General features: G+C 72.4%; 44 protein-coding genes and 1 pseudogene. 21 read left to right on the top strand and 24 right to left on the bottom strand.

The genetic code is table 11. The features are described 5' to 3' along the window. The 4 genes and pseudogenes from RBXJA2T_RS20320 to ccoG form a co-directional block, all read left to right on the top strand. A pseudogene (locus RBXJA2T_RS20320) lies at nucleotides 1-928 on the top strand (hypothetical protein); the annotation flags it as partial. Further along, on the top strand, nucleotides 916-3,330 hold the full coding sequence (locus RBXJA2T_RS04985; protein WP_081467590.1) for a hybrid sensor histidine kinase/response regulator: 2,415 nt from the start codon (nucleotides 916-918) through the stop codon (nucleotides 3,328-3,330). The pseudogene RBXJA2T_RS20320 and the gene RBXJA2T_RS04985, both read left to right, overlap by 13 nt. Nucleotides 3,331-3,431: 101 nt before the next feature. Beyond that, entirely contained in the window at nucleotides 3,432-3,719 is a 288-nt protein-coding gene (locus tag RBXJA2T_RS04980; RefSeq protein ID WP_009856235.1) for a DUF2249 domain-containing protein, read from the top strand. An 87-nt stretch (nucleotides 3,720-3,806) separates the two neighbouring features. Next, nucleotides 3,807-5,261 (top strand): cytochrome c oxidase accessory protein CcoG, encoded by a 1,455-nt coding sequence (ccoG, locus tag RBXJA2T_RS04975; protein ID WP_009856234.1) that lies wholly within the window; start codon nucleotides 3,807-3,809, stop codon nucleotides 5,259-5,261. Nucleotides 5,262-5,266: 5 nt separating this feature from the next. Here the strand turns inward: ccoG and RBXJA2T_RS04970 are convergent, their stop codons facing one another. The 5 genes from RBXJA2T_RS04970 to RBXJA2T_RS04950 form a co-directional block, all read right to left on the bottom strand. Further along, nucleotides 5,267-6,397, bottom strand: a complete 1,131-nt coding sequence (locus RBXJA2T_RS04970; protein WP_009856233.1) for an acyl-CoA dehydrogenase family protein — start codon at nucleotides 6,395-6,397, stop codon at nucleotides 5,267-5,269. Nucleotides 6,398-6,461: 64 nt separating this feature from the next. Next, nucleotides 6,462-7,838, bottom strand: a complete 1,377-nt coding sequence (yjjJ, locus tag RBXJA2T_RS04965; RefSeq protein WP_009856232.1) for a type II toxin-antitoxin system HipA family toxin YjjJ — start codon at nucleotides 7,836-7,838, stop codon at nucleotides 6,462-6,464. A gap of 89 nt (nucleotides 7,839-7,927) precedes the next feature. Continuing rightward, nucleotides 7,928-9,175 (bottom strand): acyl-CoA dehydrogenase family protein, encoded by a 1,248-nt coding sequence (locus RBXJA2T_RS04960; RefSeq protein WP_009856231.1) that lies wholly within the window; start codon nucleotides 9,173-9,175, stop codon nucleotides 7,928-7,930. Nucleotides 9,176-9,195: 20 nt separating this feature from the next. Beyond that, nucleotides 9,196-10,275: a CaiB/BaiF CoA transferase family protein gene (locus RBXJA2T_RS04955; RefSeq protein WP_009856230.1), complete on the bottom strand. Its 1,080-nt coding sequence runs from the start codon at nucleotides 10,273-10,275 to the stop codon at nucleotides 9,196-9,198. Then, nucleotides 10,272-11,453 (bottom strand): acetyl-CoA C-acetyltransferase, encoded by a 1,182-nt coding sequence (locus RBXJA2T_RS04950; RefSeq protein ID WP_009856229.1) that lies wholly within the window; start codon nucleotides 11,451-11,453, stop codon nucleotides 10,272-10,274. The genes RBXJA2T_RS04955 and RBXJA2T_RS04950 overlap by 4 nt, the downstream gene beginning before the upstream one ends. A 107-nt stretch (nucleotides 11,454-11,560) precedes the next feature. Between RBXJA2T_RS04950 and RBXJA2T_RS04945 the strand changes: the two genes are divergently transcribed. Together RBXJA2T_RS04945 and RBXJA2T_RS04940 are read left to right on the top strand one after the other, a co-directional pair. After that, the gene (locus tag RBXJA2T_RS04945; protein ID WP_029718899.1) at nucleotides 11,561-13,111 is read left to right on the top strand and encodes a L,D-transpeptidase family protein; all 1,551 of its coding nucleotides are present in this window, start codon (nucleotides 11,561-11,563) and stop codon (nucleotides 13,109-13,111) included. A gap of 11 nt (nucleotides 13,112-13,122) precedes the next feature. Further along, nucleotides 13,123-13,680 carry a YcbK family protein gene (locus RBXJA2T_RS04940; RefSeq protein ID WP_009856227.1) on the top strand — a complete coding sequence of 186 codons (558 nt, stop codon included), beginning with the start codon at nucleotides 13,123-13,125 and terminating at the stop codon, nucleotides 13,678-13,680. 51 nt (nucleotides 13,681-13,731) lie between these two features. Here RBXJA2T_RS04940 and RBXJA2T_RS04935 read toward each other — a convergent pair whose 3' ends face one another. The 17 genes from RBXJA2T_RS04935 to RBXJA2T_RS04855 form a co-directional block, all read right to left on the bottom strand. Beyond that, nucleotides 13,732-14,742, bottom strand: a complete 1,011-nt coding sequence (locus tag RBXJA2T_RS04935; protein ID WP_009856226.1) for an FAD:protein FMN transferase — start codon at nucleotides 14,740-14,742, stop codon at nucleotides 13,732-13,734. A gap of 23 nt (nucleotides 14,743-14,765) precedes the next feature. After that, nucleotides 14,766-15,623: an FAD-binding oxidoreductase gene (locus RBXJA2T_RS04930; RefSeq protein WP_009856225.1), complete on the bottom strand. Its 858-nt coding sequence runs from the start codon at nucleotides 15,621-15,623 to the stop codon at nucleotides 14,766-14,768. Between the two features lie 11 nt (nucleotides 15,624-15,634). Beyond that, a complete protein-coding gene (locus tag RBXJA2T_RS04925) occupies nucleotides 15,635-15,841 on the bottom strand; it encodes a hypothetical protein (protein ID WP_009856224.1) in 207 nt (68 codons plus the stop codon). A 2-nt stretch (nucleotides 15,842-15,843) separates the two neighbouring features. Next, nucleotides 15,844-16,425, bottom strand: a complete 582-nt coding sequence (locus RBXJA2T_RS04920; RefSeq protein ID WP_009856223.1) for an electron transport complex protein RnfA — start codon at nucleotides 16,423-16,425, stop codon at nucleotides 15,844-15,846. A gap of 1 nt (nucleotide 16,426) precedes the next feature. Next, the gene (gene rsxE, locus RBXJA2T_RS04915; protein ID WP_009856222.1) at nucleotides 16,427-17,113 is read right to left on the bottom strand and encodes an electron transport complex subunit RsxE; all 687 of its coding nucleotides are present in this window, start codon (nucleotides 17,111-17,113) and stop codon (nucleotides 16,427-16,429) included. Continuing rightward, a complete protein-coding gene (locus RBXJA2T_RS04910) occupies nucleotides 17,110-17,811 on the bottom strand; it encodes an RnfABCDGE type electron transport complex subunit G (RefSeq protein WP_009856221.1) in 702 nt (233 codons plus the stop codon). The genes rsxE and RBXJA2T_RS04910 overlap by 4 nt, the downstream gene beginning before the upstream one ends. Then, on the bottom strand, nucleotides 17,808-18,953 hold the full coding sequence (locus RBXJA2T_RS04905; protein WP_009856220.1) for an RnfABCDGE type electron transport complex subunit D: 1,146 nt from the start codon (nucleotides 18,951-18,953) through the stop codon (nucleotides 17,808-17,810). Before RBXJA2T_RS04905 ends, RBXJA2T_RS04910 begins: the two co-directional genes overlap by 4 nt. 13 nt (nucleotides 18,954-18,966) lie before the next feature. Next, on the bottom strand, nucleotides 18,967-20,355 hold the full coding sequence (gene rsxC, locus RBXJA2T_RS04900) for an electron transport complex subunit RsxC (RefSeq protein ID WP_009856219.1): 1,389 nt from the start codon (nucleotides 20,353-20,355) through the stop codon (nucleotides 18,967-18,969). Between the two features lie 16 nt (nucleotides 20,356-20,371). Then, entirely contained in the window at nucleotides 20,372-25,402 is a 5,031-nt protein-coding gene (locus RBXJA2T_RS04895) for a 2-oxoacid:acceptor oxidoreductase family protein (RefSeq protein ID WP_009856218.1), read from the bottom strand. A 49-nt stretch (nucleotides 25,403-25,451) separates the two neighbouring features. Further along, entirely contained in the window at nucleotides 25,452-26,330 is an 879-nt protein-coding gene (locus RBXJA2T_RS04890; RefSeq protein ID WP_009856217.1) for an RnfABCDGE type electron transport complex subunit B, read from the bottom strand. A 445-nt stretch (nucleotides 26,331-26,775) separates the two neighbouring features. Continuing rightward, a complete protein-coding gene (gene nhaD, locus RBXJA2T_RS04885; RefSeq protein WP_193384723.1) occupies nucleotides 26,776-28,056 on the bottom strand; it encodes a sodium:proton antiporter NhaD in 1,281 nt (426 codons plus the stop codon). Nucleotides 28,057-28,308: 252 nt separating this feature from the next. Continuing rightward, nucleotides 28,309-30,567: a helicase-related protein gene (locus tag RBXJA2T_RS04880; RefSeq protein ID WP_009856215.1), complete on the bottom strand. Its 2,259-nt coding sequence runs from the start codon at nucleotides 30,565-30,567 to the stop codon at nucleotides 28,309-28,311. Between the two features lie 56 nt (nucleotides 30,568-30,623). After that, nucleotides 30,624-31,970 carry a phenylacetate--CoA ligase family protein gene (locus RBXJA2T_RS04875; protein ID WP_009856214.1) on the bottom strand — a complete coding sequence of 449 codons (1,347 nt, stop codon included), beginning with the start codon at nucleotides 31,968-31,970 and terminating at the stop codon, nucleotides 30,624-30,626. Then, entirely contained in the window at nucleotides 31,967-32,521 is a 555-nt protein-coding gene (locus RBXJA2T_RS04870) for a 1,2-dihydroxy-3-keto-5-methylthiopentene dioxygenase (RefSeq protein WP_009856213.1), read from the bottom strand. Before RBXJA2T_RS04870 ends, RBXJA2T_RS04875 begins: the two co-directional genes overlap by 4 nt. Nucleotides 32,522-32,531: 10 nt before the next feature. Then, complete coding sequence (locus tag RBXJA2T_RS04865; protein WP_009856212.1) at nucleotides 32,532-33,356, bottom strand: MetQ/NlpA family ABC transporter substrate-binding protein; 825 nt, start codon at nucleotides 33,354-33,356, stop codon at nucleotides 32,532-32,534. Between the two features lie 36 nt (nucleotides 33,357-33,392). Continuing rightward, entirely contained in the window at nucleotides 33,393-34,055 is a 663-nt protein-coding gene (locus tag RBXJA2T_RS04860; RefSeq protein ID WP_009856211.1) for a methionine ABC transporter permease, read from the bottom strand. After that, entirely contained in the window at nucleotides 34,048-34,890 is an 843-nt protein-coding gene (locus RBXJA2T_RS04855) for a methionine ABC transporter ATP-binding protein (RefSeq protein WP_009856210.1), read from the bottom strand. Before RBXJA2T_RS04855 ends, RBXJA2T_RS04860 begins: the two co-directional genes overlap by 8 nt. Before the next feature lie 188 nt (nucleotides 34,891-35,078). Between RBXJA2T_RS04855 and RBXJA2T_RS04850 the strand changes: the two genes are divergently transcribed. Genes RBXJA2T_RS04850 through RBXJA2T_RS04840 form a run of 3 tightly spaced genes read left to right on the top strand, consistent with a single transcriptional unit; the run spans nucleotide 35,079 to nucleotide 36,734 of the window. Next, nucleotides 35,079-35,654 carry a DJ-1/PfpI family protein gene (locus RBXJA2T_RS04850; protein ID WP_009856209.1) on the top strand — a complete coding sequence of 192 codons (576 nt, stop codon included), beginning with the start codon at nucleotides 35,079-35,081 and terminating at the stop codon, nucleotides 35,652-35,654. A 30-nt stretch (nucleotides 35,655-35,684) separates the two neighbouring features. Beyond that, entirely contained in the window at nucleotides 35,685-36,062 is a 378-nt protein-coding gene (locus RBXJA2T_RS04845; RefSeq protein ID WP_009856208.1) for a ribbon-helix-helix domain-containing protein, read from the top strand. 45 nt (nucleotides 36,063-36,107) lie between these two features. Then, nucleotides 36,108-36,734 (top strand): LysE family translocator, encoded by a 627-nt coding sequence (locus RBXJA2T_RS04840; protein ID WP_009856207.1) that lies wholly within the window; start codon nucleotides 36,108-36,110, stop codon nucleotides 36,732-36,734. Between the two features lie 9 nt (nucleotides 36,735-36,743). Here the strand turns inward: RBXJA2T_RS04840 and RBXJA2T_RS04835 are convergent, their stop codons facing one another. Further along, entirely contained in the window at nucleotides 36,744-37,625 is an 882-nt protein-coding gene (locus RBXJA2T_RS04835) for an arsenite methyltransferase (RefSeq protein ID WP_009856206.1), read from the bottom strand. A gap of 113 nt (nucleotides 37,626-37,738) precedes the next feature. Between RBXJA2T_RS04835 and RBXJA2T_RS04830 the strand changes: the two genes are divergently transcribed. Genes RBXJA2T_RS04830 through arsB form a run of 4 tightly spaced genes read left to right on the top strand, consistent with a single transcriptional unit; the run spans nucleotide 37,739 to nucleotide 40,157 of the window. Beyond that, on the top strand, nucleotides 37,739-38,065 hold the full coding sequence (locus RBXJA2T_RS04830; protein WP_009856205.1) for an ArsR/SmtB family transcription factor: 327 nt from the start codon (nucleotides 37,739-37,741) through the stop codon (nucleotides 38,063-38,065). A 26-nt stretch (nucleotides 38,066-38,091) separates the two neighbouring features. Next, nucleotides 38,092-38,580, top strand: coding sequence for an arsenate reductase ArsC (locus RBXJA2T_RS04825; RefSeq protein ID WP_009856204.1), 489 nt, complete (start codon nucleotides 38,092-38,094; stop codon nucleotides 38,578-38,580). 1 nt (nucleotide 38,581) lies between these two features. Continuing rightward, nucleotides 38,582-39,088, top strand: coding sequence for an arsenate reductase ArsC (locus RBXJA2T_RS04820; RefSeq protein ID WP_009856203.1), 507 nt, complete (start codon nucleotides 38,582-38,584; stop codon nucleotides 39,086-39,088). A gap of 4 nt (nucleotides 39,089-39,092) precedes the next feature. Continuing rightward, on the top strand, nucleotides 39,093-40,157 hold the full coding sequence (gene arsB, locus RBXJA2T_RS04815) for an ACR3 family arsenite efflux transporter (RefSeq protein ID WP_009856202.1): 1,065 nt from the start codon (nucleotides 39,093-39,095) through the stop codon (nucleotides 40,155-40,157). Between the two features lies 1 nt (nucleotide 40,158). Here the strand turns inward: arsB and RBXJA2T_RS04810 are convergent, their stop codons facing one another. After that, nucleotides 40,159-40,545 carry a winged helix-turn-helix transcriptional regulator gene (locus tag RBXJA2T_RS04810; RefSeq protein ID WP_009856201.1) on the bottom strand — a complete coding sequence of 129 codons (387 nt, stop codon included), beginning with the start codon at nucleotides 40,543-40,545 and terminating at the stop codon, nucleotides 40,159-40,161. A gap of 178 nt (nucleotides 40,546-40,723) precedes the next feature. Here RBXJA2T_RS04810 and RBXJA2T_RS04805 point away from each other — a divergent pair, with 178 nt between their 5' ends. The 8 genes from RBXJA2T_RS04805 to RBXJA2T_RS04775 all read left to right on the top strand — a co-directional run. Continuing rightward, nucleotides 40,724-41,614 carry an SDR family oxidoreductase gene (locus RBXJA2T_RS04805; protein WP_009856200.1) on the top strand — a complete coding sequence of 297 codons (891 nt, stop codon included), beginning with the start codon at nucleotides 40,724-40,726 and terminating at the stop codon, nucleotides 41,612-41,614. A gap of 52 nt (nucleotides 41,615-41,666) precedes the next feature. Further along, nucleotides 41,667-42,587 (top strand): ketopantoate reductase family protein, encoded by a 921-nt coding sequence (locus RBXJA2T_RS04800; protein ID WP_009856199.1) that lies wholly within the window; start codon nucleotides 41,667-41,669, stop codon nucleotides 42,585-42,587. Nucleotides 42,588-42,772: 185 nt separating this feature from the next. After that, entirely contained in the window at nucleotides 42,773-42,865 is a 93-nt protein-coding gene (gene kdpF, locus RBXJA2T_RS04795) for a K(+)-transporting ATPase subunit F (RefSeq protein WP_009856198.1), read from the top strand. Beyond that, complete coding sequence (gene kdpA, locus RBXJA2T_RS04790; RefSeq protein WP_009856197.1) at nucleotides 42,862-44,565, top strand: potassium-transporting ATPase subunit KdpA; 1,704 nt, start codon at nucleotides 42,862-42,864, stop codon at nucleotides 44,563-44,565. Before kdpF ends, kdpA begins: the two co-directional genes overlap by 4 nt. Nucleotides 44,566-44,573: 8 nt before the next feature. Further along, complete coding sequence (gene kdpB, locus RBXJA2T_RS04785) at nucleotides 44,574-46,634, top strand: potassium-transporting ATPase subunit KdpB (protein WP_009856196.1); 2,061 nt, start codon at nucleotides 44,574-44,576, stop codon at nucleotides 46,632-46,634. A gap of 10 nt (nucleotides 46,635-46,644) precedes the next feature. Further along, a complete protein-coding gene (kdpC, locus tag RBXJA2T_RS04780) occupies nucleotides 46,645-47,229 on the top strand; it encodes a potassium-transporting ATPase subunit KdpC (protein ID WP_029718895.1) in 585 nt (194 codons plus the stop codon). Then, a complete protein-coding gene (locus RBXJA2T_RS20845) occupies nucleotides 47,226-47,354 on the top strand; it encodes a hypothetical protein (protein WP_009856194.1) in 129 nt (42 codons plus the stop codon). The genes kdpC and RBXJA2T_RS20845 overlap by 4 nt, the downstream gene beginning before the upstream one ends. Further along, nucleotides 47,351-48,466: KdpD family sensor histidine kinase (locus RBXJA2T_RS04775; RefSeq protein WP_009856193.1), on the top strand; the 1,116-nt coding region annotated here is incomplete at its 3' end. The genes RBXJA2T_RS20845 and RBXJA2T_RS04775, both read left to right, overlap by 4 nt.

The following is a 48,466-nucleotide window of genomic DNA, read 5'->3' as shown; positions in this document are numbered from 1 at the left end:
CCGGGGCCTCGTCGCCACCGCCGACGGCGTGCAGCGCGCCCGGCCGCTGCCCACGGCGCCGGTGCTGGCGCTGCCGGCCGGCCCGGTGACGCGGCTGCCGCTGGCGTTCGCCTGGCCGCCGCTGGCCGGCGCCACCGCGTACCGAGCCCAGGTGCTGGACGCCGACGCCGACAGCCGGCTGCGGCTGGACGGCCGTTTCGACGAGGCCGCCGCCGAGTGGCCCGACGACCTGCCCGACGGCCGCTACGAGCTGCGTGTGCGCGCCATCGGCGCCGACGGGCTCGAAGGCCTGGACGCACGCGCCGGCTTCGAGCTGAAGGCGCGCCCCGAGCCGCCGATGCCGATGGCGCCTGCGCCCGCCGCCCGCGTCGACGCCGGCCGCGTGGCCTTCGCCTGGACACGCCACCCTCAGGCCGCGCAGTACCGCCTGCAGGTCGACACCGTGGCCTCGTTCGAGTCGCCGCAGGTCGAGCGCGAGCTGGTGGACACGGCGACGAGCGTCGATCTGGCGCCGGGCCGCTATTTCTGGCGCCTGCGCAGCGTGCGCCCGGGCGGCGACGCCGGGCCCTGGGGCGAAGCGCTGGCGCTGGAGGTCGTCGAGCCGCCTCCCGCGCCACCGGCCGTGCCGCCGCAGGCCGAGGCCCGGCACGACCGCGTGACGCTGGCCTGGCCGGCGTCGCCGCGGCCCGGGGTGCACTACGAGATCCAGGTCGCGCGCGACGCCGGCTTCGCCGCCCTGGTGCTCGAAGGCAGCTCGGACCGCGCCGCCTGGAGTTTCGAGCCGCCGGGCGCGGGCCTCTACCACGTGCGTGTGCGTGGTGTCGGCAGCGACGGCCGCCCCGGCGCCTGGGGCACGGCGCAGCAGTTCGAGGTGCCGGCCGCCTGGCACTGGTGGTGGCTGTTGCCGGCGCTGCTGTGGCTGCTCTGAGCCCCGGCCGGCGACGCTGGATCGTTCCCGCGGCAGGCCTGGTCGCCGCCGTCGTAGTCGGCGTCTCGCCGCTGCAGTCCTGGTGGTCGCAGCCGCTGCAGGACTGGGCGCAGCGCACCGCAGCGCCAACCCGGGCGCCCGCCGGGGTGCTGATCGTCGATGCCGACGACCGTTCGATCGAGGCCCTGCGCGGCACCGGCGCCTGGCCCTACACGCGCGACACCCACGCGCTGCTGATCGACGGCCTGCGCCGCCACGGCGCCCGGGCCGTCGTGCTGCAGCTGCTGCTGGCCGAGCGCCGTGACACCGTCGACGGGCGCCCGGTGGCCGGGCCGACGGCGGCCGGCCGCAGCGCCGACGGCCGCACGCTCGACGACCGCAAGCTGGCCGAGGTCGTCGGCCGCCCCGGCGCGCCGGTGGTGCTGGCTGCGGCCGGCGTCGACGCGCTGGCCGGCGCACGTGCCGCCGACGGCGAGCCGGCCGCGCAGCACTGGCGCGAGCTGCTGCTGCCGGCGGCCAGCGTGCGGCCCGACAACCCGGCGGCACTGCGGCTGGGCGTGGTGACGACACCGCTGGACGACGACGGCGTGCTGCGCCACGTGCCGCTGTGGCACGCCGCGGGCAGCCAGCGGCAGCCGTCGATCGCGCTGGCCGCGCTGCTGGCCGCCGGCGGCCATGTCGACGCGCGCTGGCCGGTCGACGAACGGGGGCGGGTGCAGCCGCTGTTCGGCCCCCAGGGCCGGGTCGAACGCATCTCGTACCGCGACGCGTGGACGCTCGCCGCCACCGATGTCGTCGACGGCGACCCGGGGCGTGCGCTGGCCGATGCGGTGCGCGGCCGCGTCGTCTTCGTCGGCAGCAGCGCGCTGCTGGCCGGGCGCACGATGACGGTGGCCGGCCAGGCCGACGCGACCGAGATCGCGGCGCAGACCTTCGCCGCGCTGCGCGACGGCCCGCTGGTGCGCACGGCCGGCGTGCCGCTGCAGGCGGCGACGCTGCTGCTGGCGCTGCTGCCGGCACTCGGCGCCGCGCTGACGGCCGCCGGCACCGGCGTGCTGCTCGCCGGCTCGGCGCTCGCCGCGCTGGGCCTGCTGGGGGCCGGCAGCGCGGCCATGGCGCTGGCGGCGATCAGCCTGCCGCTGGCGGCACCACTGGCGGCCCTGGTCGCGGCGCTGGCGGCGCTGCTCGTGCTGCAGCGCCGCGAGCAGGCCGAGTGCGAGCGCCGGCTGGCGCTGGAGCGCGAGATCGCGGCACGCTCCAGCGCCACCAAGTCGGCCTTCCTGGCGACCGTCAGCCACGAGATCCGCACACCGCTGAACGCCGTGCTCGGTGTCGCCGACCTGATGACGGCGACACCGCTGTCGGACGAGCAGCGCCGCCACGTCGACGTGTTCCGCCATGCCGGGCAGACGCTGGCCGCGCTGATCGACGACCTGCTGGACCTCGGCAAGATCGAGGCCGGCCGGCTGGAGCTGGTGGTCGAGCCGTTCGTGCTGCGTGCGTCGCTGGACTCGGTCGCGGCGCTGCTTCAGCCCCGTGCCGCGGCGAAGGGCTTGCGTTTCGTGCTCGACGTCGACGAGGACCTGCCGGCCTGGGTGAGCGGCGACCGGCGCCGCGTCGAACAGGCGCTGACCAACCTGCTCGGCAACGCGATCAAGTTCACGGCACGCGGCGAGGTGTCGCTGCAGGCGGCACGCTCGGCCGCCGGCGGCGTGCGCTTCACGGTGCGCGACACCGGCATCGGCATCGCGCCGGCGCAGCAGGCACTGGTCTTCGAGCCTTTCGTGCAGGCCGACGACCGCATCACGCGCGACTACGGCGGCACCGGCCTCGGGCTGGCGATCACGCGGGCGACGGCCCAGCAGATGGGCGGCGACCTGCGGCTCGAGAGCCGGCCGGGCGTCGGCTCGACCTTCACGCTGGAGCTGCCGCTGGCCGCGCACACCCCCGCGTCTGCGGCGCACACTCCCCCGGGGCCCGGTGCGGCGACGCCGGTGCTGCCGCCGCCGGAGGCCTGGCTGGACGGCGTGCTGCTGGCCGAGGACAACGAGCTCAACGTCTACATCGTCAGCGCGATGCTCTCCGGCCACGTCGGCCGGCTCGACGTCGCCGCCGACGGCCAGCAGGCGCTGCAGCGCCTGGAGTCCGGGCGCTACGACCTCGTCTTCATGGACATGCAGATGCCCGGCCTGGACGGCCTGGCGGCGACGCGTGAATGGCGCCGCCGCGAAGCCGAGCGCGGGCTGGTGCGCACGCCGATCGTCGCGCTGACGGCCAACGCCTACGACGAGGACGTGCGCGACAGCCGCGAGGCCGGCTGCGACGCCCACCTCGCCAAGCCGGTGTCGCGTGCCGCGCTACTCGAGGCGATGCAGCGCTGGGGCACGGCACCACGGGGCTGAAGCCGGCCGTCGAGCGCCGGCGACGTAAAGGTGCATTTGCCAAATTGCTTTGACGCTTGATGCGCGTTAACATGCTCGCGTCATACACCTTACGCCCGACCATGAGCTTCCCCAGCCCCTCCGTCCTGGACCTGCGCGGTGTCGCGCCGGCCGAACGCCACGCCCTCGTCTTCGGCCGCCTGGCCGAGCTGGCCGCCGGCGACGGCCTGCTGCTGGTCAACGACCACGACCCGGTGCCGCTGCAGCGCCAGCTGCACGAGCGCTGGCCGGGCCTGTTCAGCGTCGCCTACCTGGAAGACGGCCCCGCGGCCTGGCAGCTCGAGATCCGCAAGGCCGTGCCGGCCGAAGCCGCCGGCTCGTGCTGCTCGGGCGGCCGCTGCTGCGGCTGAGCCGGCGATGACCTGGGTCGTCACCGAAGCCTGCCTGTGCGGCCGGCCAACGGACTGCGTCGGCGTCGGCCGGAAGCCGGGGCCGCGGTGAAGCACGAACGCGCCGGCGTGATCCCGATCCGCCCCGTCGCCGCTGCCGCCGGGGCGCCGGAAGTCGTGTCGCTGGTCCAGAAGCGCCAGCCGATCCATGCCCGCGCCGTCAGCGGCCGCTACGCCACCTGGCGCTGGGTCTTCGTCTGGCTGACGCAGCTGTTCTTCTACGGCCTGCCCTGGCTGGAGATCGGCGGCCGCCAGGCGGTGCTGTTCGACATCGACGCGCAGCGCTTCTACCTCTTCGACCTGGTGCTCGTGCCGCAGGACCTGATCTACCTGGCGGCGCTGCTGGTGCTGTCGGCGCTGGCGCTGTTCTTCTTCACCGCGGTCGCCGGCCGGCTGTGGTGCGGCTACGCCTGCCCGCAGACGGTCTACACCTCGATCTTCATGTGGATCGAGCGCCAGTTCGAAGGCGACCGCCTCGCACGCATGCGCCTGGACCGCGCGCCGTGGAGCGCCGGCAAGCTCGCGCGCCGCAGCGGCAAGATCGCCGCGTGGACCGTGTTCAGCCTGGTCACCGGCCTGAGCTTCGTCGGCTGGTTCACGCCGATCCGCGAGCTCGTGCCGGCTGCGCTGCAGGGCGACATCGGCGGCTGGAGCGCCTTCTGGGCGCTGTTCTACGGCGCCTTCACCTACGGCAACGCCGGCCTGCTGCGCGAGCAGATGTGCAAGTACATCTGCCCCTACGCACGTTTCCAGAGCGCGATGATCGACCGCGACTCGCTGGTCATCGCCTACGACAGCGGCCGCGGCGAACCGCGCGGCGCGCGCTCCAAGAAAGCCGACGCCGGCGCGCTGGGCCTGGGCTCCTGCGTCGACTGCACGCTGTGCGTGCAGGTCTGCCCGACCGGCATCGACATCCGCAACGGCCTGCAGAACGAATGCATCGGCTGCGCCGCCTGCATCGACGCCTGCGACGGCGTGATGGACAAGCTGGGCTACGCACGCGGCCTGATCCGCTACTCGACCGAGAACGCGGTGGCCGGCGGCTGGAGCCGGCGCGAGACGCTGCGCCGCGTGCTGCGCCCGCGGGTGCTGATCTACGGCGCGCTGCTCGCGGCGCTGACGCTGGCCTTCGCCGCCAGCCTGGCGCTGCGCAGCCCGTTCCAGTTCGACGTGCTGAAGGACCGCAGCACGCTGGCGCGCCTGGTCGACGACGGTGCGATCGAGAACGTCTACCGGCTGCAGGTGACGAACCGCAGCGAACAGCCGCAGAAGCTCGCCGTCACGGCCGAAGGCCCGGCCGGGCTGGTGGTCGACGCCCCGCCGATCACGGTCGACGCCGCCGGCGCCGCCCAGGTCGTCGTGCGCCTGCGCCTGCCGGCCGAGACCGCAGCGCCGCTGGCCGGGCAGTCGGTGCCGGTGGCCTTCGTGCTGAGCGCGGCCGCGCAAGACGGCCAGCCGGCGCTGTCGCGGCGCGAGAAGTCGACCTTCCTCGTGCCGCGCTGAAGCCTTCAGGCCAGCGCGCGGCCGATCAGGATGCGCTGCACGTCGCTCGTGCCTTCGTAGATCTGGCAGACGCGCACGTCGCGGTAGAGGCGCTCGACCGGGAAGTCGTTGACGTAGCCGTAGCCGCCGAAGGTCTGGATCGCGGTGCTGCAGACACGCTCGGCCATCTCGCTGGCGAAGAGCTTGGCCATCGCCGCTTCCTTCAGGCAGGGCTGGCCGGCGTCCTTCAGTGCCGCCGCATGGTGCACCAGCTGGCGCGCGGCCTCGATCTGCGTCGCCGCGTCGGCGAGGCGGAACTGCACCGCCTGGTGCTCGAAGATCGGCTTGCCGAAGGCGACGCGCTCCTTGGCATACGCGGTGGCTGCCTCGAACGCCGCACGCGCCATGCCGACACACTGCGAGGCGATGCCGATGCGCCCGCCTTCCAGCCCCGACAGCGCGACCTTCAGGCCCTCGCCTTCGGCGCCGATGCGGTGGGCCGCCGGCACGCGGCAGCCTTCAAAGACGATCTGCGCCGTGTCGCTGGCGTGCTGGCCCATCTTGTCCTCGAGCCGGGCGACGACGTAACCCGGCGTCGAGGTCGGCACCAGGAAGGCGCTGAAGCCCTTCTTGCCGGCGTCCTTGTCGGTGACGGCGATGACGATCGCGACGTCGCCGTTCTTGCCGCTGGTGATGAACTGCTTGACGCCGTCGATGACGTAGTCGTCGCCGTCGCGGCGCGCCGTGGTCTTCAGGCCCGAGGCCTCGGAGCCGACTTGCGGCTCGGTCAGGCAGAAGGCGCCGAGCATCGCCCCGCGCGCCAGCGGGCGCAGCCATTGCTGCTTCTGCGCTTCGTCGCCCCAGGCCATCAGGATGCTGCAGACGGGGCAGTTGTTGACGCTGACGATGGTGCTGGTGGCGCCGCAGCCAGCGGCGATCTCCTCGAGGATCAGCGACAGCGCAAGGTAGTCCAGCCCGGCGCCGTCGTACTCCGTGGGCACGGCAACGCCGTAGCAGCCGAGTTCGGCCAGCCCGGCCAGCGCCTCGCGCGGGAAGGTGTGGGCGCGGTCCCACTCGGCCGCGTGCGGCGCGATGCGGTCCTGCACGTAGGCGCGCACCGCGTCCTGCACCGCGCGGTGGTCGTCGTCGAGGATCATCGGGTCTCCGGTCTGGTGTCGAACGGCCAGACTAGCCCAGGCCCGCGTCCGGCGGCATCCGGATTCAGCCCAGCAGCGCGGCCAGCCGGCGCGTGTTTTCGGCGCAGACGCCGCGGAACCCGGCGCTGATGCGCTCGTCGGCCGCGGCGCGCTGCCAGAAGTCCAGCGCCACCGGTGCCGCCGCCTGCCAGGCCGCAGCGTCCTGCGGCAGCGGCAGCTCGGGCCGGTACTCGCGCGGCGGCAGTTCGACACCACGCGCCGGTGCGTAGAGCATCGGCAGCATGTCGTAGACCGGCGCGATGGCCAGCGGCGCGCCACCGCCCGGCCCGAGCCGGAACGACAGGTTGCCGTCGTGCATGTCGGTGTTGGCGAGCAGCCGGCCGAACTGCCACAGCCGCGCCAGCGCCTGGGCCTCCTGCGCGGCCAGCCAGCCGCGCGCCGCCAGCGCCCGCCCGGCCTCGGCCCAGGAGCGCCCGGCGAGACCGAAACACTCGCCGTTGATCGCCCCCCAGGACACCAGCCCCGAGCGGCCCAGCGCGCCGTGGCGGTCGAACCGTTCGACTTCCAGGAAGGTCCGCCCGCCGGCCTGCACGATGCGCGAGACGGCCGCCGGCAGGCCCAGCGCCGCCAGCACGCCGCCGGCCAGGTGTTCGCAGACCAGCAGGTCGGACCAGCGCCGTGTGCCGGGCGAATCGTCCGAGCCGCTGAACTTGACGAGCACGGCTTGCGGCCGGCCGTCGGCGCCGTTGCGCCAAGCCGTGAACTTGGGGAACTCGCCGCCGGCCGAGGAACCCGGCAGGCCGGCGGCCATCGCGGCGTCGGCCAGCGCGGGATAGGCCTGCGCCAGTTCCGCCTCGCGCAGCGGCGCCTCGGCCTCGCCGGCACGCGCCGCGCGCACACGCTGCAGCCAGCGCCGACAGGCCGTTTCGCCGACGATCAGGTCGCCCGGCGTGTCCTCGCCCAGCAGCGACAGCGCGTGCAGCGTGTCGTCGTCGCTCCAGGCGGCCGGGTCCTCGGACACTTGCAGCGTCGCCGCGTGGTGGCGGGCGAAGGCGCGGCCGAGAAAACCTTGCGGCCGCAAGTCCTGCAGCGGGTACGGCAGACCGTCGAACCAGCCGTCGCGCGCGGCCTCGTCCAGTGGCCAGCCCAGCGGCTGCAGCATCTCCAGCGCCGAGCCGTCGGGCGCCGTCAGGTGCAGCCAGGCGATCTGCTGCGGCGTGCCCTCGGCGTCGACACGGTAGACCGGCAGCGGCGCCGCCTGCCCGCGCAGCGCCCGGCGCGCGGCGTACTGGGTGCGGCGCGCGGCACCGCGCACGACGAGCTCGTCGCCGGCGGCGCGCACGGCCCGCATCAGCGTCGCGCGGCTGATGCCCAGCTGTTCGGCGAGCGCGCCGGCCGCTTGCCGGCCGCGGCGCCGCAGGAAGTCGACGAGCGGGAGCACGATGAAACGATCCTCGTCGCCATCTTGTCTTTTGGCGACAAGGGATTAGATCATTTTATGGGCCCCGCGTGAAACGATTTATGAAACGATCAGCCAATCAGGTAATAGGCCGCCGTCGAGCCGCGCCGCGCCTTGGCCTTGGCGAGTTCGTCGCGCGCGATGACGCGGCAGTGCACCTCGTCGGGGCCGTCGAAGAAACGCATCGCACGCCCCCAGCTGAACATCTGCGCCAGCGGCGTGTCGGGTGTCAGGCCCATCGCGCCGAAGACCTGGATCGCGCGGTCGAGCACACGCTGGTGCAGCTGCGCGGCGACGAGCTTGATCGCCGAGACGTCGATGCGCGCCGCCTGGTTGCCGGCGCGGTCCATCTTGGCCGCGGCGCGCAGCACCAGCAGCCGCGCCTGGTCGACCTCGACCCGCGACAGCGCGATCCAGTCCTGGATGTTGGCGAAGTCGGCCAGATGGCGGCCGAAGGCGCGGCGCTCCAGCGCACGCTCGCACATCATCTCGATCGCCAGCTCGCACTGGCCGATGGTGCGCATGCAGTGGTGCACGCGCCCCGGGCCCAGGCGCGCCTGGGCGAGCGCGAAGCCGCTGCCCTCTTCGCCCAGCAGGTTGGCCGCCGGCACGCGCACGTCGCGGTAGACGATCTCGCAGTGGCCGTCGGGCGCGACGTGAGACAGCACGGCGACGTTGCGCACCACCTGCACCCCGGGCGTGTCCAGCGGCACGAGGATCATCGAGTGCCGGCGGTGGCGGTCGGCGTCGGGGCGCTCGTCGGTGACGCCCATCACGACGGCGACCTTGCAGTTCGGGTGCGCGGCGCCGGTCGAGAACCACTTGCGGCCGTTGACGACGTAGTGATCGCCGTCGCGGCGGATCGTGGTCTCGATGTTGGTCGCGTCGGAGCTGGCGACGTCGGGCTCGGTCATCGAGAAACACGAGCGGATCTCGCCGGCCAGCAGCGGATTCAGCCAGCGCTCGTGCTGCTCGGGCGTGGCGAACAGGTGCAGCAGCTCCATGTTGCCGGTGTCCGGCGCGTTGCAGTTGAAGACCTCGGAGGCCCAGCCGATGCGGCCCATCAGCTCGGCCAGCGGCGCGTACTCCAGGTTGCTGAGCGCGGTGCCGGGCTCGTCGGCTTTCAGCCCGGGCAGGAACAGGTTCCACAGGCCGAGCTCGCGCGCCCGGGCCTTCAGCGGCTCGACGACCTCCAGCGGGTAGCGGCCTTCGTCGGCGATGCGGTGCCAGTCGCGATTGCGCGGCAGCACCTCCTCGTCGAGGAAGCGGCGCAGCGTGCGCTGCATCTCCAGGTTCTCGGGGCTGTATTCGAAGTCCATCGGGGCTCTCTCTCGGGGGGTCAGCGCGCCGGCCAGGCGGCCAGCGCGGCGGCGAGCGTCGTCGCCGTCGGGGGTTCGGGGGTTCGTGCCGCGGTGCGCGAGAAACGCGGCGCCGGCGCCGGCTGCATCACGCCGCCGGCCTCCAGCCAGTTGCCGCGTGCGGCGTTGTGCGGGTGATGCGGCGCCTCGTCCCAGTCGAGCACCGGGGCGAAACAGGCGTCGGTGCCTTCGAGCAGCGCACACCATTCGGCGCGTGTGCGGGTGCGGAAGACGGCGGCGAGCTTGTCCTTCAGCTCGGGCCAGCGCCCGGCGTCCAGCTGGGCGTCGAACACCGGGTCGTCCAGCCCGGCGCGGCGGCGCAGCTCGGCGTAGAACTGCGGCTCGATCGCGCCGACGGCGATCGGCTTGCCGTCGGCACAGTCGTAGCAGGCGTAGAAGTGCGCGCCGCCGTCGAGCATGTTCTCGCCGCGCGGGCGCGACCACAGGCCTTGCGCCTTCCAGCCGACCATGAAGGCCGACAGCAGCGCGGCGCCGTCGCACATCGCGGCGTCGACAACCTGGCCGCGGCCGGAGCTGCGGGCCTCGTGCAGCGCCGCCAGCAGGCCGACGACGAGCAGCATCGCGCCGCCGCCGAAGTCGCCCAGGTAGTTGGCCGGCGGCACCGGCGGCCGGCCGGGCACGCCGATCGCGGCCAGCGCGCCGCTGATCGCGATGTAGTCGATGTCGTGGCCGGCGGCCTGCGCCAGCGGGCCGTCCTGGCCCCAGCCGGTCATGCGGCCGTAGACCAGCGAGGGCCGGCGCGCCAGCACGACGTCCGGCCCCAGGCCCAGGCGCTCCATCACGCCGGGGCGGAAACCTTCGATCAGCAGGTCGGCGCGGGCGGCCAGCGCCAGCGCGGCGGCGGCGCCGTCGGGGTCGCGCAGGTCCAGCGCCAGCGCCGCGCGGCTGCGCGTCGTGACCTCGCGCGGGTCGGGCTCGACACCCGGGCGCGTGATGCGCAGCACCTCGGCGCCGAGGTCGGCCAGCACCATCGCGGCAAACGGCGCCGGGCCGAGGCCCGCGAACTCGATGACGCGCAGGCCGGCGAGCGGGCCGCTCACGACAAACGCTCCACGATGGTGACGTTGGCCAGGCCGCCGCCTTCGCACATCGTCTGCAGCCCCCAGCGCCCGCCGCGGCGGCGCAGCGTGTGCAGCAGCGTCGCCATCAGCCGGGTGCCCGAGGCGCCCAGCGGGTGGCCGAGCGCGATCGCGCCGCCGTGCACGTTGAGCCGCGCCGGGTCGGCGCCGGTGGCCTGCAGCCAGGCCAGCGGCACCGAGGCGAAGGCCTCGTTGACCTCGAAGCAGTCGATGTCGTCCAGCGCCAGCCCGGCCTTCTGCAGCGCCACCGCGGTGGCCGGGATCGGCGCCTCCAGCATGATCACCGGGTCGTGGCCGATGACGGTCATCGTGTGGATGCGCGCCAGCGGCGGCAGGCCCAGCGCCTTCAGGCCGCGTTCGTTGACCACCAGCACGCCGCTGGCGCCGTCGGCGATCTGGCTGGCATTGGCGGCGGTGATGCTGCCGCCTTCGCGCAGCAGGCGCACGCCGGAGATGCTCTCGGCGCTGGCGTCGGCGCGGATGCCTTCGTCGGCGGCCAAGGGCTCGGCCTCGCCGCTGCCGTCGGCGCGGCGCACGGCCAGCGGCAGGATCTCGGCGGCGAACGCGCCGTCGCGCGTGGCGGCCGCGGCGCGCTGGTGGCTCTGCAGCGCCCAGGCGTCCAGCGCCGGTTTCGCCAGGCCGTACTTCGTGGCCAGCATCTCGGCGCCGGTGAACTGGCTGAACTCGGCACCCGGGTAACGCGCGGCGATCGCCGGGCCGACGTAGTGGCCGTAGCCGGCCTGGCGCGGCAGCTCCATCGGCAGACCCATCGGCACGCGCGACATGCTCTCGACGCCGCCGGCGATGACGCAGTCCATCGTGCCCGACATCACCGCCTGGGCGGCGAAATGCAGCGCCTGCTGCGACGAGCCGCACTGGCGGTCGACCGTCGTGCCCGGCACCGACTCGGGTAGCGACGAAGCCAGCACCGCGTTGCGTGCGACGTTGGCCGCCTGCTCGCCGACCTGGCCGACGCAGCCGAGGATGACGTCGTCGACCGCCGCCGGGTCGACGCCGGAGCGCGCGACCAGCGCGTCGATGACCTGCGCCGCCAGGTCGGCCGGATGCCAGCCGCTCAAACGGCCGTTGCGCCGGCCGCACGGGGTGCGCAGCGCGGCGACGATGAAGGCTTCGGCCATGGCGGGCTCCTCGGATGGTCTGCGGGCCATTCTGCGGCGCCGGCCGGCCGCGCGCCGTCACCATGGCGACGCTGGCCCGGCACAGTGCCGAGGCGGACAATGGCCGCATGCGCCCTGCCCCGTTCCCACGCCGCATCGCCGCGCTGGCGCTGCTGTTCGCCAGCGCCGCGGTGCAGGCCTCGCCGTGGTTCGACGCCGACGCCCGCCCCGGCCCGCGGGCGCACGAGGCCGTCGCGCTGCTGGCCGCCGCACCCGAGCACGGCCTCGTCGCCGAGGACTACCGCGCCGCCGCACTGGCCCAGGCGCTGGACGCCGCCGCGCACACGCCCTCGCACGAGGCCGCCACGCGGCTGGAAGCCGAGCTCGACGCCGCGATGCGCCGCTACCTGTCCGACCTGCACCAGGGCCGGCTCGACCCGCGCACGCTGTACCGATCGCTGACGCTGCCCGAACGCCCGCCCTTCGACGCGCGCGCCGTGCTCGACGCCGGCCTGGCCGCCGGTTCGCTGGCGCTGGCCGTGCGCCGCGCCGAGCCGGTGCTGCCGCAGTACGCCGAGCTGCGCCAGGCGCTGGCGCGTTACCGCACGCTGGAGCACGACCCGGCCTGGGCGGCGCCGCTGCCACCGCTGCCGCAGGTCGGCCGCACGCGCAAGCTGGAGCCGGGTGCCGCCTGGCCCGGCCTGCCGGCGCTGGCCGCACGCCTGGTCGCACTCGGCGACCTGCCGGCCGGCCCGCATGCCGGCACGGTCTACGCCGAGCCGCTGGTCGGCGGTGTGCGCCGCTTCCAGCAGCGCCACGGCGTCAGCGCCGACGGCGTCATCGGGGCGGCGACTTTTTCGCGCCTGGAGGTCAAACCGGCGGCCCGCGCCGAACAGCTCGTGCTGGCGCTGGAGCGGCTGCGCTGGACGCCGCTGCTCGAGTCGCGGCGCATGGTCGTGGTCAACATCCCGGAGTTCGTGCTGCGCGCCTACGAGGTGCAGGACGGGCGGATCACCGTCGTGCAGCGCATGCGCGTCGTCGTCGGCCAGGCGCTGGACAAACGCACGCCGCTGATCGACGCGCAGATGCGCGCCATCGAGTTCAGCCCCTACTGGAACGTGCCGCCGTCGATCGTGCGTGCCGAGACCCTGCCCAAGCTGCGCCGCGATCCGGACTACCTGGCACGCGAAGGTTTCGAGTTCGTCGCCGGCGACGGCAGCGTGCACGGCGAGGTCTCGGCCGAGGCGCTGGACGCGCTGGCTGCCGGGCGCTGGCGCATCCGCCAGCGGCCCGGGCCGCGCAACGCGCTGGGCGACATCAAGTTCGTCTTCCCCAACGCCGAGCAGATCTACCTGCATCACACGCCGTCGACCGCGCTGTTCGCACGCGACCGGCGCGACTTCAGCCACGGCTGCGTGCGCATCGAGGACCCGCTGGCGCTGGCGATGTTCGTGCTGCGGGACCAGCCCGACTGGCCCGAGGCGCGCATCCGCGAGGCGATGGACGCCGGCGAGTCGCGCACGCTGCGGCTCGCGACGCCGGTGCGGGTGTTGATCGCCTACGGCACCGCGCTCGTCAAGGACGGGCAGGTGTATTTCTTCGACGATATCTACCGTCAGGACCCGCGCCTGCAGGCCGCGCTGCGCGAACGCGCCGCGCCCGCCGTGCGCGCCGACTGACGAGGAGGACGATGATGCGCAACCACGACCGCCGCCGTTTCCTGCGCCATGGCGCCAAGCTGGCCGTCGGCGTGCTGCCGGTGGCCGCCACCACGCGCCCGGCGCTGGCCGCCGGGCCCGGCCCGCGTGCGCTGGCGATGAACCACACCCACACCGGCGAGTCGCTGGACCTGGTCTACGCCATGGACAGCCAGTTCGTGCCGGCGGCGCTGGGCACGCTGAACCGTTTCCTGCGCGACCACTACACCGGCAGCGTCGGCCTCATCGACCCGCAGCTCTTCGAGCTGCTGCACCGCGTGCGCGGCCTGCTCGGCACCGAGAGCGCGGTCTACGAGGTCATCTCGGGCTACCGCTGTCCCGAGACCAACGACCGGCTGCGCCACACGCGCGGCGGCGGCGTCGCGCGGCGCAGCCTGCACATGGACGGCCGCGCGATCGACGTGCGCCTGAAGGGCGTGCCGCTGAAGGAGCTGCGCGACGCCGCGCTGTCACTGCAGGCCGGCGGCGTCGGCTACTACGAGCAGGAGCGTTTCGTGCACCTGGACACCGGGCGCGTACGCCACTGGTGACGTGAAAACGCCCGGCCGGGGCCGGGCGTCGTCGGCAGGCGCCGTGAAGGATCAGGCGGCCGTCGGGAAGCCGCCGCTGGTCCAGCGCCGGCCGTCCTTGGCGATCAGCAGTGCATCGACGCCTTCCAGCGTCTCGGCCAGCGCCAGCGAACGTTCGGCGCCCATCACCATGAACGCGGTCGACAGGCCGTCGGCCTGCAGCCCGGTGGGCGCGAGCACGGTGACGCTGGCCAGCTCGGTCGGCGAGTCGCCGACGGCCGGGTCGAAGATGTGGTGGTGGCGGAAGTCGGCGCTGAACACCGTCTCGTAGTCGCCCGAGGTCGACAGCGCGCGGCCGTCCATCGCCAGGCGCGCGGCCACGGCCTCGGCGTCGCGCGGCTCGCGCACGCCGAGCATCCAGGGGCGGCCGCCCTCCTTGGCGCCGAGGGTCGTGAACTCGCCGGTGTCGAGCAGCGCGTGCTCGATGCCGTGGCGCTGCAGCGCGGCACGCGCCAGGTCGGCGGCGTAGCCCTGGGCCAGGCCGTTGACGGTGACGCCCATGCCGGCGCCGGCCAGCGTCACGCGCTCGGGCGACACCTGCAGCCGCTGCCAGCCGACCTGCGCACGCGCGGCGGCGATCGTGGCCGCGTCGGGCAGACCGCCGGCGTCGTGCGCGGCCTCGAAGGCACGCCACAGCGGCTGCACCGTGACGTCGAAGGCGCCGCCGGTCAGGCGCGACAGCTCCTGGCCGGCCTGCAGCACGGCGACGAGGCGCGCGTCGGGCGAGTCGAGCACGCCGTCGCGGTTCAGGCGCACGAGCTGGCTGCCGTCCTGGCGCAGACTCATCAGCGCATCGACCGCCTTCACCTCGGCCAGCGCGGCGTCGATCGCGGTGCGCGCCGTGGCCGCGTCGGCATGCAGCACGGTCAGCGTGACGGTGGTGCCGAAGGCGCGGGTGCTGCCTTCGTGGCGCGCCAGCGCGTCAGCGGCCGCCGGGCCGGCGTCGCGGCGGCTCCAGGCCAGGACCCCGAGGGCGCCCAGGCCCAGCGAGGCGGAGATCAGGGTGCGTCGCTTCATCAGCATCGTGTTTCCTTCGCGCGCGGCGTTCAGTACAGGACCTCGTGCCAGCGGCCGCCGGCGATCAGGGTCTGGCGCAGCAGCGCCCAGCGGCCGGGCGCCCCGGCGATGCGCGCCAGCGCCACCTCGGTGCCGGCTTTCAGCGCCTCGGGCCCGGCGACGTAGACGTGGGTGCGTTCGTCCTCGAGCAGGCTGCGCAGCTCGTCGGCGTTGTCCTCGACGCTGCGGCCCAGCGCCGGCAGCGCGCTCAGGTGCGGCCGCGGGCTCACCGCCTGGAAGGCCTTGAAGCTGGCCTCGTCGTAGTACTGCGCGATGTCGGCGTTCTGCTCGTTCATGTAGAGCATCTCCATGCCCGAACGTGCGCCGTAGAACAGCCGCACCGGGCCGTCCCAGGTGCCCAGCGTCTCGTAGATGCGGCGCACCAGGCCGCGGAACGGCGCGATGCCGGTGCCCATGCCGATCATGATCATCGGCGAGTGGCGGTCCGACGGCACCGGGAACGGGTGGCCGACCGGGCCGCAGAACTCGATGCGCTCGCCGGGCTTCAGGTCGCAGAGGTGGTTGGACGCCACGCCGGGATGGCGTTCGCCGTTGAAGTCGTCGATCTCGTGGCAGCGGCGCACCAGCAGCGCGAACTCGGTGCGCTCGGGGTCGCTGACGTCGAGGTCGGCCAGCGAATACAGGCGCTCGTGCCAGGCCTGGCCGAAGCGGCCGGGCACGCGCAGGCGCAGGCACTGGCCCAGGCGGATGTCGAACGACGGGTCGAAGGTCTCGAAGACCAGGTGGCGCACGTCTTCGGGCGAGTCGGCGGGCGTGATGCGCGCGCTGGAGACCAGCGTGGCGCTCAGCGGACGGGATGCGGCCACGGGGGCGTCGGGAAGGATCATGGCGGGGGCTCTCAAAGCGGGCGAGGCGGCGCGACGGGGGCTTCGGCCGGCTGTTCGCAGGGCTGGCCGCAATGGCCGCAGCCGCCGGCGCAGCCGACCTCGCGGTACGGGCCGGTCTCGGGGTGGCGTTCGGCGTAGCCGCGCGTGATGCGCTGCACGACGACCCAGCCGGCCAGCAGGCCGGCGATCGCGCCGAAGGCGACGAGGTAGTTCAGCATCCTCAGCCTCCGAGGCCGGCGAAGCCCATGAACGCGAGGGACAGCACGCCGGCGAGCATCAGCGTCAGCGCCGAGCCGCGCGCGATCTCGGGCACCTCGACGAGCTGCAGACGCTCGCGCAGGCCGGCCATCAGCACCAGCGCCAGCGTGAAGCCGGCGCCGCCGCCGGCGGCGAAGGCCAGCGACTGCCACAGGCTGTAGTCGCGTGCGGTCTGGATCAGCGCCACGCCGAGCACGGCGCAGTTGGTCGTGATCAGCGGCAGGTAGATGCCCAGCGCGCGGAACAGCGTCGGGCTGTGCTTCTTCAGCACCATCTCGACGAGCTGCACCGCCGAGGCGATGACGACGATGTAGGAGATCAGGCGCAGGAACTCGAGCCCGAGCAGGCCCAGCAGCCAGTTCAGCGTGAACGCGAACAGCGAGGCCACGGCCATCACGAAGGTCGTGGCCACGCCCATCGGCAGCGCGGTGCCGAGCTTGCCCGAGACCCCGAGGAAGGGGCACAGGCCGAGGAACATCGCGAGCACGAAGTTGTTCGCCAGCAGCGCGCCGATGAAGACCTGGAAGACGGTGTCGTGGGCCATCTCAGCCTCCGGTCACGGCCGAGGCCGGGGTGGCGCCGGCGGCGGCGAGGCGACGCTTGCGCTTCTCCCACCAGGCGAAGAACAGCAGCCAGGAGCCGAGCACGAAGAAGCCACCCGGCGGCAGCACCATCACCACCCAGGGCTGGAACTGCGAGCCGAACAGCGCCACGCCGAACAGCGTGCCGGCGCCGAGGATCTCGCGCACCGCGCCCAGCGCGAACAGCCCGAGCGTGAAGCCGGCGCCCATGCCCAGCGCGTTGAGCATCGCCGGCAGCGGCGGGTTCTTCGACGCGTGGGCCTCGGCGCGGCCGAGGATGATGCAGTTGACGACGATGAGTTGGATGAAGGCGCCCAGCGCCTCGTAGAGCTTCAGGCTCACGGCCTGGATCGTGTAGTCGACCACCGTGACGAAGGTGGCGATGATCACGATGTAGGTCGCGATGCGCACTTCCTTGGGCACCAGGCGGCGCAGCAGCGACACCAGCGCGCAGGAGGCGACGAGCACGAAGGTCGTCGCGACGCCCATCGACAGCGCGTTGATCGCCGACACCGTGACGGCCAGCGCCGGGCACATGCCCAGCATCATCACGAACACCGGGTTCTGCTTCCAGACGCCTTCGGTCAGTTGCTCCCAGGCGCCGGTGATGCCGGCGGGCGCGCCGGCGCCTTGTGCGTGGTCGTGACTCATGGAGCTCTTCCGATCTGCTCGAGCTTCGGGACGATGCGCGGCAGCAGGGCCTGCGCCGCCTCGTCGATGCCGCGCCCGACGGCGCGCGAGGTGACGGTGGCGCCGGAGATCGCATCGATCTGCCAGGCCTCGGTCTTGGTGCCGTGCTTGACGGTGGTGATGGCGTTGGCCAGCGCCTTCATGTCGGGCGACAGCCTGGCGTCCAGGGCCTCGAAGTTCTTCAGGAACGCGGCGTCCTTGACGATCTTGTCGCCGATGCCGGGCGTCTCGCGGCTGCTGACGAGCGCGAAGCCGACGACGCACTGGCAGGCCGGCTTGTAGCCGAACATGATGCGCACGGTGTCGGCGTAGCCCTTGGCCGCGCCTTCGGCAGCGATGCCCATCAGCGCGCCGCTGGCGTCATAGGCGGCCTGGAACGGGCGCGCGCCGGCCGGGGCGCCCTCGGCGCCGCCGGCGACGACGCTGCCGTCGGGCAGCGCCAGGTACGACACCGTCTTCTGCGCGCCGGGCAGCACGCTGGCCACCGCACGTTCGAGCGCGATGCGGCGGTTCTCCTTCACCGCCGGCAGGCTGCCTTCGTAGGCGGTGACGATCAGCAGGCCGCAGATCGCGGCGACGAGGCCCAGCGTCGCGATCATCGCGAGCGTCGGCGTCGGCGGGGGCGGCGGCAGGGCCGCCGGGGACTGGGGCGCGTTCATTTGCGGGGCTTGTTGATCGGCATGCGCTTCTTCGGCGTCGTGGCGCCGGCTTCCTCGCGCGAGATGTACTCGGGGTGCAGCGCGTAGCTCGCGCCGCGGCGCGGGCGCAGCAGCCCGCTCTTGCCGAACGGGCGCGGCTGCGTGAAGCGCTCGATCAGCGGCGACGCGGCGTTGCCGATCAGGATCGCGTACATCACGCCCTCGGGCAGGCCGCCGTAGTAGCGGATCAGCACCGTCAGCACGCCGATCAGGGCGCCGTAGACCCACATGCCGCGCGGCGTCACCGGCGAGGTCGCCATGTCGGTGGCCATGTAGATCGCGCCGAGCATCAGGCCGCCGGAGAACATCATGAAGAACGGATCCGGGAAGCGCGCCGGGTTCCAGGCGTACAGCGCGAAGGCCGTCAGGCCGGCGCTGCCGAGGATGGCCGCCGGGATGCGCCAGTCCAGGAAACGCCGCACCGCGAGGTAGGCGCCGCAGACCAGGATCAGCAGCGGCGACGGGCCGACGGCCATGTGCCCGGACAGCGAGGACAGCAGGTGCAGCGGGTCTGCGGCGACGCCTTCGAACTTCCACTTCGCCAGCGGCGTGGCGCCGGTGATGCCGTCCAGGTGCAGGCTCTGCAGCCAGGCGGCGGTGTCGGCCGGCATCATCAGCGGCCAGGCCAGCGTGCTCGGCACGAAGCTCGTGAAGCGGCCGTCCAGGAACGACGGCGTGTAGGTGGCGATGGCCACCGGGAACGCCGCCTGCACGAAGGCGCGCCCGACCAGCGCCGGGTTGAAGACGTTGAAGCCGATGCCGCCGAACAGCGCCTTGCCCAGCGCGATGGCGACGATGCCGGCCACCGCGCCCATCCACAGCGGGAAGCCCGGCGGCAGCGACAGCGCCAGCAGCAGGCCGGTGATGACCGCCGACCAGTCGGCCAGCGTGCCCGACTGGGTGCCCGTCTTGACGAAGAAACGTTCGGTCGCCAGGCAGGCGGCGGTGACGACGGCCAGCGAAGCCAGCGCCGACAGCCCGTACTGGTAGACGAAGAAGGCGCACACCGGCAGCAGCGAGCCGACGACGTTGCGCATGATCTGCTCGACGCTGCGCTGCGTCTTGATGTGCGGCGCGCTGCGGATCTCGATCGTGGTGCTCATCGTGTCGGGGCCCTCAGCTGCGCGTGGCCGCGGGCGCGGCGGGAGCCGAGGCGGCGCGTTCGCGCAGCACCTGCTTGGCGACGCGGAACTGCTGCACCAGCGGGATGTTGGACGGGCAGACGTAGGTGCAGCAGCCGCACTCGAAACACTCGCCGAGGTGGTAGTGCGCGCCCATCTCGTCGTACTCGCGTTTGGCCGCCAGCATGCCCAGCGCCGACGGGTTCAGGCCCATCGGGCAGCTCTCGACGCACTGGCCGCACTTGATGCACGGGTAGGTGCGGCGGTCGTCGCGCTCGGCCATGTCCTCGCGGCGGAAGACGAGCACGCCCGAGACGCCCTTGGTCACCGGCGTGTCCAGCGCGGCGACCGACTGGCCCATCATCGGGCCGCCGAGCACCAGCTGGCAGGCGCTGGTGGCGTCGCGCGGCGCGCCGGCGAAGTCGAGCACGAAGGAGATCGGCGTGCCCAGCGGCACGCGGTAGTCGCCCGGGCGCACGACGCCGGGGCCGGCGATCGTGACCACACGTTCGGTCAGCCCCTGGCCGGCCGGCAGCAGCTTGCCGATCGCGGCCATCGTGCCGACGTTGTTCATCACCATGCCCAGCGACACCGGCAGCTGCCCGGAAGGGATCTCCACCCCGAACAGCGACATGATCAGCATCTTCTCCGAGCCCTGCGGGTACTTGGTCGGCACCGCCTCGGCGAAGACGTTCTCCAGCCCGGCCGCGGCGATCGCGGCCTTCACCGCCGCCACCGCGTCGGGCTTGTTGTCCTCGATGCCGACGATGGCGCGCACCGCCCCGGTGGCGCGCATCGACAGCGCGATGCCGCGCACCAGCGCGGCGGACTCCTCGACCATCGTGCGATGGTCGCAGGTCAGGTAGGGCTCGCACTCGCAGCCGTTGATGACCAGCGTGTGCACCTTGGCCTGCGGCGGCACCTTCAGCTTGGCGTGGGTCGGGAAGGCCGCGCCGCCCAGGCCGACGAGGCCGGCGTCCCAGACGGCCTGCAGGATCTCGTCGGGCGTCATCGCGTCGATGTCACGCGCGACGCCCCAGAGGTCTTCCTGGGTCGCCGCGGCGTGCGGGCGGATGACGATGGACGGCGTCCACGGCCCGCGCGCCGTGGGCCGCAGCTCGATCGCCTTGACGACGCCGGTGGCCGGCGAATGGTGTGGCACCGACAGCCAGCCGTCGGCCTTGGCGACCGGCTGGCCGCGCACGACCTCCTGGCCGACGCGCACGATGGCCTCGGCCGGCTTGCCGATGTGCTGCGCCAGCGGCACGACGAGCTCGTCGGCCCAGGGCAGCCGCCGGATCGGCGTCGCCGCCGTGTGCTTGTGCTCCGGCGGATGGATGCCGCGCGCGAAGGTCTCGCCGCGCAGGAAGTTGAGCAGCTTCATCGGTGTGCCGCGCGCTTCAGTTGTACTTGGCCGCGCGCTTCTTCAGCTTCTCGAGGTTGGGCTCGGCCGGGTTCCACGGGGTTCCCGGGTGCAGGCAGCCGGCGGTGCACTTCTCCGCCGCCTTCACGATGTCGGCGTAGCTCGAGCCCTTCGGGTTGATGACCACCGCGCGGCGGCGGCCGTCGTAGGCGAAGACGCCCGGGGCCAGCGTGATGCACTCGTCGCAGGCCGAGCACTCGGGGCTCTCGACCCAGACCGGCTCGTGCGCCGTCTCGGCCGGCGCCGCTTCGGCAGCCGGAGCGGCCGCCTGGGCCGTCGGCGCGGGCTCCGCCGGAGCGACCGGCGCAGCCGACGCAGCCGGGGCCACCGGCGCAGCGGCGACCGGTGCCGCAACGACCGGCGCGGGCGCCACGGCCACCGGGGCGGCCACCGGCGCCGCCGCGGGCGCGGCCAGCGCCGAGCTCAGCTTCTGCAGCAGCTCGCCGCGCACACGCTCGGTGATGGCGCCGATGTCGGCCGGCTTCTCGCGCGTCACCAGGTCACGCAGCTGGCGCCAGTACTGCTGGCGCTCCTCGCAGGCCCGCACCAGTTCCTCGGCCACCAGCAGGCGCATCAGGCGGCGCTTGGCATCGACGGCCCAGATGTACGGGAAGCGGCCGCCGCGCTCGTCGGCCGGCAGCGTCAGCAGCTCGGCCAGCGGGATCATCGAGTCGTTCCAGGTCTCCGGCGGCGCCTTGCGGAAGTGCTTGGCGAAGCGGGCCTCGGTCGCGGCGAAGTCGGCGAACGTGACCGGCAGGTCCATGCGCTGCTCGGTGCCGCTCTCGTCGAGGTACTTCAGCTTGTAGGTCGGCCAGTCGGCGCTCATCGCCGGGTTGCCCGACAGGCTGACGCACTCGGCGAAAGTCGTGCCGGCGTCCGGGTCGTAGCGGAACAGCGGGTAGGCGCGGCTCTCGACGGCCAGCTTGCTCTGGTCGACGCTCTTGTCGTCGCCGACGCCGTGTTCCGGCGGGCAGACGGCGTAGACGTTGAACAGCGCCGGGCGGCGCGAGTTCAGGCCGTCGATGAAGCCGTCGAGCAGCTTGGTCGCGTGGGCGATCGTGCCCTGCATGACGAACGCCGTGCGGTGCGCCATGCCGATCAGGCTGATCTCCTTGCGCGGCTCGACCTTGCCGTGCCAGGCGCTGCCGTACGGCGCCATGTCCGACACCTGGCCGATGAAGCCCGAGGTGCAGGCCTGGCCGCCGGTGTTGGAATAGACCTGGGTGTCGACGACCAGCACCTTCACCGGCTTGCCCGACATCAGCAGGCGCGACAGGTTCTGGAAGCCGATGTCGTACATCGCGCCGTCGCCGCCGAGGCTGACGACCGGCGGGCACAGCTTCCATTCCTCGTCGCTGAACTGTTCCCAGTTGAAGCGCTTGAAGAAGTTGCCGTCACGCTCCTCGACGTACTTGCCGCCGAGTTCCATCTCGGCCATGCGCACGGCCTTGAAGCCCTCGGCCATCTTGGCCATGTGACCCTCGAACAGGCCCATCGCCACCGACGGCGAGTCCTGGAACAGGTGCGAGGTCCACGGGAACGGGTACGGGTGGTACGGGAAGCTCGAGCCCCACACCGAGGTGCAGCCGGTGGAGTTGACGATGCCCATCGTCGAGCGGCCGCGGCCCGTCGGGCCTTCGACATAGCGCCAGCGCAGGTCCTTCAGCTTCTCCAGCAGCTGCGCCACGCGGCGCACCCAGGCCGGGTCCAGCGGCTGCGAGGGCTTGCCGGCGGACAGGCTGTCGGCCAGCTTGGACAGCGTCAGGTCGTGCTGGGCGTTGGCCTCGACGGCGCGCAGCACGGCGCCGGTGTCGGAGACGTCCACCGACTCGGCCAGGCGGTTGCGCAGATGCTGCTGCAGGCCGTCGATCAGCGTGTCGAGCTTGGCGACGAAGGGCTTGACGCGGTGCTGCATCAGCGCCGCGACGGCGGCGGTGAAGAGGTGGATCGCGGTCTTCTCGCCGCAGCCCAGGCAGGCGCCGTCGCCGCAGTTCATCGAGTTGTAGACCGCCTTGTCGAACAGCAGCGTCTCCAGCGCGCCGCTCTTCTCGTCGATGTTCTCGACGCGGATGAACTCGCGGCTGGTCGTCGGCAGGTCGAGCCAGAAGTTCCAGTCGCGGCGCAGCGCCTCGACCGACTCCTCGGTCTGCGTGACCATCTTCAGCGCGCCGTCGTTGCAGACGTTGACGCACAGGCCGCAGGCCTTGCAGGTCAGCGGGTTGACGGTGATCGAGAACAGGCCGCCGCTGCCGGGGTTCTTCTTCTCGCGCACCTGCCAGTACGGCTTGGTGGCCGAGAACTTGAAGTCGCCGAGCTGGGCCTTCAGCAGCTCGAACTCGGCGGACATCTTCTCGCGGTCTTCCTCCGGCGCCTCGGCGACGGTGGCGGCGATCGCCTGGTCGATCAGCGGGCGCACGGCGACGCCGTCACCCTTGCCGATCAGGCCGCGCAGCTTCTTGTCGGCGGTGCGCACCGCACGGCGCAGGAAGCGCGTCGGCGTGCCGCCGCACTCGACGCGGTTGAGCGCCGTGGCGAAGACCTCGTCGGTCTTGTTGACGAGGCCCGGCATCGCGCTGTCCGGGCAGGCGGTGACGCACTTGCCGCAGGCGGTGCACTTGTCGGCGATCCACTCCGGGTGCTCGAAGCGGATGCCGGTCATGTCGCGGAAGATGCCGGTGGCCGCCGGCACCAGCGAAGCGCCGATGAACGGGTCGAGCAGGTTGTCGTTGCCCTTGCCGGTGGCGTAGAAGTGGCCGGTCTGCTCCCAGAAGCGGTGGATGTCGGCCACCGGGGGCAGCGCCTTGTCGTCGCCCTTGGGCGTGCGCAGCAGCGTGATCGGCAGCGCGGCGGCGGCGCGCGGCGCGGCGGCGGTGCCGACGGTCTTGTCGACGATCTCGCGGATCTCGTCGAAGCCGCGGCGCACGACGGTGACGTTGTTCTGCACGACGCGCGCGCCCTTGGAGCCGAACTTGGCCTCGAGCTGCTTCTCGATGGCGCGGAACAGCTCCTCCTCGCTCAGGCCGGCGTTCTCGCGCACCGAGGTGGCGGCGAAGAAAGCGCCCTGGAAGGCGTTGCCCTGCATGCGCAGCTGCAGGTCGGCGCTGCCGGCCTCCTCGCGGGCGATCTGGAAGGCGTCGAGGTAGAAGACGCGGATGCCGTGGTCGACGATGTGCTGCTGCGCCCAGCGCGGGAACGCGGCCCAGGTGGCGTCACCCAGGTTGCTCTGGATGATGAAGACGCCGCCCTTCTTCAGGCCGGCCAGCGGGTTGGAGTGGCCGAACACCGCCGGGTCGGGCGACAGCACGACGTCGACGTTGACGTACTCGCAGTTGACGCGGATGGTCTCCGGCGCCGCCGACAGGTAGTAGGTCGTCGGCTGGCCCTTCTTCTCGGAGCCGTACTTCGGGTTGGCCTTGATCTCGTAGTCCAGCAGCTCGAACAGCGTCATCGCCAGGTTCTTGCCGGTGGTCATCGCGCCCCAGCCGCCGATCGAGTGCATGCGCACCGTGATCGCGCCCTTGGGCATCAGGTTCGGGTTCTCGCTGCCGCGCACGACGACGTCGGCGGCCTTCGGGTAACCGGCCTTCACGGCCTGCTGGTGCAGCTCGTCCTTCGGGTTCAGCGGGTCGCGCTCGACGTCCACCGACAGGTAGAAGAACGGCTTCTTCGCGCCGCCCGGCAGCATGTTCTCGACGGCGCCGATCAGCGCCTCGGGCTGCAGGTCGCGCGAGCCCAGGCCGTAGCAGCCCGAGTACAGGCGCGGCATCTCCTGCGGCGTGATCGAGGCGTAGTTCTTGTGCGGCAGCGTGTCGGCGCCGGCCAGGCCGTTCTCCAGCGCCTTGGACAGCGACGCGCGCAGCTCGCGCACCAGCGGCAGGTCCTCGGCCAGCGGCTGGTCGGTGCGTTCGAGCACGACGACGCCCTTCTTGCCGCGCAGCGCCTGGCCCACCAGGTCGCCCGGGAACGGGCGGAACATCGTGATGTTCAGGACGCCCACCTTGAGCTTGCGCGTCTCGCGCAGGTAGTCGGCCACGGCCTCGGCCTGCACGACCATGCTGCCCATGCCGACGATGACGTACTCGGCGTCCTCCAGCTTCCAGCCGCCGACGCGGCCGTAGCGGCGGCCGGTCAGCGCGGCGTACTCGGCCATGCACTGCTCGGACAGCGACTCGATGGCGTCGAAGAAGTACGGCCGCTGCGCGGCCACGGCCTGCATGTAGGCGTCCTGGTTCTGCACCGAGCCCGACAGCAGCGGCACGTCGACGTCCCAGATCGCCGGCACGCGGCGGCGCTTCGGGCCGTAGACCATGGCCTGCGCCGGCGTCGGCGAGTCGATCAGGTCGTCGGGGCGGCCGAGGTACTCGGCGACCAGTTCCCGCTCGGGGATGCGCGCCGACTCGATCAGGTGGGTCGTCAGGAAGCCGTCCTGGCCGACGATGGCCGGGGTCAGCGACAGCTCGGCGAGCTTGCGCGCGATCAGGTTCAGGTCGGCGGCCTCGGTGGCGCTCTTGGCCATCACCTGGATGAAGCCGGTGTCGTCGATGCAGTGGTAGTCGTCGTGGCCGGCGTGCACGTTCAGGCTGGCCTTGGTGATCGCGCGGCAGCCCATGTTCAGCACGTAGGGCAGGCGCTTGCCGACCGTCGCGTACAGCGACTCGTGCATGAAGGCGATGCCCTGGCCCGACGAGAAGTTGGTCGCGCGCAGGCCGGTCATCGACATGCCGGCGGTGACGCCGGCGGCAGCGTGCTCGCTCTCGGGCTCGACGAAGATCAGCGGCCGGTCGGAGACGTTCAGGTGGCCGGCGGCGACTTCCTGCGCCCAGTACTCGCCCATCTGCGTCGACGGCGTGATCGGGTAGGCGCCGGCGGCGTCCGAGGCCTCGCGCTCGACCATGATGACGGCGGTGTTGCCGTCGACCGCGTCGCGCACGCCGGGGTACTTGACGGTTTGCGGCTCGCTGTCGCGGCGATGCTCGCCGGTCAGGTAGTCGATGACCTTCTTCAGCATTTGGGGTTCCTCGGGCGGATGTTGAAAACGGTGGTGGCGGAGCGCGGGACTACTGGCGCACCGGCAGCGCGTCGTGGCGCAGGATCTTCTTGGCGGCGTGGCCGCGCAGCGCGCGGCCACGGTCGTCGAACCAGACGATCGCGCCGGTCGGGCAGCGGTCGGTGAAGCGGCGCTCGGCCTGGTCGTTCCAGCCGTAGTCGATCTCCACCAGGTTGTTCTTCAGCGCCATCAGGCCTTCGGGCGCGTCGGCGACGCAGCGGCCGCAGGCGGTGCAGGCGACTTCGCAGGAGGCTTCGGCGACATCGCCCTCGGCGCGGTTGCGGCAGGCGATCCACAGCCGGCGGTCGGCGGGCTCGACCGAGAACAGGCCCTTGGGGCAGACCTCGACACAGTCGTTGCAGGCCGTGCACCTGTCGACGTCGACGACCGGCAGGCCGTGCAGGTCCAGCGTGATCGCGCCGTGTTTGCAGACCGTGACGCAGTCGCCCAGGCCCAGGCAGCCCCAGGCGCATTCCTTGCCGCCGCCGCTGACGACGGCCGCGGCGCGGCAGGTCTCCAGGCCGGCGTAATGGGCACGCATGCGCGCCACGTGCTTGCCGCCGGCGCAGGCCAGGCGGGCGACACGCTTCTCGACCTCGCCGGCGCCGACCCCCAGCAGCCGGGCGATCGCGCCGACCTGCTCGGGGGCGCTGACGGTGCAGCGCGCCGGCACCACCTCGCCGGAGACGACCTGCTCGGCGAAGTTGCGGCAGCCGGCCAGGCCGCAGGCGCCGCAGTTGGACTTGGGCAGCAGGTCCTCGACCTGGTCGATGCGCGGATCCTCCTGCACCGACAGGCGCCGGTTGGCGAACGCGAGCACGCCGGCCAGCACGACGCCCAGCGCCGCCATGAAGCCGCCCGCAATGCCGAAGACCCCTACCTGCTCCATCGAAACCTCTCCCGGACCGTCCTACTCATGCGCCCACAGCGCCCAGCCCGCTAGAGCGTCCGATGCCAGTGCGAAAGTCGAGCCGCGACCGGCGTGCAGCCGGGTGCGGGCGGGGCTACGCATGCAAAGCGTCGGCAACTCCTGACGCCGGTCGGCGGCGGGATGAAGCGTCGTTCACAGGGCAGCCAGAGATCGGTCTGACAGACCACTTCACTACGCCGGCGACCACGTTGACCGCCGAAACCCGGGCCGCACCGCGATGGCAGTTCGACCCTGAAACGAATTGGACCCGGCCACCCGGCAAGCCAGATTGACGAACGACAAACGACTTCATCTGGCGGGATACGCGACCCGGGGAAACCCCAAAATCGCAAGCGGAAAGCGCAAGAATCGACGGCCACCGCCCCGAATCGACGGCCTCCCTGCGCGTTGGCCGGCCCGGAACTCAGGCCAGGTGCTGCTGCAGCAGATAGATCGCGACGCCGGCGAAGTAGCCCAGCAGCGCCAGGCCGCTGATCTTGCGCATGTACCAGAAGAAGTCGATCTTCTCCATGCCCATCGCCGCCACGCCCGCGGCCGAGCCGATGACGAGGATGGAGCCACCGGTGCCGGCGCAATAGGCCATGAAGCCCCAGAGGAAGTGGTCCGGCGGGAAGTCGGCCAGGCTGTACATGCCCATCGACGCGGCCACCAGCGGCACGTTGTCGACCACCGCGCTGACCATGCCGATGACGATGACGATGAGGTCCTGGCGGCCGATCGTCGCGTCCAGCCATTGCGCCAGGCCGGCCAGCACGTGGGTGTGCTCAAGCGTCGCCACGCACAGCAGGATGCCGATGAAGAACACCAGCGAGCTCATGTCGATCTTGCTCAGCGCGTGCGCCAGCGTGAAGCGGACCTTGTAGTCGTCGTCCTTGTGGCGGTGCACCAGATCGCCGACGAGCCACAGGATGCCCAGCCCGAACAGGATGCCCATGAACGGCGGCAGGTGGGTCAGCGTCTTGAAGACCGGCACCGCGACCAGGATGCTCAGCCCGAGGAAGAACATCAGATTGCGCTCGAACGCGCTGGTGACGACGCCGTCGTCGTCCTCACGCTCGGTCGGCGCCAGCACCGGCTTGCCGCGCAGGGCGAAGGCCGTCACCGCCAGCGGCACCAGCAGGCTGGCGACCGACGGCAGGAAGACGTTCTTCATCACCTCCAGCGCGGTGATCTGGCCACCGATCCAAAGCATCGTCGTCGTCACGTCGCCGATCGGCGTCCAGGCGCCGCCGGCGTTGGCCGCGATGACGATGATGCCGGCGAAGAACAGCCGGTCCTCGCGTCGGGCGAGCAGCTTGCGCATCAGCGAGACCATGACGATCGTCGTCGTCAGGTTGTCCAGGATCGCGCTGAGGAAGAACGCGACGATGCCGACCAGCCACAGCAGCGACGGCAGCGTCTTCGTGCGGATGCGCTCGGTGATGACCTGGAAGCCGTTGTGCGCGTCGACGACCTCGACGATGGTCATCGCGCCCATCAGGAAGAAGACGATCTGCGCCGTGCCCATCAGCGACTCGCCAAGTTCGGCGCTGACACGCGGGTGGTCCGCCGTGGCCATGGCGTAGATCGTCCACAGCAGGCCGGCGCCGAGCAGCGCCGAGGCCGACTTGTTGATCTTGAGCGGATGTTCCAGGGCGATCGCCGCATAGGCGGCGACGAACACGAGCACGAGTGCTGTCGTCAGCATGTCATCGAACCGGGGGGATGAAGAGCAAGGCGAGGCCGCCGGGGCCTCGAACCGTGACACCGCGGGGCCGCGCGGAGATCGTTCCGAGCAGCGCCCTCACCCGACGCGCGGCCGCATCGGCCGCCGGGTGGACGGTCGCGCCGTGATGACAACACGATCCGTGGGGACATTGGACGCCTGGACGGGCTGCAGCCGATTGATCGGCCGCAAGCATTCCCACCATGTGACATTTTTGGGGCGTCGTGGCCCTTATCGGTGCGCCCCGGGATGGCGCCGCGCGCGGCGCATCTGCGCCAGCGGACGTTTGCCCTGCAGCTGGCGCTCGATGCCGTCGTTCAGCTCGGCGCGCAGCGCATGCACCTCCTCGACGTGGCCGTAGACGCCGGGGAAACGCAGGTCCAGCCACAGCCACAGCGTGCAGGCGCGCAGCGCCTGCTCGATGCGGTCGAGCCGGCTCCAGCCGTCGACCGTGTCCAGGAAGCTCGGCCGGCCGGCGCGGCCGCCCTTGGCGTGGCCGCGCGCCCAGTCCAGGTACTCCTGCACCGTGTCCTCGTTGCGCGAGTCCACCGGCGCCTGGGCGTAGACGAAACGCGCCGCCAGCGGCAGCGCGCCGGCGGCGTGGTCGAGCTGCTCGGCCAGCGCCAGCATCGCGTCGAGCTCGGCGACGGCGAAGTGGGCGTCGTCGAGCTTGAGCCGGTCGACGAAGACGCCCAGCACCTCGCGCAGCCGCGTGGCCTGCAGGCGCTCGGCGATGGTGCGCACGTGCCAGCCGTTGGGCGCCACCGGCGCCTTGAAGTGGCGCGGCGCCTTCGGCTGGCGGTGCAGCAGCTCCTTCAGCGTGCGCGCCGCGGTCGGCTCGGCGAGGTCGAGCACGCCGGCGAAACCTTCCTCGTGGAAGCCGAAACGCCCGGCGCGGCCGGCGATCTGGTGCACCTCCGACTCGTCGAGCAGGCGGTCGCCGACGCCGTCGAACTTGCTCAGCGTCGAGAACAGCACGCGCCGGATCGGCAGGTTCAGGCCCATGCCGATGGCGTCGGTGGCGACCAGGATCTGCGACTCGCCGCTGGCGAAACGTTCGGCCTCGCGCCGCCGCACCTCGGGCGGCAGCGCGCCGTAGATCACCGACACCGGCCGGCCGTTGGCGGCGATCGCGTCGCGCAGCGTCAGCACGTCGCGGCGGCTGAACGCGACGACGGCGTCGCCGGCCTGCAGCGCGTCCAGCGCCACCGGGCGCGGCAGCAGCTCGACGTGCTGCTTGCGCTCGAAGCGCCGCACCGTGCAGCGCTCGCCGCAGACGCCGAGCAGGATCTCGATCGCCGGCACCGCGTATTCGCTGCAGATGATGATCAGCTCGCTGGCCGGCACGGCGACGATGGCCTGGGTCCAGGCCCAGCCACGCGAGGCGTCGAAGATCATCTGAGCCTCGTCGACCACCGCCACCTCGACCGGGTTGTTGGTCGAGACCATCTCGATGGTGCTGGAGACGAAGTGCGCGCCTTCGGCGGGCACGTTCTCCTCGCCGGTCAGCAGCGAGCAGGCGACACCGCGCGCGACCATGCGGTCACGGCCTTCCAGCGCCAGCAGGCGCAGCGGCGCCAGATAGGCGCCGTCGCGCGCCTGGCACAGGCGCTCGAAGGCGGCGTGGGTCTTGCCGCTGTTGGGCGGGCCGACGTAGAGCGTGACCGTGCGCTGCTGCGCACGAGCCTTCGGGAAGGTGTCGGGATAGCCCTGGAAGGCCAGTTCGCTGGTCAGCCCCTGCAGCGTGTCGAGTTCGGTGACACGGTGCTCCCAGCGGTCCTGCACGCGCGTGCAGGCGGCCATCAGCTCGTCGGCCCCCTGCGGGCGCGCGCACTCGGCCGACAGCCGCGGCAGCAGCGACACGAGTTCACGCGGCGACAGTGCGTGGCTGCGCGCCACCAGCCGAGCCAGGTGCACGACGATGGCCTCGCGCTGCGGATGCGGCACGCCGTCGCCCAGCGCGGCCTGCAGCGCCGCGGCGTCGCCGTCGCGCCAGAAGGCCCAGATCGGCGTGTCGTCGACGCGCACCCGGAACGGCAGCACCACCGGGAACGGGGCCTCCTCGGGCACCGGGATCTCGACGGTGTCGTGCAGCAGCCGGGTGAAGGCGCCGGCGTGGCGCACCAGGCCCAGCGACTCCAGCGTCGCGGCGCGCGCGTGCATCAGCGCCCGCACGTCGGGGCCGGTGCCCACCGCGTCGAGGTGGGCCAGCGCCAGCGGCACCAGGCGCGGCTCGATCCAGCGGCTGGGCCGCGTGCCGGCGGCCTTCTGCAGCAGGATCAGCCCGAGCTTGTCGAGATGGGCCTCGAAACCGGGCGCGTGCGGCTCCAGGTACTCGGCGGGTTTGGTGACCTGCGGCAGCAGGTGCGCGGCGCGGCGCACGCGCTCGAAGTCTTCGGGAGAGACGCCGGCGGGCACGCGCGCCAGGTGGCGGGGCTCGGGCAGATGGGGCAGCGGGCGCGGCGTGTCGGTCGGGCGTGGAACGGTCATGGAACGGGATCGAGCGAAGCGCAGACTCTAACCGCCCGCGCCGGCGCCCTGCCCGCTCATCCCCAGAGCGCGCCCCTGCGGTCGTCGACGCGGCGCGCCTTGTGCGTGGCGCGCGGCAGCGTCTCCGGCGCCAGCAGCCGGACCTCGGCCGAGACGCCGCTGGCGCTCTTCAGCGCATGGGCGAAGCGCCCGGCCAGGCCCGGCGCGTCGCCGGCGAGACCCGGCGCGGTCTCGACTTCCACCGTCAGCCGGTCCAGGTGCTGCACACGTTCGACGACCAGGCGGTACTCGCCGTTGAACTCGGCGAAACGCCGCACGACGGCCTCGACGTCGCTGGGGAACAGGTTGACGCCCTTGACGATCAGCATGTCGTCGAGCCGGCCGTGCACGCCCAGCAGGCGCGCGCTGGTGCGGCCGCAGCGGCAGGGTTCGGTGGTGAACGAGACGATGTCGCCGGTGCGAAAGCGGATCATCGGCCGGGCGCGCTTGGTGAGCGTGGTCAGCACCAGCTCGCCGCGTTCGCCCTCGTGCACCGGCTCGCCGGCCGCGTCGAGCACCTCCCAGTGGATGTGGTCCTCAGCCCAGTGCAGCCCGTCCTGCCGCTCGCACATGCCGGCGCAGGAGCCGAAGATGTCCGACAGGCCGTAGTAGTCGTAGACCTTGGCGCCCCACAGCGCCTCGATGCGCTGGCGCGTCTGCGGGATCGAGCCGCCGGGCTCGCCGGCGACGAAGAGCCGCCGCACCTGCAGGTCGCGGCGCGGGTCCAGGCCCTGCTTCAGCGCCGTCTCGCCGAGATACCAGGCGTAGGACGGCGTCGTCCACAGCGCCGTCAGGCGGAACTGCTGCGCGATCTGCAGCAGGCGTTCGGACGGCAGCGTGCCGGCGTGCACGCTCAAGGCGCCCAGGCGCTGCGCGCCGAGCACGCAAGGCCCGCCGACGAACAGCGACAGGTTCAGCGCGTGGCCGTAGCGGTCGTCGGGCCGCAGCCCGGAGGACCAGAACTGGCGCGCCTCGTAATCGATCCAGTCGTCGAAGTCCTCGGCGGTGAACGGCGAGGCGGTCGGCACGCCGGTCGAGCCGCTGGAGGCGCAGACGTAGACCACGTCGCGCTCGGGCACGGCGAGGATGTCGCCCAGCGGCGGCACCGCCAGTTGGCGGTCGCGCAGCGTGCGTTTGTCCAGCGTCGGGAAACGCCGCAGGTCGTCCAGCGTGCGCAGGTCCTCGGGGCCCACGCCAGCGGCGGCGAAGGCGGCGCGGTAATACGGCGAGCCCTCGGCGGCGTGGCGCAGGTGGCGGCGCAGGCGGTCGAGCTTCAGCGCGTCCCAGTCGGCACGCGACTGGGTCTCCAGTGCCGGCGCCCAGAAGCGGCGCGCGCTGCCGATCTCGGCCAGCACGGCACTCATGCAAGTCTCGCCACGGCCCGCGGCGCCGTCACGCGCCCGGCCAGCAGTTCGTCCAGCAGCGGCAGCGTCGGCGCGCCGGCGCCGGTGGGCAACGCCTCCCAGCCCTGGGCGCGCGAGAAGAAACGCAGCGCCTCGAAGTCGGCCAGGCGGCCGCCGTCGAAGCGGTGGGCCAGCCCCGCCGGCACGGCGATCCAGTCGCCGGCGCTGCACAGCACGGCCAGTCCGCCCGCCGGCAGGCGCACGTGGAACAGGCCGCGGCCGTTGACGAACACACGCAGCTCCAGGTCGGCGTGCGTGTGCTCCTCGAGGAAACGCGTGCGCTGCGCCGGCCAGGCCGGGTCGCCCGGACGCACGGTGACGCGGTCCTCGTGCACGATGCCGTAGTGCCGGCGCAGCGCATCCAGCGCCGCGTGGTGGCCCGAATCGGCGTCGGGCTCGATCTCCACGCGCCCGGCGTCCACCCCCAGCCGCGCCAGCAGCGCCACGCTGGCGGCCGTGCCGCGGGCGTGCTGCGTCACGACGCCGTCTTCATCAAACTGCCAGACCTGCATCGCTCGCCCCTCACTGCAGGAAGGACGGGCGGGCATAACCGGCGAAGTTCTTGTCCAGCACCTGCTTGAAATACGGCGTCTTGAAGGCCTCGGCGATGTCGTGCGCCCAGGGTGTGGCGGCGTCGGCGCGCTTGACCGCGGCGACGAGCAGGTAGTAGTCGGGCGTCTTTTCCAGCGCCACCGCTTCGGTCAGCTTCAGCCCCGAGGAGATCGCGAAGTTGCCGTTGATGACGGCGAAGTCGGTGTCGTCCAGCGCGCGCGGCAGCTGCGCGGCCTCCAGCGGCACGAGCTGGATCTTCTTCGGGTTGGCGACGATGTCCTTCTCGGTGACGCGCAGCGGGTCGACGCCGGGCTTGACCGTCAGCAGCTTGTGCTGCTCCAGGAAGACCAGCGAGCGCGCGAGGTTGGTCGGGTCGTTGGGCAGCGCGATGCGCGCGCCTTCGCGCACGTCGGCCACGGTCTTGAACTTGCGCGAGTACAGGCCCAGCGGCGCGATCGGGCCCTGCACGATGTCGACGATGTCGAGCTTCTGGTCGGCGGCGAACTTCTTCAGGTAGATGATGTGCTGGAAGAAGTTGGCGTCGAGCGCGCCGTCGGCCAGCGCCTTGTTCGGCTGCACGTAGTCGTTGAACTCGACGAGCTTCACCTTGTAGCCCTTCTGCTCGAGCTGCGGCTTGATGCCGAGCTTCAGCACGTCGAGGTTGGAGCCGGCGGTGGCGCCGATGACGAGCTCCTTCTTCTGCTGCGCCTGGGCCTGGGAGGCGAGCGTCGCGGCGCCGAGGACGGCGGCCAGGGCGACGGCGGTGGACAGCAGCGAACGGCGCGAGAACGACATGGGACGGGTTCCTTGTGATCGGAGAGGACGGGGAAGTCAGCGTTTGTCCAGGCGGCGCGCGAGCGCGTTGCCGCCGAACTGGATGAGCTGCACGAGCACGACGAGGATCGCGACGGTGAACACCATCACGTCGGTCTGGAAGCGGTAGTAGCCGTAGCGGATCGCGAGGTCGCCGATGCCGCCGCCGCCGACGACGCCGGCCACCGCCGAGTACGACAGGAAGCTGATCGCCAGCACCGTCAGCGCCAGCACCAGCCCCGAACGCGCCTCGACGACGAGCACACGCCAGACGATCTGCAGCTCCGAGGCGCCCATCGCGTGCGCCGCCTCGACCACGCCGCGCGGCACCTCGCGCAGCGTCTGCTCGACGAGGCGGGCGAAGTACGGGATCGCCGCGAAGGACAGCGGCACCGCCGCCGCCAGCGGCCCGATCGAGGTGCCGGCGATGACGCGTGTCACCGGCACCAGCGCCACCAGCAGGATGATGAACGGGAAGGAGCGCACCAGGTTCACGACCCAGCTGACGACGCCGTAGACCGGCGCCGAGGCCAGCGGCTGGCCCGGGCCGAGCAGGAACAGCCAGACGCCCAGCGGGCCGCCGACGATCAGCGCCGAGCCCAGGCCGATGGCCAGCATCAGCGCGGTCTGGCCGACCGCCGTCCAGAGTTCGGGCAGCAGCGCGACGATGTTCTCAGGCATGGGCGGGCTCCGGTTCTTCGGCCACGGCCTCGTCGCCTTCGGCATCGAGTTCGGGCGGGTGGTCGACCAGACGCTGCAGCGCCCGGCCCAGCGAGGTGCGGCGGCGCACGCCGTGTTCGGACAGCGCGAACTGCTCGGCGACCGCACCGCGTTCGACGACCGCGACGTGGCGGCACAGCGAGCGCACGACCTCCAGCTCGTGGGTGACGATGACGATCGTCACGCCCAGCCGGGCGTTGATGTCGGCCAGCGTGCGCAGCACCTGGCGCGTGGTGTCGGCGTCCAGCGCCGAGGTCGGCTCGTCGCACAGCAGCACCGACGGATGCGGCGCCAGCGCACGCGCGATCGCCACCCGCTGCTTCTGGCCGCCGGACAGCTGCGCCGGGTGGCTGTCGCGCTTGTCGGTCAGGCCGACGATGGCCAGGCACTCGGCGACGCGTTCGGCGACTTCGGCACGCGAGCGCCGGCCGTGCAGGCGCAGCGGGAAGGCGACGTTGTCGAAGACGGTCGCGTTCTGCAGCAGGTTGAACTGCTGGAAGATCATGCCGATGGACTGGCGCGCCAGGCGCAGCTCGCGCTTGCCGAGCTCGGTCAGCACGCGGCCGTCGACCTCGACGCGGCCGCGGTCGGGCGTCTCCAGCAGGTTGATCAGGCGCAGCAGCGTCGACTTGCCGGCGCCGCTGGCGCCGACGATGCCGAAGACGTCGCCGCGGCGCACCTGCAGCGAGACCTCGTGCACGGCGTCGAAGACCTCGCCGCCGGGCAGGCGGAAACGTTTGCTGAGGCCGTCGAGCCGGATCAGCGGCGGTGCGGCGGGAAGTTCCTGGACGGGCATGGAGACGGCGGAAGGAAAAACGTCTCATGAGTTTCTCCAGCGGTCCCGGCGCCTGGAACGAAGGAAACCGAGTTTGGTTCTTCGCCCTCCGGGAAAACCACGGCCGCCGCGGTAGGCCGCTACTACCGTGCGCCATCGGCTCGTGGCGAAGATGAAGCCCATCCCAACGAACCCAGGAGACCCGGGCGATGAGCAAGATCCTGATGCTGTGCGGCGACTTCGGCGAGGACTACGAGGTCATGGTGCCGTTCCAGGCGCTGCAGGCCGTGGGCCACACGGTGCACGCGGTGGCGCCCGACAAGAAACGCGGCGAGTACGTGATGACCGCGATCCACGACTTCGAGGGCCAGCAGACCTACAGCGAGAAGCCCGGCCACCGCTTCACGCTCAACGCCGCCTTCGCCGAGGTCGACCCGGCGGCGTACGACGCGCTGGTGATCCCCGGCGGCCGCGCGCCCGAGTACCTGCGCATGAACTCGCGTGTCGTCGAGATCACGCGCCACTTCCTCGCGGCCGACAAGCCGGTGGCCTCGATCTGCCACGGCGCGCAGCTGCTGGCCGCCACCGGGCTGATCAAGGGCCGGCGTGTCAGCGCCTACCCGGCCTGCCAGGTCGAGGTGGAGCTGGCCGGCGCCGAGTACATGGGCATCGCGATCGACGGCGCGGTCACCGACGGCAAGCTCGTCACCGCCCCGGCCTGGCCGGCGCACCCCGCCTGGATCGGTCAGTTCCTGGCCGTGCTGGGCACGCGCATCAGCCTGTAGCATCGTCCTGCAACGCCCAGGGAGACGCCCATGTGCCGGATCTTCGTCAGCGCCGACCCCGCCAGCTACGAGAGCCGCACGCGCTCGGTGCGGCTGCACGGCGTCGTCACCAGCGTGCGGCTGGAGAACCTGCACTGGGCGGTGCTCGAGGAGATCGCCGCGCGCGACGGCCTGAGCGTCGCCCAGCTGATCGAGACGCTGTACGACGAACTGGTGGCCGAACGCGGCGCGGTCGGCAACTTCGCGTCCTTCCTGCGCGTCTGCGCGCTGCGCTACGAGAACCTGATCGCCCAGGGCCTGATCCCGCGCGACGCCTCGGTGCCGATCCGCTCGCTGGACGCCGAGCGAGTGCTCGGCGCACAGCCGCGGCCGGTGGCCGCCTGGCGCGGGCAGCGCTCGCTGAGCTGAGCAAGGCGGGCGCGACAATCCGGCGCCCGCCGCTTGCCCCGCCCGATGCCCACGCTCGCCCAGCTGCTCGCCTTCCTCGCCGCCGCCGTGCTGATCACGGCCACGCCCGGCCCCGACAACCTGATGGTGCTGAGCACCGGCATGTCGCGCGGGCGGCGGCGCGGCATCGCCTTCGGGCTGGGCTGCGCGCTCGGCTGCCTGAGCCACACGGCGCTGGCCGTGCTGGGCGTCAGCGCCCTGGTCGCGGCCTCGCCGGTCGCCTTCACGGCGCTGAAGTGGATCGGCGGCGGCTACCTCGTCTGGTTGGGGCTGCGTGCGCTGCGCAGCCGCGGCGGTGCGCTGTCGGGCGCCACCGGCGCTGGCGACGAGAGCGCGGGCACGCTGTTCCGCCGCGGCCTGCTGGCCAACGCGGTGAACCCCAAGGTCGTGCTGTTCTTCCTGTCCTTCCTGCCGCAGTTCGTCGTGCCGGAACAGGGGCCGGTGGCGCTGCAGCTCGGTGTGCTGGGTCTCGTGTTCACCGCCCAGGCGGCGCTGATCTTCGCGCTGCTCGGCGCCTTCGCCGGCAGCATCGGCGCCTGGCTGAACCGCCGCCCCGGCGCCGGCGCCTGGCTGGACCGTGTGGCCGGCGTCGTCTTCATCGGACTGGGGCTGCGCATCATCACCAGCCGCTGAGACGCGGCCTCAGCAGCAGCGCGACTTGCAGCCGCATCCGGCGGCGGCAGCCGGCTCGGCCGTCGGCGCTTGCGCCGTCAGCGGCTTGGTGGCGCGCACGAAACCGCTGGCGAACAGGCCGTCGACCTGGCGCGCCAGCGCCTGGGCGTCGGCCACCTGGCCCGACAGCAGCGTCAGCGCGTCCTCGGCGCCGTAGACACGCGTGACCTCGATCGCCGCGTGCTCGAAACCGGCCGCGCGCAGCCGCGCGAGGTAGTCGCTGTCGCGCAGCGCGCCGGCCACGCAGCCGGCCCACAGCGTGCGGTCGGCCCGGATCGCCGCCGGCACCTCGCCGCGCACGACGATGTCGCTGACGGCGAAACGCCCGCCCGGCTTGAGCACGCGGAAGGCCTCGCGCAGCACGCGGTCCTTGTCGGCCGACAGGTTGATGACGCAGTTGGAGATGATCACGTCCACCGTGTCGTCGGGCAGCGGGATGTTCTCGATCTCGCCGCGCAGGAAGAAGACGTTGCGCAGCCCGCTCTTGCTCTTGTTCTGCTCGGCCAGCGCGAGCATCTCGCGCGTCATGTCCAGGCCGAAGGCCATGCCGGTCGGGCCGACACGGCGCGCCGACAGCAGCACGTCGATGCCTCCGCCCGAACCCAGGTCGAGCACCGTCTCGCCGGCGTGCAACTCGGCCAGCGCGGTCGGGTTGCCGCAGCCCAGCGAGGCCAGCACCGCGGTGTCGGGCAGCTCGCCGGTCTGCACGCTGTCGTACAGGCCCGAGGAGATCGGGTCGGCGGCCGCGCTGGCAATGCCGCAGCAGGGGTTGGCCTCGCCTTGCGCCACGCGCGTGGCGGCGTCGCCGTAGTGGCGGCGCACGAAATCCTTGACGTCGGTTTCGCTGTTCATCGTTCTTCCTTCACCCGGACACGCCGTTGTCACGGCCATACATCTATACTTCCACAACTTTAGAAATATAGGAAGCACCGATGTCAGAACACGACGCAGGCGCCACCACCACGATGAACGAGAAGGACGCCGTCGCCGCGCTGGCGGCGCTGGCCCAGGAAGCGCGGCTGCGCATCTTCCGCGCGCTGGTCGGCGCGGCGCCGGTCGGCATGACGCCATCGGCGCTGTCGGCGATGCTCGACATCCCGTCGTCGACGCTGTCCTTCCACCTGAAAGAGCTGATCCACGCCGGGCTCGTCAGCGCCGAGCGCGACGGCCGCAGCCTGATCTACCGCCCCGAGATGGCGCGCATGGACACGCTGCTGGGCTACCTCACCGACCACTGCTGCCAGGCCAGCGGCTGCACGCCGCGCACCACGCGCCGCGGCGCGCGCTGCTGAGCGGCGGCTTCTTTACGAGGCACCCGATGGAACCGACGACCTACAACGTCCTGTTCGTCTGCACCGGCAACTCGGCGCGTTCGATCCTCGCCGAGGCGCTGATGAACCGGCTCGGCGAAGGGCGCTTTCGCGCCTTCTCCGCCGGCAGCCATCCCAAGGGCAAGCTGCACCCGCTGACGCTGAAGACACTCGCCGCGCAGGGCCTGCCGGTCGACGGCTGTCGCAGCAAGAGCTGGGAGGAGTTCGCACGCCTCGGTTCGCCCGAGCTGCACTTCGTCTTCACCGTCTGCGACCAGGCCGCCGGCGAGGTCTGCCCGGTCTGGCCGGGCCAGCCGGTCACGGCGCACTGGGGCATGCCGGACCCGGCCGCCGCGCCCGAGGCACAGCGTGAACAGGCCTTCGTCGACACCTTCGTCACGATGAAGCGGCGCATCCAGCTGATGCTGGCGCTGCCGCTGGCCAGCCTGGACCGCGTCGCGCTGAAGGCGCGCGTCGCCGACATCGGAAAGCACTGACATGACCGTCCACGTCCTGATCCTCTGCACCCACAACTCGGCGCGCAGCGTGCTCGCCGAGGGCATGCTGAACCACCTCGCGGCCCGGCTCGGCGCCGACGTGCAGGCCCACAGCGCCGGCAGCGCGCCCAGCGGGCGCATCAATCCGTTCGCGCTGGAAGCGCTGGCCAACGCCGGCATCAACACCTCAGCGTTCCGCAGCAAGAGCTGGGACGAGTTCAGCGCCGACGGCGCGCCGCCGCTGGACATCGTCATCACCGTCTGCGACAGCGCCGCGGCCGAGGCCTGCCCGGTCTTCTTCGGCGCCCGCGGCCAGCCGGTCAAGGTGCACTGGGGCTACCCCGACCCGTCGAACGCCGATGGCGGCGACGAAGGCAAACGCCGGGCTTTCGAGCTGACGCGCCAGGCGATCGGCTACCGCATGCTGCAGCTGCTGCTGGCGCTGCCGGTGGCGGGCGGCGACCGCGCCTCGCTGCAGGCCGCACTCGCCGAGATCGGCCGGAGCTGACGCGATGACCACCGCCACCTTGCCCGCCCCCGCGCCGATGAGCCTGTTCGAGCGCTGGCTGACGCTCTGGGTCGCGCTGTGCATCGCCGCCGGCATCGCGTTGGGGCAGTTGTTCCCGGGGCCGTTCCAGGCCATCGGCCGGCTCGAGTTCGCCCGCGTCAACCTGCCGGTCGGGCTGCTGATCTGGGTGATGATCATCCCGATGCTGCTGAAGGTCGACTTCGGCGCGCTGCACCAGGTGCGCCGGCACTGGCGCGGCATCGGCGTCACGCTGTTCGTCAACTGGGCCGTCAAGCCCTTCTCGATGGCGCTGCTGGCCTGGATCTTCATCCGCCAGGTCTTCGCGCCCTGGCTGCCGGCAGAGCAGCTCGACAGTTATGTCGCCGGCCTGATCCTGCTCGCCGCGGCACCGTGCACGGCGATGGTCTTCGTCTGGAGCCGGCTGACCAACGGCGACCCGCTGTTCACGCTGAGCCAGGTGGCGCTGAACGACACGATCATGGTCTTCGCCTTCGCGCCCATCGTCGCGCTGCTGCTGGGGCTGTCGGCGATCACCGTGCCCTGGGACACGCTGCTGACCTCGGTCGTGCTCTACATCGTGATCCCGGTGGCGCTGGCGCAGGCCTGGCGCCGCGCGCTGCTGCGCCGCGGCCCGCAGGCGCTGGACGCGACGCTCGCCCGCATCGGCCCGTGGTCGATCACGGCGCTGCTGGCGACGCTGGTGCTGCTCTTCGCCTTCCAGGGCGAGGCCATCCTGGCGCAGCCGGCGGTGATCGCGATGCTGGCGGTGCCGATCCTGATCCAGGTGTTCTTCAACTCGGGACTCGCCTACTGGCTGAACCGCCGCGCCGGCGAGAGCCACGCGGTGGCCTGCCCTTCGGCGCTGATCGGCGCCAGCAACTTCTTCGAGCTGGCGGTGGCCGCGGCGATCAGCCTGTTCGGCTTCCAGTCGGGCGCGGCGCTGGCCACCGTCGTCGGCGTGCTGATCGAGGTGCCGGTGATGCTGCTGGTGGTGCGCTGGGTCAACCGCAGCAAGCCCTGGTACGAAGCCGGGCTGCGGCGCGGCTGACTCAGCGCGCCTCGATCGCCTCGGGCGGGGTGTAGGCGCGCCGCGCCGCGTGCACGTCCTGGTGGTGCGCCTTGGCCCAGTCCAGCAGGCCGTGCATCGGCTGCAGGAACGAGGTGCCGAGCGCGGTCAGCGCGTAGTCGACCCGCGGCGGCACCGTCGGGTAGACGGTGCGGCTGACCAGGCCGTCCTGCTCCAGCCGGCGCAGCGTCTGCGCCAGCATGCGCTGCGAGATGTCGGCGATGCGCGACTTCAGCACCGAGAAGCGCAGCGTTCCGCCCTCCTCCAGCGTGAACAGCACCAGCATGCTCCAGCGGTCGCCCAGACGTTCCAGCACGTCGCGGATCGGGCAGCGGTCGGCATCGGGATCCTTGGACTTGTGAAGCGACATCGAGAACTCCGCGGGGCTGGGGTCGGTAACACCGAGGTCACCAAGTGACCTTCGGCTCCCTTCTTGTGGAGCCGGCGCCCGATGATGGATCATTTCGGCACCAACACGCAAGTTGAGAGTTGGTTCCTTTTAAATACTTTTGATCCGGGTGTCCCGCCCGCCTTCAACGGAGTCTCCTATGTCCAAGCTTCTCGTCACCGGCGCCTCGGGCCACTTCGGCCAACGTGTGCTGCAGCACCTGCTCGACACGCTGCAGGTCGAACCGGCGCGCATCGTCGCCGCCTCGCGCCAGCCCGAACGCCTGGCCGCCTTCGCCGCGCGCGGCGTGGCCACGCGCCGCGCCGACTTCGACGACGCCGCGTCGCTGGCGGGCGCCTTCGCCGGCATCGCCCGCGCGCTGATCGTCAGCACCGACGCGCTGGACCGCCCCGGCAAGCGCCTGGAGCAGCACCGCGCCGCCGTTGCCGCCGCCGAACAGGCCGGCGTCGCCCACCTCGTCTACACCTCGATGCCCGGGCCGCACGACTCGCTGATCACCTTCGCACCCGACCACGCCGGCACCGAAGACGCCCTGGCCGCCAGCCGCGTGCCGGGCTGGACCATCCTGCGCAACCACTGGTACTTCGACAACCTGTTCCATTCGCTGCCGGCGGTGCTGGCCAACGGCGGCCAGTGGTTCAGCGCGGCGGGTGACGGCAAGGTCGCCAACCTCTCGCGCGACGACCTGGCGCTGGCCGCGGCCACCGCGCTGGCCGGCAGCCACCAGGGCCGCGAGGTCTACACGCTGAGCGGCGAGGAAGCGCTGACGACCGCCGAGCAGGCCGAACGCGTCGGGCGTGCGATCGGCCGGCCGCTGACGGTGGTGCCGGTGGCGGTGGCCGACCTGGAGCGCGGCATGGTCGCTGCCGGCCTGCCCGAGCCGGTGGCGCGGGCCTACGCCTCGTTCGACGCCAACACCGCCGCCGGCCACGTCGGCACGGTGACCGGCGACTTCCGCCGCCTCGTCGGCCGCGCGCCGCAGAGCTTCGACGCCTGGCTGGCCGAAAACGCCGCGGCACTGCGCGGCTGAGCCCGCGCCACGCCGGCTAGCATCGTCGTCCCGAACCCGACGGAGACGAACGATGGCTGAAGACTCGCTGCGCGTGGCGGTGATGGGCGCCGGCGCCGTGGGCTGCTACTTCGGCGGCATGCTGGCGCGCGCCGGCCACGAGGTGGTGCTGATCGGCCGCCCGGCGCACGTGCAGGCGATCGGGGCCGAGGGCCTGCGGCTGCAGACGCGCGCCTTCGACGAACGTGTGCAGGTCGCCGCCAGCGCCGACGTCGCCGCGGTGGCCGGCGCCTCGCTGGTGCTGTTCTGCGTGAAGTCCACCGACACCGAGGCCGCGGCCGCGTCGATGCGGCCGCACCTGGCGCCCGGCACGCTGGTGCTGAGCCTGCAGAACGGCGTCGACAACGCCGAGCGCCTGCGCACGCTGCTGCCGCAGCCGGTACGTGCCGCGGTGGTCTACGTCGCCACCGAGATGGCCGGCCCGGGCCACGTGCTGCACCACGGCCGCGGCGAGCTGCTGGTCGAGCCCGGCCGCGGCGGCGACGCCTGGGCCGAAGCCTTCCGCGCCGCCGGCGTGCCGGTGCAGGTGTCGGACGACGCGCGCCAGGCGCTGTGGGTCAAGCTGATCCTGAACTGCGCCTACAACGCGCTGTCGGCGATCGGCCAGGCGCCCTACGGCCGGCTGGTCGCCACCGACGGCGTGCCCGAGCTGATGCGCGAGGTGGTGCGCGAGTGCGTCGCCGTCGCCGCCGCCGACGGCGTCGAGATCCCGGCCGACATCGAGGCCACGGTGTTCGCGCTGGCGCCGTCGATGCCGGGGCAGCGCTCGTCGACGGCGCAGGACCTGGCGCGCGGCAAACACACCGAGATCGAGCACCTGAACGGCTACGTCGTGCGCTGCGGCCAGCGCCACGGCATCGCGACGCCGATGAACGCCACGCTGCGCACGCTGGTGCGGCTGATCGAGAGCGGGCGCACGCCGGCCGCTTCTTGACGCCTTCTTGATGCCGCCGCCCGCAGTCTTGCGACCGTCTTGACGGCCGCTGCGGGAGCATCCCTCCGACATTGAACGGAGGGGTCCATGGACCTGTTGTACCTCGTGACCGGGGCCGCGCTGTGGGCGCTGGCCTGGGCGCTGGCGCGCGGCTGCGCGCGACTCGAACGACTCCGGGGGCGGGCATGAACGCCTGGCTCTGTGCTGCGGCGGCACTGGCCGCCGGGCTGCTCGTCTACCTCGTCGCCGCGCTGCTGCGGCCGGAGGACTTCTCGTGAGCGGCGCCTGGTTGCAACTGGCCGTCTTCCTGCTCGTGCTGTTCGCCGCGGCCTGGCCGCTGGGGCGGGCGATCGAGGCGGTGATGGACGGCCGCTTCGCCCTCGGCCGGCGCGTCGAGGCGCCGCTGTTCCGCCTGGCCGGCGTCGACCCCGCCGAGGACCAGCCCTGGACGCGTTACGCGCTCGGGCTGCTGGTCTTCAACGGCCTGGGGCTGCTGGCCGTCTACGCGCTGCAGCGCCTGCAGCCGATGCTGCCGCTGAACCCGCAGGACTGGCCGGCGGTCGCGCCCGACTCGGCGCTGAACACCGCGGTGAGCTTCGTCACCAACACCAACTGGCAGGGTTACGGCGGCGAGACGACGATGAGCCGGCTGACCCAGATGCTGGGCCTGGCGGTGCAGAACTTCCTGTCGGCGGCCACCGGCATCGCCGTCGCGGTGGCGCTGGCGCGCGGCTTCGCGCGCCGCACGGCCAGCGGCATCGGCAACGTCTGGGCCGACCTGACGCGTGCGACGCTGTGGATCCTGCTGCCGCTGTCGCTGCTGGCGGCGCTGTTCTTCGTCTCGCAGGGCGTGGTGCAGACCTTCGCCGCCGACACCACGCTTGTCACCGCCGAGGGCCGGCAGCAGACGCTGGCGCTGGGCCCGGTGGCCTCGCAGCTGGCGATCAAGCTGCTGGGCACCAACGGCGGCGGCTACTTCAACGCCAACTCGGCGCACCCGTTCGAGAACCCGACGGCGCTGGCCAACGCGGTGCAGATGCTGGCCATCCTGCTGATCCCGGCGGCGCTGTGCTTCAGCTTCGGGCGCATCGTCGGCGACGCGCGCCAGGGCTGGGCGCTGCTCGGCGCGATGACGCTGCTCTTCGTCGTCGCCGTCGTCGCCGTGACCCAGGCCGAATACGCCGGCAACCCGCTGCTGCCGCCGCTGGGCGTGGACACCCTGCCCTCGGCGCTCCAGGCCGGCGGCAGCATGGAAGGCAAGGAAGTGCGCTTCGGCCTGGACGCCAGCGCGCTGTTCGCCGCGGTGACCACCGCCGCCAGCTGCGGCGCGGTCAACACGATGCACGACAGCCTGACGCCGCTGGGCGGCGCCGTGCCGCTGGTGCTGATGCAGCTCGGCGAGGTCGTCTTCGGCGGCGTCGGCTCGGGGCTGTACGGGATGCTGGTCTTCGCGCTGCTGGCGGTGTTCATCGCCGGGCTGATGATCGGCCGCACGCCCGAGTACCTGGGCAAGAAGATCGAGGCCCACGAGATGAAGCTGGTCTCGATCGCGATCCTGGTGACGCCGCTGCTGGTGCTCGGCGGCACCGCGCTGGCGGTCAGCGTCGAGCCCGGCCGCGCCGGCATCCTGAACCCCGGCGCGCACGGCTTCAGCGAGGTGCTGTACGCGCTGACGTCCGCCGCCAACAACAACGGCAGCGCCTTCGCCGGGCTGTCGGCCAACACGCCCTTCTACAACCTGATGCTGGCCGTGGCGATGTGGCTGGGCCGCTTCGGCGTGATCGTGCCGGTGCTGGCGCTGGCCGGCGCGCTGGCGGCCAAGCCGCGGCTGGCCGTCACGCGCGGCACGCTGCCGACGCACGGCGCGCTGTTCGTCGCGCTGCTGGTCGGCATCGTGCTGCTGGTCGGCCTGCTGAACTACGTGCCCGCGCTGGCGCTCGGCCCGGTGGCCGAGCACCTGGCGCTGTGGGCGCGATGAGGAATCCGATGTCCCGCACCTCCCTGCCCCTGTTCGACCCGGCGCTGCTGCGCCCGGCGCTGGTCGACGCGCTGCGCAAGCTCGACCCGCGGGCCCAATGGCGCAACCCGGTGATGGCCGTGGTCTACGTCGGCAGCGCCTTCACCACCGCGCTGGCCGCCGCGCGGCCCAGCCTGTTCGCCGTCGGCGTCGCCGCCTGGCTGTGGTTCACCGTGCTCTTCGCCAACCTCGCCGAGGCCCTGGCCGAAGGCCGCAGCAAGGCCCAGGCGGCGGCGCTGCGCGGCCTGAAGAAGAAGACCTGGGCCAAGAAGCTGGAGCCCGGCAGCGCGCGCCACGAACGCAGCGCGATGCAATGGCACCCGGTCGAGGCCGAGACGCTGCGCAAGGGCGACGTCGTGCTCGTCGAGGCCGGCGACACGATGCCCGCCGACGGCGAGGTCGTCGACGGCGTCGCCTCGGTCGACGAGAGCGCGATCACCGGCGAGTCGGCACCCGTCATACGCGAGTCCGGCGGCGACTTCTCGGCCGTCACCGGCGGCACCCGCGTGCTGTCGGACTGGATCGTCGTGCGGGTCAGCGCCGACCCGGGCGAGACCTTCGTCGACCGCATGATCGCGATGGTCGAGAACGCGCGCCGCGGCAAGACGCCCAACGAGATCGCGCTGACCATCCTGCTGGTCGCGCTGACCATCGTCTTCCTCGGCGTCGTCGCGACGCTGCTGCCGTTCTCGCGTTTCGCCGTCGACGCTGCCGGCGCCGGCGAGCCGGTCGACCTGGTGATGCTGGTGGCGCTGCTGGTGTGCCTGATCCCGACGACGATCGCCGGGCTGCTGTCGGCGATCGGCGTCGCCGGCATGAGCCGGCTGCTGCGCGCCAACGTCATCGCCACCTCGGGCCGCGCGGTCGAGGCCGCCGGCGACGTCGACGTGCTGCTGCTCGACAAGACCGGCACGATCACGCTGGGCAACCGCCAGGCCGCGGCCTTCCTGCCGGCGGCCGGCGTCGGCGAGGCCGAGCTGGCCGACGCGGCGCAGCTCGCGTCGCTGGCCGACACCACGCCCGAAGGCCGCAGCATCGTCGTGCTCGCCAAGCGCCACGGCCTGCGCGAACGCGAGCTGGCGGCGCTCGACGCGGTCTTCGTGCCGTTCTCGGCGCAGACGCGCATGAGCGGCGTCGACCTGCCGGCCGGGCGCACGCTGCGCAAGGGCGCCGCCGACGCGCTGGCGCGCCATGTGCGCTCGCTGGGCGGCGAGTTCCCGGCCGGGCTGCAGCAGCTCGTCGACGAGGTCGCGCGCCGCGGCAGCACGCCGCTGGTGGTGGCCGACGGCGCGCGTGTGCTCGGCGTCGTCGAGCTCAAGGACGTCGTCAAGGGCGGCATCCGCGAGCGTTTCGCCGAGCTGCGCCGCATGGGCATCACGACGGTCATGGTCACCGGCGACAACCGCCTGACGGCCGCGGCCATCGCCGCCGAGGCCGGCGTCGACGACGTGCTCGCCGAAGCCACGCCCGAGGCCAAGCTGAAGCTGATCCGCGAGCACCAGGCCGCCGGCCGGCTGGTGGCGATGACCGGCGACGGCACCAACGACGCGCCCGCGCTGGCCCAGGCCGACGTCGCCGTGGCGATGAACACCGGCACCCAGGCCGCCAAGGAGGCCGGCAACATGGTCGACCTCGACAGCAACCCGACCAAGCTGATCGAGATCGTCGAGACCGGCAAGCAGCTGCTGATGACGCGCGGCGCGCTGACCACCTTCAGCGTCGCCAACGACGTCGCCAAGTACTTCGCCATCGTGCCGGCGGCCTTCGTCGGCACCTATCCGCAGCTGGCGGCACTGAACGTCATGCAGCTCGCCAGCCCGGCCTCGGCGGTGCTGTCGGCGGTGATCTTCAACGCGCTGGTCATCGTCGGGCTGATCCCGCTGGCGCTGCGCGGCGTGGCCTACCGCCCGGTGGGCGCGGCCGCGCTGCTGCGCCGCAACCTGGCCGTCTACGGCATGGGCGGTGTCGTCGTGCCCTTCGTGGGCATCAAGCTGATCGACCTGGGCCTGGCGGCCACGGGTCTGTTCTGAGGTGCTCGTCATGAACTCCATGCTCCGTCCCGCGCTCGTGCTGTTCGCCGCGCTGTCGCTGGTCACCGGCCTGGCCTACCCGCTGGTGGTGACCGGCGTCGCCCGGCTCGCCTTCCCCTGGCAGGCCGAAGGCAGCCGGCTCGAACACGAGGGCCGCGTCGTCGGCTCGGCGCTGATCGGCCAGTCCTTCACCGACCCCGGCCACTTCTGGAGCCGGCCGTCGGCCACCTCGCCAATGCCCTACAACGCCGCCAACTCGGCCGGCTCCAACCTCGGGCCCTCGAACCCGGCGCTGGCCGACGCGGTGCGCGCACGCGTCGCCGCGCTGCGCGCCGCCGACCCCGGCAACGACGCGCCGGTGCCGGTGGACCTGGTCACCGCCTCGGCCAGCGGGCTGGACCCGGACATCAGCCGCGCCGCCGCCGAGTACCAGGCGGCGCGCGTGGCGCGCGTGCGCGGCCTGCCCGAGGCGCGGGTGCGCGAGCTCGTCGCGCGCCAGGTCGAGGAGCCGTCCTTCGGCCTCGGCGAGGCGCGTGTCAACGTGCTGAAGCTGAACCTGGCGCTGGACGAGCTGGCGCGCGCGGGGCGCAGATGAGCGCGCTGGGCGAAGTGCTGCTGGCGCTGGCGGCCGTGCTGCTGCCGCTGGCCGGCGCCGCCGCCTGGCTGCGCCGCGAGCAACGGCGAGCACGCGAGCGGCGTGGGAAGATCGCCGGCCGATGAACGAGCCGTCCCGTCCCGATCCGGACTCCCTGCTGCGCGACGTGCAGCAGGACGAGGCCCGCGAGCGCCGCGGCCGGCTGAAGATCTTCTTCGGCGCCAGCGCCGGCGTCGGCAAGACCTGGGCGATGCTGGCCGCCGCACGCGACGCGCTGGCCCACGGCGTGCCGCTGACCGTCGGCCTGGTCGAGACCCACTCGCGGCGCGACACCGCGGCGATGGCCGAGGGCCTGCCGCAGCTGCCGCGCAAGCGCTGTACTTACCGCGGCCGCGAGCTGGAGGAGTTCGACCTCGACGCCGCGCTGGCCTTCGGCGCCACGCACGAGGACGCGCTGGTGCTCGTCGACGAGCTGGCGCACAGCAACGTCGCCGGTTCGCGCCACCCCAAGCGCTGGCAGGACGTCGAGGAGCTGCTGGCCGCCGGCGTCGACGTCTGGACGACGATGAACGTCCAGCACCTGGAGAGCCTGAACGACGTCGTCGGCGGCATCACCGGCATCCGCGTGCGCGAGACCGTGCCCGACCGCGTCTTCGACGAGGCCGACGAGGTCGTCGTCGTCGACCTGCCGCCCGACGAGCTGCTGGCGCGGCTGAAGGCCGGCAAGGTCTACCTGCCGCCGCAGGCCGAACGCGCCGCGACGAACTTCTTCCGCAAAGGCAACCTGCTGGCGCTGCGCGAGCTGGCGCTGCGCCGCACCGCCGACCGCGTCGACGGCGAGATGCTCGCCTGGCGGCGCCGCAACCGCGTCGAGACCGTCTGGCCCAACCGCGAGGCGCTGCTGGCCGCTGTCGCGCCGGGCGGGCACGGCGAGACCGTGGTGCGCCGCTGCGCCCGGCTGGCCGCCCAGCTGGACCTGCCCTGGCACGCGGTGATGGTCGAGACCCCGGCGCTGCAGCGCCGGGGGCCCGAGGCGCGGCGCGAGGCGCTGCAGCAACTCAAGCTCGCCGAGTCGCTGGGCGCGACGACCGCCACGCCCTCGGCGCCCGACGCCGCCGACGGCCTGGTGCGCTACGCGCGAGAGCACAACCTGTCGCGCCTGGTGCTGGGCCGCGGCCGCCGGCGGCTGCCCTGGCGGCGGCCGACCGTCGAACGTGTCGCCGCGCTGGCCGGCGAG

The sequence above is a fragment of the Rubrivivax benzoatilyticus JA2 = ATCC BAA-35 genome, assembly GCF_000190375.1.
Classification (GTDB): Bacteria; Pseudomonadota; Gammaproteobacteria; order Burkholderiales; family Burkholderiaceae_C; genus Rubrivivax; species Rubrivivax benzoatilyticus.
This window is presented reverse-complemented; position numbering and strand designations above follow the sequence as displayed.

Excerpts from the sequence above, each read along its gene's own strand:
- RBXJA2T_RS04910 (WP_009856221.1), bottom strand. The coding sequence starts at position 17,811 with ATGAACGCGCCCCAGTCCCCGGCGGCCCTGCCGCCGCCCCCGCCGACG.
- RBXJA2T_RS04835 (WP_009856206.1), bottom strand. The coding sequence starts at position 37,625 with ATGAACAGCGAAACCGACGTCAAGGATTTCGTGCGCCGCCACTACGGC.
- RBXJA2T_RS04880 (WP_009856215.1), bottom strand. The coding sequence starts at position 30,567 with ATGACCGTTCCACGCCCGACCGACACGCCGCGCCCGCTGCCCCATCTG.
- RBXJA2T_RS04820 (WP_009856203.1), top strand. The coding sequence starts at position 38,582 with ATGACCGTCCACGTCCTGATCCTCTGCACCCACAACTCGGCGCGCAGC.
- RBXJA2T_RS04895 (WP_009856218.1), bottom strand. The coding sequence starts at position 25,402 with ATGCTGAAGAAGGTCATCGACTACCTGACCGGCGAGCATCGCCGCGAC.
- RBXJA2T_RS04935 (WP_009856226.1), bottom strand. The coding sequence starts at position 14,742 with ATGCTGATGAAGCGACGCACCCTGATCTCCGCCTCGCTGGGCCTGGGC.
- RBXJA2T_RS04800 (WP_009856199.1), top strand. The coding sequence starts at position 41,667 with ATGGCTGAAGACTCGCTGCGCGTGGCGGTGATGGGCGCCGGCGCCGTG.
- RBXJA2T_RS20845 (WP_009856194.1), top strand. The coding sequence starts at position 47,226 with ATGAGCGCGCTGGGCGAAGTGCTGCTGGCGCTGGCGGCCGTGCTGCTG.
- RBXJA2T_RS04810 (WP_009856201.1), bottom strand. The coding sequence starts at position 40,545 with ATGTCGCTTCACAAGTCCAAGGATCCCGATGCCGACCGCTGCCCGATC.
- RBXJA2T_RS04840 (WP_009856207.1), top strand. The coding sequence starts at position 36,108 with ATGCCCACGCTCGCCCAGCTGCTCGCCTTCCTCGCCGCCGCCGTGCTG.
- RBXJA2T_RS04945 (WP_029718899.1), top strand. The coding sequence starts at position 11,561 with ATGCGCCCTGCCCCGTTCCCACGCCGCATCGCCGCGCTGGCGCTGCTG.
- arsB (WP_009856202.1), top strand. The coding sequence starts at position 39,093 with ATGACCACCGCCACCTTGCCCGCCCCCGCGCCGATGAGCCTGTTCGAG.
- RBXJA2T_RS04920 (WP_009856223.1), bottom strand. The coding sequence starts at position 16,425 with ATGGCCCACGACACCGTCTTCCAGGTCTTCATCGGCGCGCTGCTGGCG.
- RBXJA2T_RS04875 (WP_009856214.1), bottom strand. The coding sequence starts at position 31,970 with ATGAGTGCCGTGCTGGCCGAGATCGGCAGCGCGCGCCGCTTCTGGGCG.
- RBXJA2T_RS04970 (WP_009856233.1), bottom strand. The coding sequence starts at position 6,397 with ATGATCCTCGACGACGACCACCGCGCGGTGCAGGACGCGGTGCGCGCC.
- RBXJA2T_RS04905 (WP_009856220.1), bottom strand. The coding sequence starts at position 18,953 with ATGAGCACCACGATCGAGATCCGCAGCGCGCCGCACATCAAGACGCAG.
- RBXJA2T_RS04860 (WP_009856211.1), bottom strand. The coding sequence starts at position 34,055 with ATGCCTGAGAACATCGTCGCGCTGCTGCCCGAACTCTGGACGGCGGTC.
- kdpB (WP_009856196.1), top strand. The coding sequence starts at position 44,574 with ATGTCCCGCACCTCCCTGCCCCTGTTCGACCCGGCGCTGCTGCGCCCG.
- RBXJA2T_RS04825 (WP_009856204.1), top strand. The coding sequence starts at position 38,092 with ATGGAACCGACGACCTACAACGTCCTGTTCGTCTGCACCGGCAACTCG.
- rsxC (WP_009856219.1), bottom strand. The coding sequence starts at position 20,355 with ATGAAGCTGCTCAACTTCCTGCGCGGCGAGACCTTCGCGCGCGGCATC.
- RBXJA2T_RS04830 (WP_009856205.1), top strand. The coding sequence starts at position 37,739 with ATGAACGAGAAGGACGCCGTCGCCGCGCTGGCGGCGCTGGCCCAGGAA.
- RBXJA2T_RS04980 (WP_009856235.1), top strand. The coding sequence starts at position 3,432 with ATGAGCTTCCCCAGCCCCTCCGTCCTGGACCTGCGCGGTGTCGCGCCG.
- RBXJA2T_RS04870 (WP_009856213.1), bottom strand. The coding sequence starts at position 32,521 with ATGCAGGTCTGGCAGTTTGATGAAGACGGCGTCGTGACGCAGCACGCC.
- RBXJA2T_RS04925 (WP_009856224.1), bottom strand. The coding sequence starts at position 15,841 with ATGCTGAACTACCTCGTCGCCTTCGGCGCGATCGCCGGCCTGCTGGCC.
- RBXJA2T_RS04890 (WP_009856217.1), bottom strand. The coding sequence starts at position 26,330 with ATGGAGCAGGTAGGGGTCTTCGGCATTGCGGGCGGCTTCATGGCGGCG.
- RBXJA2T_RS04855 (WP_009856210.1), bottom strand. The coding sequence starts at position 34,890 with ATGCCCGTCCAGGAACTTCCCGCCGCACCGCCGCTGATCCGGCTCGAC.
- kdpF (WP_009856198.1), top strand. The coding sequence starts at position 42,773 with ATGAACGCCTGGCTCTGTGCTGCGGCGGCACTGGCCGCCGGGCTGCTC.
- RBXJA2T_RS04845 (WP_009856208.1), top strand. The coding sequence starts at position 35,685 with ATGTGCCGGATCTTCGTCAGCGCCGACCCCGCCAGCTACGAGAGCCGC.
- RBXJA2T_RS04930 (WP_009856225.1), bottom strand. The coding sequence starts at position 15,623 with ATGATCCTTCCCGACGCCCCCGTGGCCGCATCCCGTCCGCTGAGCGCC.
- RBXJA2T_RS04960 (WP_009856231.1), bottom strand. The coding sequence starts at position 9,175 with ATGGACTTCGAATACAGCCCCGAGAACCTGGAGATGCAGCGCACGCTG.
- RBXJA2T_RS04850 (WP_009856209.1), top strand. The coding sequence starts at position 35,079 with ATGAGCAAGATCCTGATGCTGTGCGGCGACTTCGGCGAGGACTACGAG.
- kdpC (WP_029718895.1), top strand. The coding sequence starts at position 46,645 with ATGAACTCCATGCTCCGTCCCGCGCTCGTGCTGTTCGCCGCGCTGTCG.
- RBXJA2T_RS04950 (WP_009856229.1), bottom strand. The coding sequence starts at position 11,453 with ATGGCCGAAGCCTTCATCGTCGCCGCGCTGCGCACCCCGTGCGGCCGG.
- rsxE (WP_009856222.1), bottom strand. The coding sequence starts at position 17,113 with ATGAGTCACGACCACGCACAAGGCGCCGGCGCGCCCGCCGGCATCACC.
- RBXJA2T_RS04940 (WP_009856227.1), top strand. The coding sequence starts at position 13,123 with ATGATGCGCAACCACGACCGCCGCCGTTTCCTGCGCCATGGCGCCAAG.
- RBXJA2T_RS04865 (WP_009856212.1), bottom strand. The coding sequence starts at position 33,356 with ATGTCGTTCTCGCGCCGTTCGCTGCTGTCCACCGCCGTCGCCCTGGCC.
- RBXJA2T_RS04805 (WP_009856200.1), top strand. The coding sequence starts at position 40,724 with ATGTCCAAGCTTCTCGTCACCGGCGCCTCGGGCCACTTCGGCCAACGT.